Here is a 54,456-nt window from a genome sequence, read left to right on the forward strand (position 1 = left end):
CCTTGTTGTTGTTCGGTGACGCGGTGTTGTAGACGACGTACGGATTGCTGGACGCGGTCAGCCCGAGGTTCAGGCCCGGGTCTTTCTTCGCGATCAGGGCCGGCAGCTGCGACGGTGGTGGGGCGATGTCGAACTCGAGGTCCGCGGACGGGGTCCCGGTCTGCAGCTGCTGCTGGATCGAGTCCTGGGCGACCGTCTCGTTGACCAGGATCTTGTCGACGTACGCCTTACGAACCGGGTCGGACGCCGGGTCCCAGGCTGGGTTGCGCGAGTACGAGATCGACTTGGTCGGCACCCAGCTGTCGACCTTGTACGGGCCGTCGGACGGGTAATGGTTCCCGAGCTCGGTGCTGATCGGCAGGTAGTTGAGCGATTCCACGGGCGCCGGCGAGAACGCCGTCAGTGTCAGCATGCCGACGAAGTACGTCGCCGGGTGGACGAGATGGAACTCGACCGTGCTCGCGTCCTTGGCGACCACGCCCGGCAGCGGCGTCTTGTCGATGTACTCCTTGAGGCCCGCGATGGTCTTCGGAGCCTTGGAGAACCCGTCGAGGAACGACTGGTACCCGACCAGCAGGCTGGCGTAGTCCGGAATACCGCCGAAGGGCTGGATCGGGTTCGCGGTCCGCTTCACGCCGCGCACCATGTCCTCCGCGGTCACCGCCCGGGCAGGGCTGGTGTTCCACTTGGCGCCGGGCCGGATCTTGATCGTGTACGTCTTGCCGTCGGCGCTGATCCCGCCGTTCGAGGTGGTCGGGATCTCAGTGGCGAGGTCGGCCACCGGCGTCGTGTTGTCCTTGCCCGGATCGGCCGGGTAGGTGAACAGTTGGCGGCTCCACATCCGCAGGTTCATGTACCCGACCGAGTAATAGCTGATGTTCGGGTCCATATAGTCGACGTCACCCGAGCCGAGCAAGTTCAGGGTGCCACCGGTGACCGGAGTACCGGCTGTGCTGGTGCCGGATCCGGACGGTGTGGTGCCACCACCGCTACAGGCGGCGAGCGCAATGCTCGCCGCGGCGGCAAGAGATAATGCCGCCAGCCGTCTTCTGGCCATTGGTCCTCCTCCGGGACTCGATAGCGCTGAAGTTAGGACTTCCGGGCGCAGCCGGAACCAGCGAGCACGCAACCGTCAAGAGGATGTCAACCACGCCAGGCGAGAACATGACGGATTCATGACAGCCGTAACCCCGCCGGGGCCCTCCGCATGAGCGACACTGTTCCCGTGGCACACAGCCTGTTGCTGGTCGACGACGAGCCGCGGATCCGGCGGGTGCTGCGGCTTGCCCTGGAGGACGAGGGCTATCAGGTCACCGAGGCGGCCAACGGGTACGACGCGTTGGCGGCACTGCGCCGGGAGACTCCGGACGTGGTGCTGCTGGACCTGATGCTGCCGGATCGGGACGGGTTCGCCGTCTGCCGGGAGATCCGGCGCGCGAGCGACGTACCGGTGATCATGGTGACGGCGCGGACGGACAGTCACGACGTGGTCGCCGGGCTGGAGGCCGGCGCGGACGACTACGTGACGAAACCGCTTGTTGCCAAGGAGTTGTCGGCCCGGATCCGGGCGCTGCTGCGGCGGGTCGAGCCGGCCAACGCGCGGCAGGCGAACCTGCTCGAGATCGGTGACCTGCGGATCGACGTACCAGGGGCCGAGGTGACGCGGGACGGCGAACCGTTGTCGCTGACGCGGACCGAGTTCAAGCTGCTGGCCGAGCTGGCTGGTGCCGAGGGCAAGGTGCTGAGCCGGGAGCAGTTGCTGTCGAAGGTCTGGGGGTACGGGTACTTCGGGGACAGCCGGATCGTCGACGTGCACGTCCGGCGGCTCCGGCTGAAGATCGAACGCGACCCGGCCAGCCCGAAGCATCTCGTGACTGCCCGCGGTCTGGGCTACCGACTGGTGAGCTGACCTTGCTGGGCCGGTTCAGCCTGCGGAGCCGCGTGATGCTGGCGTACGGCCTGCTCGCGCTCGGCCTCTCGACGGTGCTGGCGATCGTGACCTGGAAAGTGGTCTCGACCTACCTCACCGACCAGCGCGAGTCGTCGGCGGTGACAGTGACGGCGGACAACGCCGCGGCGCTGCGGTACGGGTTGTTCGGTGCGCCGGTGCCGTGCAGCCCGGGGCACGAACGGGCCGAGTGCAGCGGCCCGACGCTGCAGCCCGGGGTGTCGGTGATCGACGTCATGAACGGCTTGCCGTCGACAGACGCGGCGGCGTCGATGGTGTACATCGAGGACCATTGGTACGCCTTGACCGGCAAACCGTCCGACCTGCCGTCGGACCTGATCCAGACCGCGCTCGCCGGCACCGTCGTACAGCGGCGGATCGAGGTGGGCGGGCGGCCGGTGCTCGCGGTCGGGGTGCCGATGGGGCGCCAGGGTGAGGCGTTCTTCGAGTGGCACCCGCTGACGAGCCTGGACAACACCCTGCGCACGCTGAAGATCACGCTGGTCGCGGCGGCGATCGCGACCGCGTTGATCGGGCTCGCGGTCGGGCGGCTGGCGAGCACCGTGGCGTTGCGGCCGTTGGCCGAGCTGACCCAGGCCGCGGACTCGGTCGCCCGCGGGAAGCTGGACGCGCGGCTGCAGGCGGAGAGTGACAAGGACCTCGGCGGCCTGGCACGGTTGTTCAACCAGACCGCGGCGGACATGGAGCGGCGGGTGGCGGCGGACGCACGGTTCGCCGGCGACGTGAGCCACGAGCTGCGGACGCCGTTGATGACGATGCTGAACTCGATGCAGCTGATCCAGAACCACCGCGCCGAACTCCCCGAGGCGGTGCGGGAGCCGGTCGAACTGCTCGGTGACGACCTGGACCGGTTCCGCCGGCTGGTGATCGACCTGCTGGAGATCTCCCGCGACGACGGTGGCGACCGGGGGAGCCGGGAGATCGTCCGGATCGCCGACCTGGTGCGGGCCGCGGCGGACGCGACCGCCGGACGCGACGTGACCACGGTCGAGCCGGACGCCGAAGGGCTGACGCTGCAGGCCGACAAGCGCCGGCTCGAGCGGGTGATCGCCAACCTGGTCGAGAACGCCGAGGACCATGCCGGTGGTTGCAAGGGCGTCGGTGTCCGGGCCGGTGGCCTGGGGGTCGTGATCACGGTCGACGACGCGGGGCCGGGCGTCCCGGTCGAGGACCGGGCGAGCATCTTCGAACGCTTCGGCCGCGGCGGGACCTCCGGTCGGGGCCGCGGCGTCGGCCTCGGCCTGGCGATCGTCGCCCGGCACGTGCAGTGGCATCACGGCAGCATCCAGGTGACCGACCGTCCGGGCGGCGGCGCACGCTTCGTCGTCGAGCTGCCCGCGAAAATCAGCTGACGGCTGTTGGCCCGCCCGGTTACCTTGGACGTATGGCTACTTGCCTCTGTGTCTAGCTGGCGCACCCGCTTCTACAGGTGAGGTGTGTCGACTAGCTATCACGGAGAGTAACCATCATGATCACCGTTCGCGGTGTAGAACTTCGCGTCGGCGCGCAGCTGCTGCTGACCGACATCTCGTTCACCGTCGGCGTCGGGGACCGCGTCGGACTCGTCGGCCGCAACGGCGCCGGCAAGACCACGCTGCTGAAGACCCTGGCCGGCGAAGAGCGTCCGGCGGCGGGGGACATCGCCGTCACCGGGTCGATCGGCTACCTGCCGCAGGACCCCCGCGCGGCCGATCCCGCGCTCACCGTCACCGACCGGATCCTGTCGGCGCGGCACCTCGACACCGCCGTACGCCGGTTGCGCGAGACCGAGGCGGCGATGAGCACCGCCACCGGCGAGGCGCAGGAGAAGGCGATGGCGGCGTACGCGCGGGCCGAAGCGGAATTCCAGGCCGGCGGTGGTTACGCGGCCGAGGCGGAAGCGGCGCGGCTCGCAGCCGGTGTCGGCCTGCCCAACCGTGCCCTGATGCAGCCGATCGGTCAGCTGTCCGGCGGTCAGCGTCGCCGCGTCGAGCTGGCCCGGATCCTGTTCGCGCAGCACGAGACGCTGCTGCTCGACGAGCCGACCAACCACCTGGACGCCGATTCGGTGCTCTGGCTGCGGCAGTTCCTGCAGTCGTACGCCGGTGGCCTGATCGTGATCAGCCACGACCGCGAGTTGCTCAAGGCAACGGTCAATCGGGTGTTCCACCTGGATCCGCAGCGGCGTACGGTCGACCTGCACAACACCGGCTGGACGAAGTACCTCGAGCAGCTCGACCTGGACGAGCGGCGGCGGCAGCGCGAGCGCGCGGTCGCCGAGCGCAAGGCCTCGGTCCTGCACACGCAGGCGGCGAAGATGCAGGCGAGCGCGGGGACGGCGGTCGCGGCCAAGAACATGGCCCGGCGGGCGGACAAGCTGCTCGCCGGCCTCGAACCGGTCCGCCGGGCCAACCGGGTCGCCAAGATCCGGCTCCCGGCCCCCGCTCCGTCCGGCCGGACCCCGCTGTCCGCGGTCGGCCTGAAGAAAGCGTACGGCGGTCTGCAGGTACTGAACGGTGTCGACCTGGCCGTCGACCGGGGCAGCCGAGTCGTCATCCTCGGGCTGAACGGCGCGGGCAAGACCACGCTGCTCCGGCTGCTCGCGGGCCGCGAACAGCCTGACGAGGGTCACGTCGTACCCGGTCACGGTCTGCGGCTCGGGTATTTCGCCCAGGAGCACGACACGCTGGACCTGGCCGGGACCGTGCGGCAGAACCTGGCGGCGGTCGCGCCCGGCCTGACCGACGGCGAGGTCCGGAACGTGCTCGGCTCGTTCCTGTTCAGCGGTGACGACGTGGACAAGCCGGCCGGCGTCCTGTCCGGTGGCGAGAAGACCCGGCTGGCGCTCGCGGGTCTGGTGCACTCCAGCGCGAACGTGCTGCTGCTGGACGAGCCGACCAACAACCTCGACCTGGCCTCGCGGGACGAGGTCCTGGGCGCGGTCGGCAGCTACCCGGGCGCGATCGTGATGGTCACCCACGACGAGGGGGCCATCGAGGCGCTCCGCCCGGACCGGGTGCTGATCCTCCCCGACGGCACCGAGGACCTCTGGTCGGACGACTACCTGGACCTGGTGTCCCTCGCGTGAGTCAACCCATGGGTTGAGACCCGGTTCCACCCGGGTCTCACCTCGGGGCTGACGTTCCGGACGGCCGATCCGAGGAGTGTTGTCACCAACAACAACTCCTCCGAAAGGACCCCGAAATGTCGACCGTGATCGGAATCCTGCTGGGCCTGCTGGTGCTGTTCCGGGTCGTCGGCCGCCAGGTGACCGGCTCGCTCGTCACCCGGCGGTCGCTGTTCCTGATGCCCGGGATCCTGCTGTGCTACGGGCTGCTGACGATCTGGTCCGCGATCCACACCGCGACCACCGGTCAGCTCGCCTTCCTCGCTCTCGACTGCGTCCTGCTGATCGGCTTCGGGATCGCCCGGGGCGCGAGCATCCGCCTGACCCAGACCGACGAGGGCCTGTTCCAGAAGGGCACCGCCGCGACCCTGGTGCTCTGGCTGGTGACCATCGCGCTGCGCGTCGGTACGTCGTTCGCGGCGGCCGCGCTGTGGCCGCACAACACCTTCAGCCAGGCCACGCTGGTGCTGACCGTCGGCGTCACGATCGCCGCTCAGAACGCGATGATCTACCGCCGCTCGCAGGCGCTGAACATCCCGTTCGCCGTCGAGCGGGCATGATGACTTCATGAGGTGGACGCTGGGAGACCAGTTCCGGGACGAGCCCGTGGCTGGTCTCCTGCTGCGTGCGGTCCCGAGTGTGCTGACGATCATCTCGGTCGCGCTCGCCGCCCGGAACCACGACCAGCACCGGTTCCCGTACGCCGTGATCCTCGTCCTCGGCCTGATCGTTGTGGTCAGCAACATCTCGACCCTCTGGCTCCGGTACGGCGAGCCGCTCGGGCGCGCCGGCTACGGCCTACTGGTGTTCGTGATCTCCGGTTCGCTGCTCTGGTACGCGCTGCCGGAGAGCGTGATGATCGTGGCCCCGTTCTGGGCCACCCGGTCCGCGGTCAGGTACTACAAACCCGACCGGCTCGCCTGGGCGATCGTCGGAGTTGGCATCCTTGGAGCGAGCCTGCCGCTGTACGCCACGAGCCGGTCGTGGACCGCCGCGTTCGGGTCGGTGTTCGGAGTGATCGCACTGACGTTCGCGTCGATCAACCGGCGGACCCGCGAGCAGCAGTTGGAGGACCTCGAGGTGTCGCTGGCGCGCAAGCAGGCCGCGATCGAGGAGCACGAGCGGGCCGCGGCCCTGGCCGAGCGGGCCCGCATCGCGCGCGACGTGCACGACGTACTCGCGCACTCCCTGGCCGGGCTTTCGCTGAGTCTGCAGGGGGCGCGGTTGATGCTGGTGCGGGACGGGGCGTCGCCCGAGGCGATCGAGCAGGTGACGCGGGCGCAGGGGCTGGCCGCCAACGGGTTGGCCGAGGCGCGGCGGGCGGTGGCGGCGTTGCGGGACGACGCGGTTCCCGACGTACGGGCGCTGGCGGATCTTGTGGCGGCGTACCGGCTGGAGACCCAGGCGGCGGGGGAGTTCGTGGTCGAGGGGGACGAGCGGGAGTTGTCGGGTGATGTGATGGGCACGCTGTACCGGACCCTGCAGGAGGCGCTGGCGAACACCCGGAAGCACGCGCCGGGCGCGGCGGTGCGAGTGGAGCTGGCGTACGGCGATCCGCTGCGGCTGACCGTGGAGGATCAGCAGGGGAAGCGGCCGGAACGGGCGGCGCCGGGTGGCTACGGTCTGCTCGGGATGCGGGAACGGGCCGACCTGGCCGGTGGATCATTGGAAGCCGGCCCGACGTCGACGGGCTGGCGGGTCGAGCTGAAGGTGCCGGCATGAGTGTGCGAGTGGTGGTCGCGGACGATCAGACCGTGGTGCGGGACGGGCTGGTGACGCTGCTCAAGTTGCTGCCCGGGATCGACGTGGTCGCGGCGGCGTCGGACGGGCGGGAAGCCGTTCAGCTGGTGGCCGAGCACGATCCCGACGTACTGCTGGTGGATCTGCGGATGCCGACGATGGACGGAGTGGAGGCGACGGGCCTGGTACGGACCGAGCATCCGCGGACGGAGGTCGTCGTACTCACGACGTACAGCGACGACGACTCGGTGTTGTCCGCGCTGCGAGCCGGGGCGCGCGGGTTCCTCACCAAGGACGCCGACGCCGAGTCGATCGGCCGCGCGCTCGAGGCGGCCGCCGCGGGTCAGTCGATCCTCGACGCCGACGTCCAACGCCGCCTGATCGAAGGCACCACCTCCACCTCACGGCCGGTCGACGCCTCCGACTCGGGTCTCACTCCGCGCGAACTGGAAGTACTCCGCCTGATCGCCGAGGGCCTGTCCAACACCGAGATCGCCCGCCAACTGGTCGTCAGCGAAGCCACCGTCAAGACCCACATCAACCACCTCTTCGCCAAAGCCAACCTCCGCGACCGAGCCCAAGCCGTCGCCTACGCCTACCGCCTCGGCCTCGCCTGACCTTCCTGCGCCTGGCCTTCCTGCACCTGATCGTTTTGCGACTGGGTTGCATGTGGGGAGGGGTGGGCGTTTACTGGCGGGTTGTGAGGCGGATGGGGATTACCGGGCGGGAGTGGGGCTCGGTGGGGGCGATGGCTGGGTTTGTGCTGTTGCTGCATCTGGTGGGGTGGGGAGTGCTGGCGCTGGTGGTGGCGCCGCGGCATTACCTGTTGGGGTCGGCCGGGGTGTTCGGGGTCGGGCTGGGCGTCACGGCGTACACGCTGGGGATGCGGCACGCGTTCGACGCTGACCACATCGCGGCGATCGACAACACCACGCGGAAGCTGATGGCCGACGGGCGGCGGCCGTTGTCGGTGGGGTTCTGGTTCTCGCTCGGGCACTCGACCGTGGTGTTCGTGCTGTGCTTCCTGCTCGGGCTCGGCGTCCGTACGCTGGCCGGCCAGGTCGCCGACGACTCGTCCCGCCTGCAACACATCACCGGCCTCGTCGGTACGGCGGTCTCCGGCGTCTTCCTGTACCTGATCGCGGCCCTCAACCTGGTGGTCCTGGTCGCGGTGCTCAAGGTCTTCCGCCGGATGCGCACCGGCGAGTACGACGAGGCGTCGCTCGAGCACCACCTCGATCAGCGTGGCTTCCTGAACCGCATCCTGGCCGGCGTCACGAAGGCGGTCAGCCGCCCGTGGCAGATGTACCCGATCGGCATCCTCTTCGGCCTCGGTTTCGACACCGCGACCGAGGTCAGCCTGCTCGTCCTGGCCGGTGGCGCCGCCGCGTTCAGCCTGCCCTGGTACGCCGTTCTGACGCTGCCGATCCTGTTCGCGGCCGGGATGAGTCTGCTCGACACGATCGACGGCTGCCTGATGAACTTCGCCTACGGCTGGGCGTTCGCGAAACCGGTCCGCAAGGTCTACTACAACATCACCATCACCGGCCTGTCGGTCGCCGTGGCGCTGGTGATCGGCAGCATCGAACTGATCTCGATCCTCACCGACAGGCTGCACATCGAGCACGGTCCGCTGGCCGCGATCGCCGCCGTCGACCTGAACTACGTCGGCTACGCGATCGTCGGGCTGTTCGTCGTCACCTGGCTGGTCGCGCAGGCGATCTGGAAGTACGGCCGGATCGAAGAGAAGTGGACCGTGAACCACCCCGTGCACTGAAGGTCACGGTTGCCCGGCGCGGTGTGATGGCTTACCGTGAACATATGAAGAGTTCTGCAGATGTGCAGCACGACTCCTGCAACGTCCGTCTGGTCGACCCGGAGCGGGTGGCGAGCGTCCATGCCAGGATGCCCGGCGAGGACGACATCGTCGACACCGCCGACGTGTTCAGCCTGCTCGGCGATCCGCGGCGGCTGAAGCTGCTGGTCGCCCTGCTCGACGGGGAGCTGTGCGTCTGCGATCTGGCCGCGATCACGGGGCTGAGCGAGTCCGCCACGTCGCATGCGCTGCGGCTGCTGCGGGCGCACCGCGTGGTCGGCGTACGGCGGGATGGGCGGAACGCGTTCTACCGGCTGGACGACGCGCACGTGCGGATGCTGCTGGATCTCGCGGTCGCGCACACCGAGCACACCGACGCGATCCACCCGGAGAGGGCCGACTCGTGAGCGCGGGACATGGGCACGGCCACGGGGTCTCCGCGGCCGCGGACAAGAAGCTGTTGAGCGGTGCGCTCGCTCTGATCGTCGGCTTCATGGCCGCCGAGGTCGTGGTGGGTCTCGCGGCCGGATCGCTGGCCCTGGTCACGGACGCCGCGCACATGCTGACCGACGCGATCGCCATCGGGCTGGCGTTGCTGGCGATCCGGCTCGCGGCGAAACCACCGGCCGGCGGGTTCACCTACGGCTTCAAGCGGGTCGAGATCCTCTCCGCGCAGGCCAACGGCATCACGCTGCTCCTGCTTGCGGTGTACTTCGTCTACGAGGCCGTCAGCCGGATGATCCACCCGCCGGAGGTGAAGGGTGGGCTCGTCCTGGTCACCGGCCTGGTCGGCATCGTGGTGAACCTGCTCGCCACCTGGCTGATCAGCAAGGCGAACCGTTCCAGCCTGAACGTCGAGGGCGCGTTCCAGCACATCCTGAACGACCTGTTCGCGTTCATCGCGACCGCGATCGCCGGTCTCGTCGTCCTGCTCACCGGCTTCGCCCGCGCCGACGCGATCGCCGCGCTGGTGGTCGCCGCGCTGATGCTCAAGGCCGGGATCTCACTCGTCCGCGACTCCGGCCGGATCTTCCTCGAGGCCGCCCCGAGCGCGATCGACCCGCAGGCGCTCGGCGCCGAGCTGTGCGCGATCGACGGGGTGGTCGAGGTGCACGACCTGCACGTCTGGGAGATCACCTCCGGCGAGCCGGCGGCCTCCGCGCACATCCTGGTTGCCCAGGGCCTCGACTGTCATCAGATCCGGGTCCGGATCGAGCAGTTGCTTGCCGACCGCCACCACCTGACGCATTCCACGCTCCAGGTCGACCACGCGACCGGCGACGAGCCGTCGGCCCACTGCAGCGACTCGCACGGGACGGTCCACCGGTCGGTCACAACCGCTGGGCAAGCACCTGACCCGGCCAGTCCGGCTCATTGACCCGCGGTACGGCGAACGCGACGTCCCGCGTGAACCCCTGCCGCTCGTAGTACCGGACGAGCGCACCGTCGCCGCCCGCGAAACAGTCGACGCGGAGCAGGTGTACGCCGTCCGCGCGGGCCAGCTCGCGGGCGTGGTCGAGCAGTACGCCGCCGATGTTCTGCCCGGCCGAGGCGCGGTCCGTGACGAGCAACCGGACGTACAGCTCGGGCTCGGTTGCCGGCGGCACGTACTCCATCGCGGCCCCGACCGCGAGCGCGCCGACGACGTGATCATTCGTTTGAGCGACCCACAATCCGCCGTCGTCGGCGAACCCGGTGATCTGCTGGACCCGCCGCGGGCTCGTCGAATGGGGCGCCGTACCCCATTGCTCCGTCCGGCCGCGGGCAACCAGCCATTTCGTTGCCCCGTCGAGAAGGGCCAGCACCGCCGGTACGTCGTCCCGCCCGGCCCGGCGGATCATCATCTGCACGATCCCAGAATAAATTGACCGAAGATGTCGAAAGGCCGTCGGCAGCCTCTACCTAGGCGTGTAGAGAGGAGCTCACGATGAGCAAGAAGACCGGAAAGCTGGACCAGACGTTCACCGCGCCGCTGCTGAAGAGCGACGCCAAGGGCGGCTGGACCTACCTGCAGATGCCGGGTTCGGCGGAGTACTTCGGGACGCGCGGGCTGGTGAAGGTCCGCGGCACGATGGACGGGCACCCGTTCGAGAGCTCGTTCATGGCGCTCGGTGACGGCACCCACAAACTGCCCGTGAAGGGCGAGCTGCGCGGCCTGCTCGGCAAACAGCCGGGGGAGGACGTCACCGTGCATCTGGAGGAACGTCTCGGCTGACAGTGACTTCCATTTGATCTGAGATCACCGTCACAGTCGGTCATGTTCTGAGTAAGGACTCTGTGAAGAATCGATCCTGACGGGCTGCCGGGGTGGGGATCCTCGCGGGCCGGACCGTACCTTCGATTCTTGGGTGGTCCGTCGAAGTCAGGAGTGAACGAAGTGCTACGGGGCTCACGGGGCGTGCCGTCGGCATGCCCACCACCAGCGGATCCGGTCGCACTGTGATCACGCTGAACAAGATTCTCGGTGTCGCCGGGCTGGTGCTCCTGTTCGGTGGGGCGCTGCTCGGTTTCCGGTCGGTCTCGGCGAGCGGGACGGACTGCGGGTCGGCGTTCCAGCCGGCCGGCGGCATCACGCCGATGTCCTGCGACAACGCGCTGAACGGCGCCAGCACCCTGGTCACGGTCGTGATCAGTGCCGGCGTCCTGTGCCTGATCGCGGCCGTCGCGGTCAAGGTGGTCCGCGACCGCAGCACCGCGAAGGTCGCCGCCTGACCCGGGACGCCTGAATCCGGGTGCACTGACTTCGGTGGGCTGAATTCCTTTGCGGAGCCTGACCCGGTGCGACAAGGTGCCGGAGTGACGATCGAACCGTTTCGGCTGGACGTGCCCGACAGCGAGCTGGACGACCTGCGCCGGCGCTTGGAGCTAGTGCGCTGGCCTGACGAGATGCCGGGCGCCGGGTGGTCCCGCGGCGTACCGCTGGGCTATCTCCAGGAGCTGGTCGAGTACTGGCGGGACTCCTACGACTGGCGCGCCGCCGAGGCGCGGTTGAACGAGTGGCCGCAGTACACGACCACGATCGACGGTGCGCGGATCCATTTCGCGCACATCCCGTCGCCGGACCCAGAGGCGATCCCTCTTGTCCTCACCCATGGCTGGCCGGGCTCGATCGTCGAGTTCACCGAGGTCGCCGGGATGCTCAGCGACTTCCACCTCGTCCTCCCGACGATTCCCGGCTTCACGCTGTCCGGCCCGACCCCCGAACCCGGCTGGGAGTTCAAGCGGGTGGCGCGCGCGTGGACCGAGCTGACCACCCGGCTCGGCTACCAGCGGTACGGCGTACAGGGCGGCGACTGGGGTGCGGCGATCTCCCGGGAGGTCGGGCGGATCGATCCCGGGCGCGTGATCGGCGTACACCTCAACCTGATCCCGGGTGCGGGCGCGAGCTCCGAGCCGACGCCGGAGGAACTCGCGCCGCTCGACCTGGCCGAGCGGGAGCGGACCTGGGCGTCGTGGCGCCGGCAGCAGGAGTTCGCGACCGAGCAGCAGGGGTACGCCGATCTGCAGTCGACGCGCCCGCAGACTCTCGCCTACGCGCTGACCGACTCGCCGGTCGGGCAGCTGGCGTGGATCGCGGAGAAGTTCGCGACCTGGACCGATCCGGCGCGCCCGGTCGATCGCGACGCACTGCTCACCAACGTCATGCTCTACTGGCTCACCCGGACCGCGGGATCGGCCGGCGCGATCTACTACGAACGCGCGCACGCGCCGTACTGGGGGCAACCGGCCGAACCGTCGCGGACGCCGACCGCGCTGCTCGACCTGGCGCACGAGAACTTCATCCCGCTGCGGCACAAGGTTGCCGACAGCGACAACATCGTCCGCTGGACCAGCCATCCCCACGGCGGCCACTTCGCCGCGCTCGAACAGCCTGAGGCCTTGGCCGCGGACATCCGGGCGTTCTTCAGGGCTTGAGTACGACCTTCCCCGTGGTCCGGCGGGCGAGGAGGTCCTCGTGTGAGCGGCGTGCCTGCTCGAGCGGGTACTCCGCGCCGACCAGTGGGTGGAGTTTGCCGGCGGCCGTCAGAGCGAGGAGTTCGGTGAGCGGTTCGACGTACCCGCCTGGGAGTTCCATCGCCGGGACCAGCCAGAAGCCGGCGACCGAAAGGTTGCGCTGGGCAAGCGCGCTCGGGTCGACCGCGGGCCGGCCCTCACGACCGGCGTTGCCGTAGTTGACCAGGCGGCCGAAGCCGGCGAGACAGTCGAGCCCGGCCAGCATCGTCGGGCCGCCGGTCGAGTCCAGTACGACGTCCACCCCGCCCGCGGCCACTGCCCGGATCCGGTCCGCGTAGCCGTTCGGATTGTTGTCCACGGCAACGTCGGCGCCGAGCTGCAGCGCCAGCTCGCGCTTGGCGGGCGTGGAGGCGGTCGCGATCACCTGACCGGCGCCGAAGTGCTTGGCGAGCTGGACCGCCAGCGAGCCGACGCCGCCGGCGGCCGCGTTCACCAGTACGGACTCTCCGGCCCCGAGGCGCGCGCTGTTCCGCAGTACGTGCCAGGCCGTCAGTCCTTGGATCAGCACCGCGAGTGCCTGCCCGTCGCTCACCCCGTCCGGTACGTCGACCACGCGGTGCGCGGGCGCAAGCGCGAACTCGGCGTACCCACCTCCGGTCTCGAAGATGGGGGAGAGGATCCGGCGGCCGGTGTCCGTGCGACCGACGATCTCGACGCCGGGGACGAACGGCAGCGTCACGCCGCCGCGGTAGGAGCCGTCGGTGCGATGGGTGTCGGCGAAGTTCACCCCGGCCGCGCTCACCGCGACGAGCAGCTGGCCGGGGCCGGCGACCGGCGGGTCGAGTTCGGTCGGGACGAGGACTTCGGGGCCACCGAACTCGGTGACCTGGATGGCGCGCATCTCGGTGTCGGTCCTCCTCGTCGGGCGAACTATCGTTGCCCCATGAGTTTTACCGGGTTTCCGGCTGCGGCGCTGGACTTCTACGACGATCTCGAAATGGACAACACCAAGAGCTTCTGGACCGCGCACAAGCAGGTCTACGAGGAGTCGGTGCGGGCGCCCATGGCGGAGCTGCTGACGGAGCTCGAGGAGGAGTTCGGTCCCGCGAAGCTCTTCCGCCCGTACCGTGATGTCCGGTTCGCGAAGGACAAGACGCCGTACAAGACCCACCAGGGTGCGTACATCGCGGTCGCGCCGGCGACCGGTTGGTACGTGCAAGTATCCGCGCCCGGTGTCCGGGTCGGGGCCGGCTTCTACGAGGCGAGCTCCGAGCGCCTCGGCCGGGTCCGTGCGGCGATCGACGAGGACCGACGCGGCCGGCAGCTGGAGAAGATCCTGGCCACCCTCGGCAAGGCCGGCTGGGAGATCGGCGGCGAGAAGCTCAAGACCAGCCCACGCGGGTACGACGCGGACCACCCGCGCATCGATCTGCTCCGCCACAAGTCCCTGAGCGTCGGCAAGAGCTACGGCTTCGAGCCCGTCATCCACACCGCCGACCTGGTCACCCAGATCCGCACCGACTGGCGAGCCACCAAACCCCTCATCACCTGGCTCACCGACAACAGCTGACCAGCTCGGGTCAGGCCTCGAAGTCCTTGCGGATGTTGGTGAGGATGTCGCGGGTCTTGTTCGGGGGTGGGGCCGCGACGCAGAGGGCTTCCATGGTGGCTGTGTACTGGTCGAGGTCCTCGAGCTTGTCGAGGTAGAGCGCGCTGCTCAGGTGCTCGATGTAGACCATGTCCGGCAGGTCCTGCTCCGGGAACCGCAGGATGCTGTAGGCGCCACCGGTGGCCGCGTGGCCGCCGACGTGGAACGGCATCACCTGGAGCGTGACGTTCGGCAGCTGTGACGCATCGATCAGGTAGTCCAGCTGCTCGATCATCGTCTTCACGCCACCGATCGGGCGCCGCAGCACCGCCTCGTCGACGACGGCCCAGATGCGCACCGGGTCCGGACGGGTCAGCACAACCTGCCGGTTGGTGCGCAGCGCGACGCGGCGCTCGACCTCCTCGGCCGCGATCATCCCGCGGCCCAGCTGGATCACCGCGCGGATGTAGTCCGAGGTCTGCAGCAGCCCGGGGACGAACTGCAGCTCGTAGACACGGATCAGCTGCGCGGCGGCCTCGAGGTCCAGATAAGAATGGAACCAGCTCGGCAGCACGTCGCCGTAGCGGTGCCACCAGCCCGGGTTGTTCGCCTCGCGGGTGAGCGCGAGCAGGCGCTCCCGCTCTTCCGCGTCGTCGACGCCGTACAGCGTGAGCAGGTCGCGGACGTCGCGTTCCTTGAGGCCGACCCGGCCCAGCTCCATCCGGCTGACCTTGGACTCCGACGACCGGATCTCCCACCCCGCGTCGGATCGGCTGATCCCTGCTGCCACCCGCATCCGGCGAAGGTGCCCGCCGAGGATGATGCGCAGCGCGGTCGGTCCGCTTTGCGCGCCCGACTCGGTCACACCCACCTCCCAGCGGCCCCAGCAATGTTCATCAGCGGCAATTTCAACCGCAAGTGCACATCATCGCACGGCAGGGAGCTGAACTGCCGAAGTTCTTACAAAGGAGCGTCGATTCCGTACCAGCGATCACGGAGCGTAAGAGTAGCCGATGCCGTGTCAGGCTGCTTTGTCAGTACAAAGTAGCCGGTCAACATGCCGTCGAACACCGTTCGTCCAGGTTCGGACACCCCCGATCCAGGCTCAAACGGCGCCGAAGTGGTCTCGAATTGGAAAACGTGCGGATGCACGTGCATCGGGCGCTTGCATTCGCCGCGTGCCGACGCCATGATTGATTCATGCACAGAAGGTGAGCTGGATCTCGCGAAAAGTGACATCGCGTGAACCGGCAGGCCGGTCCTACAGACCGCCGGCGGCCCCCCGTCGGCATGACTGGTTGGGGAACCCGAGTCGATGAACGACAACGACAGTGGAGTTGTGGAGCAGGCCGCCACGATGTCCGGCGGCCGCGCTCCCGAGGAGCTGACGGAGCGGGAGATCCAGGATCTGGTCGCGCGTTGCCCCGAGCAACAGCGCTGGGCCTTCGAGGGCTGGTTGCGCGGTGTCCGTCATCTCGACGGCGACCCGATCGTGAGTCTGGCCCCATGACCACCGACAAAGCAGTAGGAGGACGGAAGATGGTGCGGATCTGGCTGGGTGACCACCTGATCGCCGAGTACGTCGCCGAGCCGGACCGCGCGTCGCGGTACCAGCGGGTGATGACCCCGAAGTTCACCGGATTGCGAATCACCGTTGACAATGCGGCCACCGGGAAGGCGTCCGAGCTGCCGAGCGAACAGCTCTGGCCACTCACCGTCCAGTAGCCCTGTCAGCATCTCCTGACCTGCCCCTCAGGCACGCCGGGACCGACTCTCGCCGGAGAGTTGGTCCCGGCGTTTCCATGTCTCCGCCCGGCCGCCGCTGACCTTCCGGCCGGCGTCCCGGCGTACCCGCCGTCAGGCCCGTCCCAGGGCATACAGAAGGGCCCCTTCGTCACTCGCCTGGCGAAGGGGCCCTTGCTCTGTGTTGCGTCTCTATTACTCAGTACTGCTCTTGTACCGCGGTTGTGGTGCTCAGGCGAGGTAGTCGAACTCGCCGTCGTGAACGCCGCCGAGGAACGCCTCGATCTCGGCCTTCGTGAACACCAGGGCCGGGCCGTCGGTGAAGCGCGAGTTGCGCACCGCCACACCACCGTCCGACAGCTTCGCGACCTCGACACAGTTTCCGTTGGGGCCGCTTCGCTGGCTCTTCTTCCAGATCAGCGCACTGTTCGAGTCGCCGGGCATGCCGTTGTAGATCGCAGTCATCAGCTGCACCTTCCATACGTCCTTGGCATATGCACGTGCATTTGGCCTTGCATTTGCATCGTACACGGTTTGGGGGCGCGTGTCCGCACCCTTACTTCCTGTGATGGTGTCGCGCACGAACCACCGCTCAAACGGCCGCTTGACGGGCGCGTCCGGTCGCGAGCGGTGACGGTTTGGACCGATCTTCCGAACTCATGCATGAGATCCGGACTCGTGGGTACGACTTCTCTTGGAGGCATGACCGTGGTTCAGCTAAGTGCCACGCCGTGACAACAGTCGCGAGGTCATACCAATGGTTACGAGCACGATGGAACGGGCTTCGGCCCACAGCGGCGCCCCGACAGACCGGGCCGCCCGCGAAGCAGCCACCCGGGAGCTGATGGAACGCCGGGCTGCCAGCACCGCCGAAGGCGAGCGGCAGGAACTTCTAGAGCAGGTCGTCGAACTCAACCTGGAGATGGCCCAGGGCATCGCGCGCCGCTTCCGCGGACGTGGAGCCGAGGCCGATGATCTGGAACAGGTCGCGTACCTGGGGCTGGTGAAGGCAGCCCACCACTACAAACTGGAGGCGGAGACCCCGTTCATCGGGTTCGCCATTCCGACCATCCGGGGCGAGGTCAAGCGGTACTTCCGGGACTGCGCCTGGACGGTCCGGATCCCGCGCCGGCTACAGGAGATGCAAGGCACGATCGCGAGCAAGCTGCCGGTGCTGGAGCAGGAGCTGAACCGCGAGCCGACGCCGGCCGAACTGGCCGCGCACCTCGAGGTCGAGGTGACCGAGATCGAGCAGGCGCTGGCAGCCAAGGGCTGTTTCAACGTGCTGTCGCTGGACCGCCCGGCCGAGGCGGATGCCGAGCTCACCCTGGCGGATGTCGTTGCCGATGACGACGACGCCACGATCGACCAGCTGGAGACCGTCGAGATGCTGGAACCGGTCCTCGCCGGTCTCGGTGCACGCGATCGCCGGATCCTGCAGCTGCGTTTCGTCGAGGGCTGGACCCAGTCGGAGATCGGCAAGGACATCGGCGTCAGCCAGATGCAGGTCTCCCGGGTCCTTCGCCGGATCCTCGACGACCTGCGGGAGAAACTGACTCCGATGCAGGCGGCCGCCTAGGCCGTACGCCGGGTAGGGGGCCAACCGAGAGGTGAGAACACAAACAAGACACACACGCAAAAAGAAGCACACCCCGACCGGCCCCCGCCGCGGCCTCGCCCCTCCGCGGGGCGCCCCCCCCCCGGGCGTACCACCGCTTCGACTCGAACCCCGCTTCGACTCCATTACTGCCGGCACGGACTCCGCGACTCGCTGACCGGTGAATCTCACTCAGGGTGCTGGTGTCCATGCACAATGGGGAAGAAGAGGGGATGAGTCGTTGCTTGTGGCGCTGCGGATGTTCCGGACCGTGCCCGCGGACACGGTCGCGATCCTGCGCGCGTACCCACCGATGGTGGTGTGCTTCGCCGCGGCGCTGACCGGGACCGCGTTGGTCTTCGACGTCTTCTACCTCGTGGCCAGCCCCGGGCTGACACTGGCGCTTGTTTATACAGTGCCGGTGCTGGCGGGTCTGATCGCCGGACTGGTCGCGGCTGCCGACGATGTCGGGCTGCAGCGCGGCGTGCTGATCCGCACGGTCGGCCTGGCCATTGCTCTCGGCATCACCAACTCGATCGTGGTGGCGATGATCGCCGCGATGGTCCGCACCACCCCGTCGAACTGGTCGTCGGGTGGCCAGTCGGTGCTGTTCGCCGGGTGCACGGTGTTCGCGGTCGCCCTCGCGATCGTTGCGTGCAGCAAACTGATCGATGCGCTCGGCATCGAGATGCGCACCAAGCTGCCGCACCGTCGGCAGCACGCTCGCCCGCCGATCGCCGCTCCGGCGGTCGCCGCGCCGCGGCCGCGGGTCAGCAAGGAGTCGGCTGCCCGCGCGGCCGCCCCGCCGCCACCTCCTCCTCCGGTCGTCGTCCCGGACGACGAGGAGACCATCCCTGTCTTCGTCCCGCCGCCCCCGAAGGTGGTTGATCCCGACGAGGCGCGGCCGGTGACCGCGTCGGGCTCTGTCGGTTCTCATACGCCGCGCGGGCGCCGGACGAGTGCCCGCCGTACCAACAAGCCTGGACGTCGTCCCGGTACCTGACGATCCGGGTTCTTCGCCTCCGCGGGCGGCTGCGAGACTGAGCTGGACCACGGGAGGCGGATGTGTGGGATGTGGTGATTGCCGGGGCCGGACCAGCGGGGGCTGCGACGGCGCTGGGGGTGTTGGCGGCGGATCCGAGTCTTTCGGTTCTGCTGCTCGACCGGCACGAGTTCCCGCGGGACAAGGCCTGCGGTGACGGGATCGCGCCGCACGTGCTGGACCTGCTCGCCGGTGTCGGCGTAAGCGGAATCCTCGACGACTGGACCCCGGTACGCCGCTTCGTGCTCAACCGCGGTCAGGCCGGCGTCGACCGGGAGATGGCACGACCGACCTGGGTAGTGCCGCGCACCGTGTTCGACCAGCGACTCGTCGATGCCGCTCAGGCGGCCGGTGCGCAGTTCGTCCGTCGCCGCGTCCGCGGGATCGAGTTGCAGAGTGGCTCGGTCACGGTCGACGGTGACCTGCACGGCCGCTTCCTGGTCGGCGCGGACGGCGCCCACTCCGTCGTACGGCGGGAGCTCGGGATCAAACCCGGTCCGGTCGCGCTCGCGATCCGTGGGTACGCCCAGACCCCGGCGGCGCGCGCGGCGAGCCAGGTGATCGCGTACGGTCCCGGCCGGCAACCGTCGTACGCGTGGTCCTTCGACCGCGGCGACGGCTGGTCCAACGTCGGGTACGGCGAACTGCTGACGAGCACCCGGCCACGCCCGACTCGCGCCGACCTGCTCGCCAACCTCGAAGCGCTGCTCCCGGGCTCGACCGAAGGCGGCGAGTCCTGGTGGGGCCACCACCTCCCGCTCGCCGGCTGGGGCTGGCGCCCCGCGCGCGGCTCCGTGTTGCTCGCCGGTGACGCGGCCGGACTGATCAACCCGATGACCGGCGAGGGCATCTATTACGCGGTCGCCACGGGTCTGCTCGCGGGCCGGTCGATCGCGGACGCCCTCCGAGCAGGCAGCTCCGACGCGGGTACGCCGTACCGTCGCCGGACCTCGCGGCTGCTCGCCAGGCACCTGCGTCACACCGCGCTGGTCGCGCAGCTGAGTCGCTCCGACCGGATCCTCGACGCGGGGATCCGCGCGGCCGCCGCCGATCAACGCATCTTCGACGACCTCGTCGAGCTAGGCCTCGCCGACGGCGCCCTGACTCGCCGCCTGCTCCGCAAGCTCCTGCCCTGAGCTCTTGATCGCGCCCGAGCTCTTGATCGCGTAGGCAAGCGCATCCTCGACCCGCTCGAGCGGCCAGCTCAACGCGGCGGCGACCTCGTCCGCGGCGAGCTGCCGCTCGGCCTGCCAGACAACAGCGAGGACCGAAAGGCAGTCCTGGAAGCCGGCGCCACCTGACATGTCCTCGCTGAGTCGCAGGAAGAACTCCGCCATCTGGGTCAGCCGCTCGCCCGCCGGCGTGTCCCGACCGACCAGCTCGACGCCCTCGGCGGCGGTGTCGGCCCAGTTGTGGTTCGTCCGCGCGCTCACCTCCCACGCCTTCAGCCAGACGTCCTCGGCGATCACGTAATGCTGCAGGCGGCGCACCGGATCGGGCTCGCGGTACACCATCCCGACCCGTTCGAGATAGCCGATCGCCTTCGAGATCGACGCGGGGCTGACCCGGAGTTCCCGGACGAGGTCGGCCGCGGTGAGGGTCCGTGAGTCGGACGTATAGAGCAGTGCGAGTACGCGGGACGCCATCCTGGGGAGCCCACCGTCGACCATCATCGTCGCGAACCGCTCGACGTACTCCTGCCGTGGATCGGTCGTACGCCGGCCCGTCCGTGGCGAGACCGGTCTGCGGCGCCGGGCGCGGGAGGCGGTCGCGTAGTGGGCGTGGTCGGCCCGATAGCCGCCCGCGCCGCCGTTGCGGGCGATCTCCCGGCTGATCGTGGAGGTCGGGCGTTGCAGCTGCCGTGCGATCTCGGCGTACCCGAGTCCGTCGGCCAGGCCGGCCGCGATGTCGAGCCGGTCCTGGTGACTCAGTCTGCCTCCGGGCATCGGTCGCCTCCGCGCGTTTACAGTCATAGTCATTGCAACGAATTGCATTCTGTCGCAGTCTCATTGCACAGATTGTCATGTTTTACAGGGTTTCGCGATGCGTCAGCGCGACGGCGTGATTGCTGGTTGAGTGAACGCAACATAGCTTCGACGCATGGTTCTGACAGTGGACGGTCTGCGGATGCGGTACGGCGAGACCGAGGTCCTGCACGATGTCTCGTTCGCCGCGCGACCGGGTGAGGTGCTTGCGCTGCTCGGTCCGAACGGTGCCGGGAAGAGCACCACGATCGAGATCCTCGAAGGCTTCCGGTTGCGGTCGGCGGGCCGGGTGGAGGTGCTCGGGGTCGATCCGGCCGCGGGCGACGAGCGTTGGCGGTCCCGGATCGGGATCGTGCTGCAGTCCTGGCGCGACCACGGCAATTGGCGGGTGCGGGAACTCTTGCATCATCTCGGCAGCTACTACGCGCCGTACTCGACAACGGAGGCGCCGCGTCCCTGGCCGACCGGCGAGCTGCTCGAGGCCGTCGGTCTGACCGCGGCCGGCGGGCAGAAGGTGAAGACCCTCTCCGGTGGGCAGCGCCGCCGGCTCGACGTCGCGATCGGGATCGTTGGTCGCCCCGACGTTCTGTTCCTGGACGAGCCGACCGCCGGGTTCGACCCCGAGGCGCGGTCCGAGTTCCACGAGCTGGTCCGCCGGCTCGCGGCCGAGCACGGTACGACGATCCTGCTCACCACCCACGACCTGGACGAGGCGAGCAAACTCGCGCACCGCATCCTCGTCCTCACCGCGGGCCGGATCATCGCCGCGGGAACGACGGCCGAGCTCACCGCGCTGATCGCAGGCGAGGACGAGGTCCGCTGGTCCGTCGACGGTCAGCCGTACCGCAAGTCGACCACCGAGTCGACCACATTCGTCCGCGACCTCTTCGCGACGTACGGCGACGCGCTCGGCGATCTCGAGGTACGCCGAGCCTCGCTCGAAGACACCTATCTCAGCCTGGTCCGGGAGCAACGATGACGATCCGAGTGGGCTGGCAGCGTGGACTGATCGAACTGCGCCAGTCGTTCACCAACGGTCCTGAACTGTTCAGCCACTTCCTCTGGCCGGTGCTGATGCTGGTCGCACTGTTCTTCCTCCGGCACCACGACTTCGGCTCCACCGGTCTGCTCCTCGGTGCCCTCGCGCTGCCGAGCATCCTGGGGATGAACGCCGCGATAGGCATGGTCAGCATGAGCCAGCAACTCACCGCCGACCGCGAGGACGGCACGTTGCTGCGCGCCAAGGCCATCCCGAACGGCATGACCGGGTACGTCGTCGGCAAGGTCGTCTCGGTCGCCGGCGGGCTGCTCGTCGATCTCACGATCCTGCTGATCCCCGGCCTGTTCCTGGTCGACGGGATCGCGCTCGGCTCCGCGCACTGGTTCACCCTGATCTGGGTACTGGTGCTCGGACTGATCGCGACGCTGCCGATCGGCGCGATCCTCGGCTCGGTCTTCACTACGGCCCGCTCACAGGGCCTCATCCAGTTGCCGATGCTCGGCCTGATCGCGATCTCCGGCATCTTCTATCCGCTGACCGCCCTGCCCGGATGGGTCGCCTGGATCGGTCAGCTCACCCCGGTCTACTGGATGGGCCTCGGCATGCGGTCCGCGCTGCTGCCGCCCGAAGCGGTCGTCGTGGAGGTCGGCGAGTCCTGGCGGCATCTTGAGACGGCCGCGGTCCTCGGACTCTGGGCCGTTGCGGGACTGTTGCTCGCTCCCGTCGTACTGCGGCGGATGGCGCGTCGGGAGTCGGGGTCGAAGGTCGCCGAGCGTCGTGAGCGCGCGCTGCGCCGCGTCGCATGATGGAGACATGGCTGACCAGATGCAGGCGTGGGCAGTGGAGCGTCCAGGACCCATCGACAGCGGTCCACTCCGGCAGGTACGTCGTCCCGTTCCGGAACCCGCTCCGGGCGAGGTGCTCGTGCAGGTCGAGGCCTGCGGGATCTGCCGCACCGATCTGCACCTGGCCGAGGGTGACCTGCCACCGAAGCGACCCGGCGTCGTCCCCGGTCATCAAGCCGTCGGATCGGTGGTCGACCGCGGTCCGTCGGCCGACCGGTTCGCTGTCGGAGATCGTGTCGGCATCGCCTGGCTGCGGGGGACGTGTGGCGTGTGCGAGTTCTGCCGCAAAGGATCCGAGAACCTCTGCCCGCGGTCGACGTACACCGGCTGGGACGCCGACGGCGGCTTCGCGGAGTACGCCGTGGTGCCGCAGGACTACGCCTACGCGTTGCCGACGGACCGTGCCGCGGTGGAGTTCGCGCCGTTCCTGTGTGCCGGGATCATCGGCTACCGCTCGCTGCTCCGCGCGAACCTGCCACCGGGTGGTCGGCTCGGTATCTACGGGTTCGGTTCCAGTGCGCATCTCACCGCGCAGATCGCGATCGCCCAGGGCGCCGAGCTGTTCGTGATGACCCGCGGCGCGGGGAACCGGGAGTTGGCCGGCGAGTTGGGTGCCGCGTTCGTGGGGGAGACGGCCGATTCGCCGCCGGTGCCGCTGGACTCGGCGATCGTCTTCGCGCCGGCCGGTGACGTGGTCCCGTACGCGCTCGCATCCCTCAAGCCCGGTGGAACTGTGGCGGTCGCGGGAATCTACCTGTCCGACGTACCGGTGCTGAACTACGAGCGGCATCTGTTCCATGAGCGGGACCTGCGCAGCGTCACCTCCAACACCCGTCGCGACGGCGAGGAGCTCTTCCGCCTGGTCGCTCGGCTGCCGGTCGCCGCGCACACCACGGTGGTCCCGTTCGAGGCCGTCGACCGGGCGCTCGCCGACGTCGCGCACGGCCGCGCGAGCGGTTCACTGGTCGCCACGTTCGAGCACGTTCGATCCCTGGCAATAACTGAACCGGCCAGGCCCGGAGTGCGTTAGAACTGGGTGAAGATTCCACTGTCGGGCCGTGCGGAACTTCAGAGCGGCCTGCTAGCTGCGTTAGATTTGATCAAATCTTACCGAGCTACCAGGGAGTGTGACCGTGCGTATGCAGGATCGGGTCAGTCGACTACGGTCGGTCCTGGCTGACGTGCGTGCGACGGCGCGAGAGGACGGCCGGTGCTGAACAAGGTCCTCGGCGCCGTGGGCTTGGTCCTGCTGATCGTCGGGGTGGTGCTCGCCGTGCGCCCGGTGCACGCGGGTGGCGACTCCTGCGGCTCGGTCTTCCAGCCCGAGAAGGGCATCACGCCGATGCAGTGCGACGCCCGGCTGAGCAGCCGCGGCAACCTGGTCACCGGCTTCGGCGCGGGCGGTGTCGCGCTGATCGTCACCGCCGTCGCGATCGCCGCGATCCGCGACCGCCGTACCCACGTCGCCTCCTGACCCGCCGTAGGCTCGGACCGGCTTGACCTTGACACGGTGTCAAGCCGGAAGGTGGCTGCATGTTCACCATCGGAGACTTCGCCGCGTTCGGTCAGGTGTCGGCGCGGATGCTGCGGCACTACGACGCGCTCGGGCTGCTCCGGCCGGCCGTCGTCGACGAGCTGACCGGGTACAGGTTCTACTCGGCCGACCAGTTCAGCCGCCTGAACCGCATCGTCGCGCTCAAGGACCTCGGCTTCAGCCTGCAACAGGTCGGTGAGATCGTCGACGCCAAGCTGTCCGCGGAGGAACTGCGCGGCATGCTGCGGCTCCGGCAGGCCCAGCTCGAGGACGACCTGGCCCGTAGTACGGCCCGGCTGACGAGCGTCGAGGCGAGGCTCCGGCTCATCGAGAGGGAAGGTCACATGCCCACCGACGACGTCGTCCTGAAAAACATCGCCGCCACAAGAGTCGCGGAGCTGTCCGCGATCTCGCCGAGTTACGACGGCGAGGACATCGGTCCCGTACTGCAGCCCTTGTTCGGTCAACTCTTCGAGCGCCTCGGCGCCGCCGGGGTCACCCCCAGCGGCTCACCGGTTGCGTACTACGAGGACGCCGCGAACGACACGATCCGCGTCCACGCCGCCGTACCCGTCGATGCCGGGGAGGCGACCGATCTGGAGTTCCTGGAACTTCCCGCGCTCACCCAGGCCGCGACCATCGTGCACAAGGGCGACATGATGGAAGCCGACCGCAGTATGCAGACGCTGGCCCGCTGGATCGAGGACAACGGCTATCGCAGCCAGGGCTACGCGCGGGAGGTGACACTCCAGTTCGACATGGACAACCCGGCGAACTGGGTGCACGAGTTCCAGATCCCGGTCAGTAAGCGGAACTGACCGTCGCGAACGAGTGCGGCGGCAAAGTCACCCGGAAACCGCGGGGCTCCGGTTCCACTCCGAGGGGGACCGGAGCCACCGCGGCCGGATCGGCGACCGTGTTGAACGCCTGCGGTTTCGATGCCGTCAGCAACCGTCCGGCCGGGTCCCGGACCTCGCCGCCGCGCAGGTCCAGGACGACGTCCAGCGCCGCCACCGGATCGAGGTTGCTGACCGACACCAGCACCCGACCGTCCTTCACCGACGCGGACGCCGACACCAGCTCCGTCGGCTTCCCGTCCAGCTCGTACGGCGCCGGTCCCTCGACCACGTGCGTCGGTACGGCGACCGCGTCGTGATGCCCCTTGTTCATCTCGAACACGTGGTACGTCGGGGTTTTCACCAGCCCGCCGTCATCGTCGGTGAGCAGCATCGCCTGCAGGACGTTCACCGTCTGCGCGATGTTCGCCATCACCAGCCGGTCCGCGTGCCGGTGGAAGATGTCGAAGTGCAGGCTAGCGACCAGCGCGTCCCGCATCGCGTTCTGCTGGAACAGGAACCCCGGATTCGTCCCCGGCTCGACGTCCCACCAGGTGCCCCACTCGTCCAGCACCAGACCGATCTTCCGGTCCGGGTCGTAGGCGTCCATCAGCGACGAGTGCGCGCGGATCACCCGGTCGACGCCCTGCGCCTTGCCGATCGTCCGGTAGTAGGACTCGAGATCGAACTCGGTCGCGCTGCCCTTGGTCTCCCACGTCCCGGCGACCGTGTAGTAGTGGAACGAGATCGCCTGGAAGATGTTCTTCGGACCGCGTTCGCAGCCCAGGCAGCTGACCGCCTTCAGCAGCGCCTCGGTCCAGTTGAGGTCGTCGTCGGCCGCGCCGGCAGCGATCCGGTACAACTTGTTGTCGCCGTGATCCCGCAGGTACGTCGCGTACTGCCGCGCCTGGTCGGCGTACGCGTCGGCGCGCATGTTCCCGCCGCAGCCCCAGGTCTCGTTGCCGATGCCCCAGAACGGGACCCGCCACGGCTCGTCGCGCCCGTTCGCCTTCCGCTGCCGCACCATCGGGCTGTCGCCGTCGCGGGTCAGGTACTCGACCCATTCGCTCATCTCGCGGACGGTCCCGCTGCCGACGTTCCCGTTCACGTACGGCTCGGCGCCGAGCAGCTCGCACAGAGCCATGAACTCGTGGGTGCCGAAGTGGTTGTTCTCCTCGACATTGCCCCAGTGCGTGTTCACCATCGACGGCCGGTCCGCCTTCGGCCCGATGCCGTCCTTCCAGTGGTACTCGTCCGCGAAGCATCCACCCGGCCAGCGCAGGTTCGGGATGTCGAGCGCCCGCAGCGCCTCGACCACGTCGCGCCGGATCCCGCCCTCGTTCGGGACGGGGGAGTCCTCACCGACGTAGAAGCCGCCGTAGATGCACCGCCCGAGATGCTCGGCGAAGTGCCCGTACAGGTGCCGGCTGATCGTCGGACCGGGTACGTCGAGGTCGATCACGACCCGGGATGTCGTCGGTTCAGGCATGGGGCCCTCCTGTGTCCTTACAGTGGTCGGCATGAAGAAAACCTCGAGCGTGGTGACGATGGCCGACGTCGCCCGGTTCGCCGGGGTATCGACGATGACCGTGTCGAACGTGATCAACGGCCGCCCGCGGGTCGGTCCCGACACGCGTGAGCGCGTGCTCGCGGCGATCGCGGAGCTCGGCTACCAGGTCAATCTGGCCGCCCGTCACCTGCGCGCAGGCCGGACGGGCGTGGTCGGCCTCGCCGTACCGGAGCTGGAGCGGCCGTACTTCGCCCAGCTCGCCGGGCGGCTCGCCGATCGGTTCGAGGCGCACGACCTGCGGATCGTGATGGAGCGCACCGGCGCCAGCCGCGAGGGCGAATTGGACGCCGTCGCATTCTCCCGCCTGCGGATGTACGACGGCCTGATCCTGAGCGTGGTCGACATCGACCCGGCCGAGCTCGGCCAGCTCCGCACCGACGCCCCGGTGGTGATGATCGGCGAGCGCGCGCTGCCGTCGCGCTTCGACCACGTGATGATGGACAACGTCGACGGCGCCCGGCAGGCGACCGCGCACCTGCTCGCCACCGGCGCCCGCCGGATCGCGATGATCGGCGGCGACCCGGTCGGCTCCGCGACTATGCCCGCGCTCCGCGCCGAGGGATATCTGCTGGCGCACCGCGAGGCCGGCGTACCGGTGGACCCGGACCTGAACATCCGCTGCCCATTCCGCCTGCAGGACGGGTACGACGCGATTCGGGCGCTGCGCGAGCGCGGGATCGGCTTCGACGCGGTCTTCGGACTCACCGACGTGGTGGCGATGGGTGCCCTGCGCGCACTGGCCGACGGCGGGCTGCGGGTGCCGGACGACATCCAGGTGGCCGGTTTCGACGACATCGACGAGGCGGCGTACCTGGTGCCGGCGCTGTCCACGGTCAATCCCGGGCACGACGCGATGGCCGACGCGATCACGTCGCTGCTGATCGCGCAGATCAACGGCAGCCCGCGCGAGGAGCCGCAGGAACTCGTCGTCCCGGCCCAGCTGGTCACCCGGGGTACGACGAAACCACTGGCGTGAGTCCATCAGCTGCCCCGGCATGGACACAGGTATATCGATAAAGCAGCGCACCGAGCAAGAGCTCGGCGGCCCGGATCACTCGCTCAGGAGCTTCGCGATCTCGGTCATCTGGTCGTCCCGCAGCGGGCCGTGGGCCATTGCGCCGGCGTTCTGCTCGGCCTGCGCCACGGTCCGGAACCCGGGGATCGGCACGGTCCGCGGGCTCCGCGCCCAGAGCCAGGCCAGCGCGCCCTGCGCGAGAGTGCGTCCGTCGCCCTCCAGGACGTCGCGGATCGCGGCTACCTTGTCCCACCACTCCGGTGCGGGGACGCCGCCCTCGGCGAAGTACCGCAGCCAGGACGGCGGGAGGGTGCGGATGTCGGCGCCCGTGGCCGGCCGGCTCGCGTCGCGGCGGCCGAGGATGCCCATCCCGAGTGGCGTCCGGTTGATGCTTGCCAGATCCTCCCGCTCGCAGAGCGCGAAGAAGTCCGGGGCGTCGTGCAGGACGCTCGCCTCGTGCTGGACCGCCGCGCAGTGCTCGCCCTGCGCGAAGAGTTCCGCGCTGTGCACGGTGTCGGTGCTCCACGCGTAGGCGCGGATCAGTCCTTCGCGGACCAGTTCCTCGCACGCCTCGCGCAGCGGCAGTGCGATCTCGTCGGTCGTGTCGAAGTGCAGTTGGTAGAGATCCAGATAATCGGTGCCGAGCCGGTCGAGTGACGCCCGTACCGCTTTGTGTACGTACTCCGGTGTCGTGTCCTGGTGGTGCATGATCCGCGTGGACTCGTCGCACGTGTTGCCCCACTTGGTGGCGATCACCACCTGGTCGCGGATCCCGCTGATCGCCTGGCCGAGTACGCGTTCGCTGTGCCCGGCGCCGTACACGTCCGCAGTGTCGAAGAACGTCACGCCGAGCTCCACCGCTCGGCGGATCGCCCGCACCGATTCCTCGTCGTCGACCACACCCCAACCGAGCGGTTCACCGGCGGGGTTGCTGAACGGTCCACCGATCGCCCAGCACCCGAATCCGACCGGGCTGACCTCGATCCCTGCACGACCTAACCTGCGCATATCCATGTCGTCGAGCCAATCAGCGGCTACGTCATCCGTCCAATGAATCTTTTGCGCACAGTTGATGCGCTGGACGTATATGACGAAAGTGGGGCCTTTACGTCGCATTCACTATTAGGTAACCTTCCTAACAATTCAGTTCTCCGCGCCCCCGGAGGTATCTCATGAAACTGCGCCTGCTCGCGCTGGTGCTCCCCGTCGGCCTGGTGGCCGCGCTCGGCGGTTCGGCCGCCGACGCCCGGACGAACGCCGACGCCCTGCTGTCGCAGGGCAAACCGGTCATTGCCTCGAGCATCGAGGGTGACTCGCTGGCGGCGGCCAAGGCGGTGGACGGCGACCCGTCGACCCGCTGGGCCAGCACCGAAGGAACCGATCCACAGTGGATCCGGGTCGATCTCGGTCAGGCGGCCACCGTCGGCCGGGTCAAGCTGACCTGGGAAGCCGCGTACGCGAAGGCATACCGGATCGAGGTCTCCGACGACGGAACCAACTTCAGCACCGTCAAGGACGTTGCGGACGGCAACGGTGCGACCGACGACCTGACCGGGCTGCAGGGCCACGGTCGGTACCTACGACTGGTCGGCACCCAGCGCGCGACATCGTACGGCTATTCGCTCTTCGAGATCGAGGTCTACGGAACGACCGACTCGACCGGTGACACCCAGGCCCCGACTGTCCCGACCGGTCTGAAGAGCACCGGCGCCACGGGTACCTCGGTCGCGCTCAGTTGGACCGCCTCGACGGACAACGTGGGCGTGAGCGGGTACGACGTACTGCGTGATGGGAAGGTAGTCGCTGATGCGGCGAGTACGTCGTACAACGACACCGGACTGACCGCGAACACCGCGTACCGCTACACCGTGCGCGCACGGGATCTGGCCGGCAACGTGTCGGGAGAGACCGCAGCGGTCACGGTCACGACCGGAACCGGCGGGGCTGGTGGGTTCGTGCTCGCGGCGGCCGGTGACATCGCGGACCGCTGCACCGCGTCCGACTCGAGCTGCGTGCATCCCAAGACCGCCAAGCTGGTCGAGGCGATGAACCCGGCCGCGGTGATCACGATGGGCGACAACCAGTACGACGACGCGCACTACTCGGACTTCCAGAGCTACTACGCGAAGACGTGGGGGAAGTTCAAGAGCATCACGCACCCGATCCCCGGCAACCACGAGACGTACGACAACACGCCGTACGAGGGGTACCACAAGTACTTCGGCTCGATCGCGACGCCGGCCGGGAAGAACTACTACAGCTGGGAGATGGGGAACTGGCACTTCATCGCGCTGGACTCCAATGACTTCGTGAAGGAGGACCTGCGCGAGCCGGCGCAGCTGACCTGGCTGAAGCAGGACCTCGCGAAGAACACCAAGGGCTGCATCGCGGCGTACTACCACCACCCGCGGTTCTCCTCAGGTGACCACGGTGACAACCCGGACGCCGATCCGCTGTGGCAGACGCTGGTGTCGGCCAAGACCGACCTGATCCTGAACGGTCACGACCACCACTACGAACGGTTCCTGCCGCAGAACGCCGACGGTCAGAAGGACCCGAACGGGCCGCTGCAGATCATCGGCGGGATGGGCGGCGCGCCGCTCTACCCGGTGCACGCCGGACATCCGGCGACGGCCAAGATCATCGAGGACTTCGGTGTCCTGAAGCTGTCGATGACCGACACGACGTTCGCCAGTCAGCTGATCGGTCTGGACGGCAAGGTCCTGGACAGCAGCCCGACGTACACCTGCCACTGATGTACCTCGCATCCGTCGGCCCGCTGCGGACCCCGCTGCGGCGGGTCCCGGGGAATGTGGTTGCCCTCGGCATCGTCAGTCTGGTGACCGACGTGTCGGCCGAGATGGTGACCGCGATCCTGCCGCTGTACCTGGTCTTCGGGCTCGGGCTGAACCCCCTGCAGTTCGGCCTTCTCGACGGCCTGTACGCCGGAGCGACGGCGGTACTGCGGCTCGTCGGCGGACACGTTGCCGACCGCTGGCGACGGCTGAAGACCGTCGCCGGCGTCGGCTACGCGCTCTCGGCGGTCTCGAAGCTCGGCTTCCTGGCCGCCGGGTCCGCGGTGCCGGCGATCGGCGCGGTCCTGGCTGTCGACCGGGCCGGCAAGGGGATCCGGACGGCGCCGCGGGACGCGCTGATCTCGTTGAGCAGCGCGCCGGAGACGATGGGGCGTTCGTTCGGCGTGCATCGGGCGCTCGACACGGTCGGCGCGTTCCTCGGGCCGCTGGTGGCGACGGCTGTGTTGTGGGCCAGCCTTGGTGACTACGACTCGGTCTTCGTCACCAGCTTCTGCCTTGCGGCTTGTGGGGTGATTCTGCTCGGGGCTTTCGTTCGCGACCAGGCTCCGGCGCCTCGGCCTGTGCCGGTTCGAGGTGGTCTGCCGGTGCTGGGGTTGCTGAAGGAGGCCAACTTTCGGCGGGCTTGTGTGTGGGCGGCTGCACTTGGGCTCTTCACGATCACGGACTCGTTCGTTTATCTCGCTGTGCAACGGCGTTGGGACATCGGGACCAATCTCTTTCCGTTGCTCCCGCTCGGTACCGCTGGGACCTTCCTGCTGCTCGCGATCCCGCTCGGGCGTCTCGGTGACCGGATCGGCCGGTGGAAGGTCTTTCTTGGTGGACATCTCGCTTTGATCCTTGCGTTGCTGCTTGTTTGCGGCCCGATCGGTGCGTGGTGGTTGGTCCTCGTTTTGCACGGGATGTTTTATGCGGCGACCGACGGTGTGCTTCCCGCTGCGGTCGGCCCGTTGCTGCCCGAACACCTGCGCGCGAGCGGTCTCGCCGTACTCCAGACCGGTCAAGCGCTCGCGCGGATGGCCGCGGCCGTCACCGTCGGACTGCTGTGGACGCTGTGGGATCTCCGTCCCGCGATCCTCGCGATCACGGTTGCGCTGCTCGCGGTCACCATCGCCGCTGCCGTCCTCAAGCCACTGGAGGTACGCCGATGACTCGCCGGCTCCTCGTTGTCGCGATCGGGCTTCTCGCTCTGGTCGGCGGCGCGATCACATACGTCGTCCAGGCGCGCGACGGCGGGGCGACCGAGAACGCCGTACCGGTCGTGTCTGGTCAGACGATGGCGCTCGATGGGAAGACGCTGTTCTTCCGCAACCTGGCGGCTGGTCCGGACGCGGGCAAACTGGCCGCCGTACCCGTTGGGAATCCGGGGGCTGCTCGACGGGTGGGGGATCTGCACTGTGATCGGTTCGCCGCGGCTGGTGGTACGGCGATCTGCCTGCGCTTGAAGCCAGGCTCGTTGCCACCGCTGACCGAGATGATCGTCCTGACCGGTTCGCTCCACGAGAAGCATCGCGAAACGTTGCCCGGGACACCGAGTCGGGCCCGGGTCTCTCCGGATGGGCGGATCGTGAATTGGACGCTGTTCGTCAGTGGCGACTCGTACGCCGCGACGGGGTTCTCCACGCGCACCGGGCTGTATCAGGTGGACACCGGCCGGATGGTGAAGACGGTCGAGGAGCTAGCGGTTTTCGTCGGCGGGAAGCGGTACTTCGCGTCGGACGTGAACTACTGGGGGATCACTTTCGGTGCTGATGGCAACCGGTTCTATGTGACCATGGCGAGCAAGGGGAAGACGTACCTGATCGAGGCTGACTTCCGCGCGTACCGCGGTACGGCGATCGCCGAGAACGTCGAGTGTCCGTCGCTGTCACCGGACGGGCGGCGGATCGCGTACAAGCAGAAGGTCTCCAACGGGACCTGGCGTCTGGCGGTCCTGGACCTCGCCTCCCGCCAGGTCGTGCATCCACCCGAGACCCGCTCGGTCGACGACCAACCGGTCTGGCAGGGGAACTCGACACTGCTCTATCCGATCGACAAGGACATCTGGTCGGTCGGCCTCACCACACCGCCCAAGCTGTTCATCGGTCAGGCGGCGAGTCCGTCGTTCAGCTAGCGATTGGTTGAAATCACTGCCATCGTTTGTCAGTGTTTGCTGGAAGCGTTGGCGACGTGACTTCGAGAACCCATCTGCTGCTGCCCGCAGCGTTCATTACGTCCCTCGGCAACAACAGCCAGCTCCTCGGCGCTGCCCTGCTGCTCGTCCGCGCGCAGGGGTCGATGCTGGATGTCGGGTGGCTCTTCATCGCCGTCGCCGTACCGCAGGCTGTGCTCTCGCCGTACTTCGGTCGACTCGCGGACCGCTTTGACCGGCGCCGGCTGTGGGTTGTCTGCGATCTGGTGAGCGCTACCGCCGCCCTCGCCCTGCCGGTCGGTCTCGCGTTCGGCGTCGCTCAGCAGCCGCTCGTCTACGCGACGAACTTCGCGCTGGCGGTCGTCGCGGCTCAGTTCACGCCTGCCAGTGCTGCCCTGATCCGTGAGCGCGTTCCTGCTGGGCGGCTTCGGCGTTTCAATGCTCACTACGAGATCGCGCTCCAGTCCGGCATGCTTCTCTCGGCGTCGGTCGGCGGGCTGGCTCTTCAGCACTTCGGTCCGCGGCCTCTGTTCACCTTCAATGCGCTGACGTTCTTGCTGTCCGCTGTGCTCGTTTACTCGGTCGGGACCGGGCGGCGGTCTGTCGAGCAGGTTGTTGATCAGCCGGCGGCGCCGCGGCGCGTGGGTGTTGTCCCGCTTGGTGCGCTCGTGGTGCTGTTCGGGCAGGGGCTCGTTGTCGTGACGGTGTTCAATGCTTTGCTGCCGGTGCTTCTGATCGGCGAGTGGCATCGCGGCGCGGCGGCACTTGGTGCGGTCGATGCGCTGGGCGGCGTGGGCTTCCTGGTGGCCGCGGCCACGTATCGGCGGTCGGCGGCGCGGCTCGGCGACCTGAAGCTGGCTGTCGGGGGGTTCTTGTTGTGCAGCGCATTGTTCGCGCTGCAGCCGCTCTTCGGCGTACCGGTGCTGATGTCTCTCGTTCTGGTTGGCGCGTTTCTCTTTGGGCAGGCTCGGATTGCAACCCGTTCGTTGTTGATGACATCGGTGACGGAGTCTCGCGTCGGGCATGCGTTCGGGATCGCGAACGGCTACGGCCTTGCCGCGACGGTGGTCGTCATGTTGCTCGCGTCGGTTGTGACCGGGCGCTCCGACACCCGCTACGGGTTCGCGGTCGTCGCGTTGATCAGCGTGGTGTCGGCAGGTCTCGTGGGGCTCTGGATCCGAGCGGTCGTGTCGGGCCCCAACCAGCAGGAAGCGCAGTCGGCTGAATCAACAGCACTTATATAAGTGCTGTTATGATTCTCGGATGGACGACCCCACCGCACAGAGTCAGTGGCGGCCGCTGCACGAGCTGCTGGGCCGGATGGACAACGAGATCGGCCGGATCTACACCGATCGGGAGATCAAGGGCCTGAAACCGAGCTACGTGCGCGAGCTGATCCAGCTGCACCTGAAGGGCCCGCTGACGATCACCGAACTGGCGGACACCGTCGGCCGGACGCACTCGGCGCTGAGCCAGAAGGTCTCCGCGATGCGTACCGCCGGCCTGGTCCGGACCGTGCCGGGTGCGGACGCGCGCAGCAAGAAGGTCACGCTCACCGCCAAGTCGAAGAAGCTCGTCGAACTGCTGACCGCCGAGTGGCGGGCGACCGAGGAGGCGATCGCCGAGCTGGAGGCCGAGCTGCCGTACCCGATGACCCAGGTGGTGCGCGACATCGAGGCAGCGTTGAGCCGGAAGAGCTTCCACGACCGCATCACCGAGAAGCTCCCGGATGTGGCGGAGTGAAACGCGCCCTCATCGACCTCGGACCGCTCCGCGTTCTGACGTATCGCCGGTTGTGGATCGGTCAGGTGTTGTCGGGGTTCGGCGGTCAGCTGACCTTCGTCGCGGTGATGTTCCAGGTCTGGGACCAGACGTCGAGCCCGGCCTGGACCGGGGCCGTCGGGCTGGCTCAGGCGTTGCCGCTGATCGTCCTCGGACTGTTCGCGGGCACGCTCGTCGACCGGCTCGAGCGGCGCCGGATCTACCTGGTCACCACGGTCGGACAGTGGCTCGTCGCGACGGTGATGGCGAGTCAATTGGTGTTCGGGCGGGTTCCCGTTGGGGTGCTGCTGGCGCTGATCGCAGTACAGGCCGCGTTCGGTGCGACGGCTGGGCCGGTGGCTCGGACCGTGCTGCCGCAGTTGTTGTCGCGCGACCAACTGGCCGCTGGGATCGCGTTGAATCGGATCGGATTCCAGGGCGCGATGCTGCTCGGGCCGGCGCTGGGTGGTCTGATCATCGGTGCCTGGGGAGTCGGGGTCTGCTACCTCATCGACGCGCTCAGTTTCCTTGCCGCGCTGTACGGCGTACTCGGGCTGCCACGGATGCGCATTGGGACGACTGCCAAGCCTGGGCTGCGTGGCGTGTGGGACGGGTTGACGTTCGTGGCGTCGACGCCAGTGATCCGAGGCGCGCTGATCACCGATCTGGCGGCGACCGTGCTGTCGATGCCGATCAGCCTGTTTCCGGTGATCAACGCTGAGCGGTTCGGCAACAATCCGCGGACGCTCGGGTTGTTCCTGACCGCGATCGCTGTGGGTGGCGTCGCTGCGTCGTTGTTCTCCGGCTCGTTCACTCGGCTGCCGCGGCACGGCGTGGTGATGCTCTGCGGCTCGGCTGGGTGGGGGATCGCGCTGGTGTTGTTCGCGTTCTCACCGGTGCCGTGGCTGGCGTTGGTCTGTCTCGCGTTCGCTGGTGCGGCCGACACGGTGGCTGTCGTCTCGCGGAGCACGATCATTCAGCTGCACACGCCGGCTGAGTTGCTCGGCCGCGTCAGTGCCGCCGAGCAGATCGTGGGGCAGGCGGGTCCCGACCTCGGCAATCTCCGTGGCGGTGTGGTCGCCCAACTGAGCTCGCCGGTCGCGTCGCTCGCCTCCGGTGCGTTGCTGTGCGTCGCGGCGGTGGCAGCGGTTGCTGTCAGCACGCCGGGACTGCGGCAGCCCGCCGTCACTCAGGACGCGTGAGACCGACCGTACGGAAGCCGGTGTTGCCCATCGAGGACTCGGGGGTGTTCGACGAGCGGGCCGCGTTGCGGTAGCGGTTGCAGTACGAGTCGTGGCACAGGTACGAGCCGCCGCGCATCACCCGGGCTGCGCCGAGCGACGGGCCGGTCGGGTTCTCGGCGGGGGAGAACTTGTAATACCGCGGGCCGAACCAGTCGTCGCACCACTCCCAGACGTTCCCGACCGTCTGCCACAGGCCGAACGCGTTCGGGCGGAAGGTGTGGACCGGGGCGGTGGTGAGGAAGCCGTCCTCCTCGGTGTTTGCCCGCGGGAACTCGCCCTGCCAGATGTTGCAGCGCCACTCGCCGTCGTCGCCGATCAGCTCGTCGCCCCACGGGTACCGCTTGCCTTTGAGGCCGCCGCGGGACGCATACTCCCACTCGGCCTCGGTCGGCAGTCGCCGGCCGGCCCATTTGGAGTAAGCCGTCGCGTCGTTCCAGCTCACGTGGACGACGGGATGCTCGGCGAGGCCGTCGAGATCGGATCGGGAACCACCCGGGTGCCGCCAGTCGGCGCCGCGGACGCCGGCCCACCACGGCGTACCGGAGGCTGGGCCCATCACCTCGTCGGGCTCGGCGGCGAGAGCGAGATGGAACACTGCGGAGTACCCGAAGATCTCGGCCTCGGTGCGGTAGCCGGTCGCGTCGGTGAAGCGCGCGAAGTCGGCGTTCGTCACGCTGGTCGCGTCGATGGAGAACGGCGCGAGCTCGACCTGGTGGACGGGTGTCTCGCCGTCGCCGGCGTTCTCGTCGCCGTTGGGGTTGCCCATCGCGAAGACGCCGCCACTGAGCTCGACCTGCTCGATCCGGTGCTCGCCGCGCTCGGCCGGGGCAGGCGGAGGGGCGGACGCCTCGCCACGGGACGGCGCGCAACAGGACGGATGGTCGTCGCTCATGCATGCAAGCTTAAAAGTCGACCGTCCAGGGTGCTTAGTCGAGGGTTGGCGGACCCTGCTCGATCCGGCGCAGGACCGGCTCCAGGCGGTAGAAATCGGTGCCGCCGAGCAACTGTCGCTCGTCCCACCAGGTGGCACCCGCCTCGGCGAGCGGCTCGATCAGCGCCCGCGCGCCGGCCGGATCTGCCGGGCTGATGCCGCCGACGATCACGTCGTACGGCGTGCTCTGGTCCGCGCGCTGCTGGTGGAGGAAGTCGACCAGCTCCCGCAGTTCCTCGACCGCGGGGGCCTGGCCGTGGTTGGCACTGGTGAACAGCGGTACGGCGCCGTCCCAGCGGGCGGCTCGGCGCATCGGGGCCTTGCGGGGCCAGTAGCCCGCGATCCAGACCGGCGGGCGGGGCTGCTGGACCGTTGCCGGCAGCAATTCCACGTCGGTGGCCTGGTAGTGCTTGCCGTCGTGGTTCACCCGGGCGCCGGACCAGTAGGCCGCCATGAGGTCGAGGCCCTCGTCCAGCTTCTCGGCTAGCACCTTCGGATCCGTCTCGTCGCCGAAGCTGCCGAACTCGTCGTCGATGGGTCCGCCGAGACCGGCGCCGAAGATCACCCGGCCGCCGCTCAGCGCGTCCAGGGTTGCGACCTGCCGGGCGAGCTGCTCTGGCCGGCGTCGCGCGACCGGGGTCACCAGCGGGCCTAGCTTGATTCGTGAGGTGGCCAGCGCGGCCGCTGTCATCAGCATCCACGGATCGCCGAACGCTTGCCCGCGGCGCCGTTCCTTGCTGTGCACCACGTGGTCCCAGACGAACAGCCCGTCCCAGCCGGCCTCTTCCGCGGCCATCGCCATCCGCGCGACCGTGTGGGCGTCGGCGAAGTCCCCGAAGTTCGGAATGTTGACACTGAAGCGCATAGTCACTTGCCCAACCGTAGTTCTACAAAGGGAATGGTGTCGCCTGGGAGCAGGTAGGTCTCCACCTCGACGAAGCCGTGCGACTTCGCGAAGCGCAGGCCGTCGGCGTTGCTGCTGAGGATGTGGGTCTCGATGGTGGTGGCCAGCTCGCGTGCACGGTGTAGGCAGTGCTGGTAGAGCGCATCACCGTAGCCGCGGCGCCGGTACTCGGGGAGTATGCGAGCGATGACCACCGCTGCCGTGGTGTCTTCGGATGGCGGTCGGACTGTCGAGCATCCGACCAGGGCGTCGCCGTCGTAGGCCACCTCGAGGACGTTGCGCGTCAGTCGCTCGCGGATGTCGTCGCGGGACAGCGGCGCCGTCGGGATGATCTCATTGTGCACGCGCTGCCAGTCCAGCAGCGTGACGTCGTCCGTGATCGGGACGATCCGAAGGCCACTCATGGCGTCAGCCAACAGCGCCGCAAGCGTCATGGTCAAACGGATTCCCTGCGCGGCGGTCCGGGGAGTAGTAGCGTCCGTGTCGTGCGGATTCTCTTCGTGGGCAACAGCTTCACTTCGCGGAACAACCTGCCGGGGCTGATCAAGGGCCTGGCAGGTGCGCGTGGGATCTCGATCGAGCACAAGCTGATCTCGGCGGGTGGGGCGTCGCTGCGGCAGCATCTCAACGCCGGCCAGGCGCTGGACGCGATCGCGAGCGGCGGCTTCGACACCGTCGTCCTGCAGGAGCAGAGCACGCTGCCGATCAAGAGCCCGGCCCGCTTCCGGGACAGCGCGCGTGACTTCAACGAGGCGATCACCGCGGCGGGCGCCCGTACGGCGCTCTACCTGACCTGGGCGCGACGCAACGCCCCGGAGACCCAGCAGGCACTCACCGACGCGTACGGCGCAGCCGCAGCGGAGCTCGGCGCGACGCTCATACCGGTCGGAATGGTCTGGGAACGCTTCCTGACCCAACACGACACGCCGCCCCTGCACGACGCGGACAACAGCCACCCGGCGCTCGCAGGCAGCTATCTAGCGGCGTGCGTCTTCCTCATCGCGCTGCTCAATGAGGATCCGGTCGGAATCGCCGTACCGGCGAAGGGCCTCGAGCAGGACACAGCAGCCCGCCTCCAGCAGGCAGCGTGGGACATCTGCTCAGACCTGACCGCAGCCGGGTAACCCTCCCCGGTCTGGAGGTTCAGACCGAGGCGCTCACATCCGGCGGATCAGAACCGCTGGGTGGATCGGAGTCAGGCGCAGGCGTGCGGTAGCGCCGACCATTCGGACTGGTCCAGGTGGTCCTTCCGTCCGCATCACAGCTGACGGCCCATCCGCCCTCGTGCTTGAGACGATGGTGATGTCGGCAGAGACAGTGCAGATTGTCAGTGCTGCTCCGCCCGCCAGCCGCGAAGGCAACACGATGGTCGATGTCCGCGAACTCAGCAGGCTGGTTGCACCCAGGGAACTGACACGTCCGATCGCGCAACCGAACGAATCGATCGGTCGCCGCATTCGGCGTGTACCTGTCCGGAGTCCCAGCCGGCGGCTCGTCACTGAGCCGAAGATCAAGCCGCGATCGACTCGGACTCCCGGAGTCGCCGAGGAGACTCCGAGCCAGGACCCGCGTGAGGTCCTTACGCAACGACTCCTGAGGGATCGGACCATGGTGCTCGGCCACTCCACCAGTGTCGCTCGCGCCGTTGATCAACGCCCGGATCTCAGCACCACTCGCATGGATCACAACCGCTGCCTCAGCACCCACAGACGCCTCAACGACGTCCTCCGCTACCGGAGCACCACCAACCTTGCTCCGAGGTAGTAGCCGGCTCAAAGCGATATCAGCCCGCAGCTGATCCATAGTGCGCGTATCACCCTTCCGGCGACACCGGTTCGCAGCACGCGTCAGGCTGTTCATCACCGCGGCCGCATCCAGCGCATCCTGCGTATGGATCAGCTCCGCAGTACCGTCACTGGTCGGGAAGATCCGCACCGACCGTTCGTCCATCGCCCGCGCATGAGCCTTGCTCCGCGCCGTCGACGACCGCCGCGCGGCCTCTCGCTGTGCCTCCTGCTTGATCCGCTGCAGCGGATTCTCCCCGGCCCACTCCAACACCGCAGCCTCGGCCGCCGCCATCTCCGCCGGGTCGTCGAGAACCGACAGTTCCCGCACGATCGTGAACGCCGCCCGCTCGGTCAGATCCCCTTCCTCCAACGCACGCAACGTCGCAGGAAAGTTGTGCACCAACTCGCACGAGGTATGAATCCGGGCGGTAGCGGCCCCTTTATGCATCTGCCAGGCCAGCGCAAGCTCATCAGCAGTCGACCGCAGATCCCCAGCCACCCACCGACGCTCACCAGGTTCCGCTTCCCGATCCCCAGGCTCAGGGTGCCGATGCCCGAGGTCGGCGGAAACACCACGCAGTGAGCCCTCATACCCCGCGACAGCAGACGCCTTCAGAGCGGCCAGCCGCGCCTCCATCCGGCCGATCATCTCCACCCGATCCAGCCACCCGGAGTCGTTCAGCTCAGACGTGTCCTGAAACGCAACTGCCTCGAACAACCCGACCCCACGATCAGGATCATCCGGTACGTCGCCACGCGCCAACAACCCGAACCGCGCCGCCACCCGCGCATCGTCCCGCAACCGATCCCGCACCGCCGAGAACTCAGCGCCACCAGGCACCACTGTCAGCGGCGCTCGCCCGGCCAACGGCCGCGAGGCCGCCGACTCAACCGGACACTCACTCATGCCATCGATCATACGTTCGAATAACCGCAAATCCAAATCTCACAGAGCATCGTGAAAAACCAGCCCCAGCGTGTGCCGTCGCCCCGACCGAACCACCGAAACCCCATGCCGCACAGGCGAAGCCGACCACCCCCGCGCCGACCGCACCGGCCGATCGCGAGTCGTGAAGACCAGCCCGTGCCCCTGCGGAATCAGCGTCGACGTCCCGCGAGACTGTGCCCGCGGCCGCTGCTCGACGAGCAGGAACTCCCCGCCCGTATGGTCGACGCCAGGCGAGTTGAGGTTGATCACGACCTGCAGCGGAAACACCTTGTCCCCATACAGATCCCGATGCAATGCGTTCCAGTCACCCTCGCCGTACCGCAGCAGGATCGGCGTCGGCCGCTTCTGCCCCGCCCGATGGCAAATCTCCAGCCACTCGTCCAGGGTCTCCGGCCACTCCGCAGATCGCCCAAGCTTGGCGTACCAATCCCGAGCGATCGGCAGCAGCCGCGGATACAGCAACTGCCGCAACCGAGACACCGCCTCAGGGAACGGCCGGTCAAAATACCGGTACTGCCCTTCCCCGAACCGATGCCGAGCCATGTCGATCGTCGCCCGGAACCGCTGTACGTCGTCGTACAGCCCAGCGATCCCCGCGGCCTCATCAGGCGTCAGCAACTCCGGCAGAAGGGCGCACCCGAGATCGTTCACCGACGCCGCAACACTGTCCCAATCGGCGTCGGCTACTCGTCGCTCGTACTTGTCCATACCTGTGGAACGGCCAGCACCACAGGTCTGTGAGGGCTACCCCGGGTAGTAGACCCCGCCCGCACCCCAAACGGACGGCAGCACCAGCAGGCTGCCGTAGTGATGCATGGCGATCCCAGCGAACGAAGACTGGCCGGCCTCCGCCGCGTACACCTTGTCCAGCTCCGCCTCCATGTACGTGCGCCCCTCCTCATAGAAGGTCACGGACTCAGGATCACCAGTACCGGACAGATCCTTGGACTCCACCCCGATCACCACCGACTGCGGTTTGCCATACGCGATCTCATGCGAGGCGCGCGAGATGATCCCGCTGGCGGTCTCGGTGTAGTCCATCAAAGCGACGTAATCCGTCAGATCCTGCACGTGATCGCTCAGCGGAGCAGTCTTCCCGCGCCACGTGATCGCCGTACAACAGTCCGAGCTGTCGAACCAGAACGGAATCGCCGGCCCAACCAGCAGCTGCTGACCGGACGCGTCCCGCAGCTGCATGAACGAGGCGAGCAGATCAAGCCACTGCGCCGGCAGCGTCGTCCCGGGCTCCTTCCACTGCGGCAGCAGGTACGGCTCGATGTCAACATTCACCCCGTCGAAGCGCGCATCCGCACCGACCGCAAGGTTGTAGTCCAGCACCTTCGTAAATTCCGCCACCGCCCGATCCCGGTACTGCGGCAACGCACCCAGGTACGGCGGAACGGTGCCACCCGCGATCACCGCCTGCACGTGATACCCACGTCCACGCGCCCACCGGACGAACGCCGCCACCTGACTCCGCGAGTCACGCAACATGTCCTGACCGCCGTACGCCGCGACGCCCACGTACAACGTCCGCAAGGGATCCGACCCGAAGGTCGACGTATCGTCCATCACCCGACCGAGCTTGTCGCGCGCAGCCTGGTCAAAGACCGCCGGATACGAGTTCTGCTCCCACAACCACATCGCGCGATCCTGGCTGTACAGCTGCTGCGCAGGCTTCACCGCCCCGCCCACCGACACGTACGTACTACCCGACACCCCGATCCGCCCAGCAACGTCGACGGCTCGTGCCTCCAGCCCGGCGAACCCCTGCGAGGCATCGAGCTGCACCCGATAGCGCCCACCCGGCCCAGGCACGTGTACGGCGCTCCGCCACGCCCCACCGTTGACGCGCACCTCGACCCGCCGCAGCGGACGGGCTGACCCACTGACCTGGACCACGGCCTCAAATGCCCCAGCGAGCGCCGCACCCATCGCCGGCGAGATGACCGCGACCACCGGTTTCGCCGCGCCCGGATTGTGCAACGTCACCGAGGTGAACGCCGACCACTGGTTGTACAGCGTCTGCAGATTCCTCCCGTAGGCAGCGAGCCCGACCGTCCCGTCCACGTCGCTGAGATCGACGGTCGCACTCCAAGTCCCGGTCGCGGCGTCCATCGTCACCGGCACGGTCCGCTCCGCGTCCACCACCAACTGGATGTCCGACATCTGGCTGTAGTGCCCACGGACCGTCAAAACCCGAGCGCTGTCGACGGGCGAGTCGATAGTCACCGTCGGCGCAGAGCTGTCGGCGACAGCCGGCGTCATCGGACCAACAGCGAGCAGCAGCGCGAGCGCGACAACGAGGCGCTTCACACCTGCTCCAGCACCGTGATCGGCGCCAGCATGGTCGCGTCGTCAAGCGGTGCCCGCCCACTCGACAGCATCTCCAGAAAGACCTTCAGCCCAGGTACGACGTAGTCCGCGCCGAGCTCCAGATCGCGACTCGCGAGCCCGGTCCGCCCGACGACCTCAGCGTGGAAGGGCACCCGCCCATCGTCCGTAGGCTTCACCAACTGCAGTGTGACCAGTACGCCGTTACTCCGGTACCGCACGACCACCGTCGACCCGACCCGCGAGACCTCAACCGGACCGGGTTCACCAGGCGCCAGCCGTTGCGCGAGGTCGGCCGCATGGATGCCGTAGAAGAAGATCCCGCTGTACTCACTGTCCGGATCCGCCGGCCCGGTCACGGTGACGGTCTGGATCTCGCCGACCTCCGCCGAAGCCAGCACGTCCGCATCCGCAACCCACCGCACCGCCGAGTACGACGTCACAGGGGTGCCGCTGCGCTGCGCCGCCTCGAGAATCGCGCGCGCATCCGCCGTACCGGCAGCCAGTGGCTTGTCGACCCACACCGGGATCCCGGCGTCGAGGAACGGTACGGCGTGCTCGCGGTGTTGGGCGCCGTCGCGGTTGGTGACGATCAGCGCATCGACGCTGCCGATCAGTTCCGCCGACGTCGGCGCGAGCTTGGTGATGCCACCGGCGGCGGCGAGTTTGCGGTTGCGTTCGTCGTCAGCGCCGACCAACGCGACAATGCGTGCGGTGTCGGCGATGGGGTCGACGTTCAGGTGGTCGATGATGTGGTCGGCGTGACTGTTCTCGGTGCCGACCAGGGCGACGCGCAGCGGCATGGGTCAGTCCTCTTCCAGTTCGACAGGACGCCCTTCCCGGGCGGATTCGTAGACGGCGAGCACGGTGGCCAGCGATCGGCGACCGGCTTCCAGCGATACGGCGGGTTCGCGGCCGTCCTGAACGGCGGCGATGAAATCCCGGTACTGCGCGAGGTGCGCGAGCTCGGTGGGGCCCCAGTCGGCCGGCCCGTCCAGCACCGGCGCCTCAGGTTGAGAGGCCTCGGCCGCCGCGAAGTACGCGAGCTGATCGTCGTCGAGGACGGCCGTCCCTTGATCACCGTGGATCGTCAGCCGCACCGGACGGCCCGGGTACGCCGCCGTGCTCGCGAGCATCAGCCCGATCGCCCCGCTCTCGAAGAGGATCGAGGCGCCGGCGAGGTCCTCGACCTCGATACCTTCGTGCGCGAGCCGGCCGGTCTGCGCACTGACCTGGACCGGGCGGCCGAGCATCCACACCAGCAGGTCGAGCGCGTGGATGCCCTGGTTCATGAGGGCGCCGCCGCCGTCGATCGCGAGCGTGCCGCGCCAGTCGTCGCCGTCGTAGTACGACTGCGGACGGAAGAACGCCGACTCGGCGATCCCCGAGGTGACGCGGCCGAGGGCGCCGGTGTCGATCGCGGTCCGGATCTGGGTGACCGGTGGCTGGAAGCGGCGCTGACTGATCACGGCGACGGTCCGGCCGGTCTCGCACTGCGCAGCGATCAGGCGGTCCGCGGCGGCGAGCGTGATGTCGACGGGCTTCTCGACGATCACGTGCTTCCCGGCGTGCAGGGCTTCGATCGCGTTGTCCGCGTGCAGCGCGCTCGGCAGACAGATCGCGACGGCGTCGATCTCCTCGGCGGCGTACGCCTCGGCCGCGCTGGCGTACGCGCGGCCGCCGTACTGCTCGACGATCTTGCCGGCCCGGTCCAGGCTCTGGTCCACGACGGCGACCAGCGTGGCGTCATTTCCGAGGGTGTCGATGAGGCGAGCGTGCACGGTGCCGATCGCGCCGGCACCGATCAGGGCGAAACGCATAGGACCTCTCTCAGGTTGTCGTCCAGGCGAGCGGTACGCCGCCGGTCTCGGCGGACTGCTGCGCGAGCAGCGCGAGCCGGGTGGCCAGCAGGCCGCGTTCGGTGGTGATGTCCGGTTCGTTGCCTGCAGCAAGCGCCTGCAGGGGCAGCTCGGCGGGCCGGAAGCCTTCCGGCAGCGGTACGTCATGCGGCGCTAGCTCGGTCGTGGTGAGTACGAGTCGTTGACGCGCCCAGAGCAGCTCGGCCGTTCCCTTGGTGCCGACGAGTTTCATCCGGTAGTCCCCGTGCACCGGCGACCCAGCGGGATTCATCCAGTCCACCGCGGCGGAGATGACGGTGCCGGCACCGGTCAGACTCGCGACGCCGTACGAGCTGTCGGCGATCGCGCCACTGACGGATCCGCTGGTCAGCCCGGTGAAGAGCAGCGCGGCATCGATGTCGTGGACGGCGAGATCGTTCAGCAGACCGCCGTACTGCGTCCGTTCGAAGAACCAGTCGGGTCGGGTCGGGCGGTTGAGCTTGTGGGGGCCGGACGACGTCACGCCGTGGATCGTGCCGAGCAGGCCCGAGCGCACGATCTCCAGCGCGGCGAGGGTGACGGGGTAGTACCGCTTCTCGAGCAGCAGCGTGACGTGCCGACCGGTACGTCGAGAGGCCTCCGCGATCGCGTCGAGGTCTTCGAGCGTCGTACACAGCGGCTTGTCGGCGATCACGTGGCAACCCGCCTCGAGGGCGTCCACGACGACCCGGCCGCGGTCGCCGTAGATCCCGGCCACCATCACCACATCGGGCGCGACCTCACGCAGCATCTCCTGGTGGTCGGTGAACACCTTCGCGTCGTACGGCGTCGCCCAGCGCTGCGCGGTCGCCCGGTCCGGGTCCGCCACCGCGACCAGCTGGTACTCCGCGACGTGGTCGACCTCGGCGGTCGCGTAGGCCACGTGCGGATGGGCGGCGCCGGCGATGGCGATGCGAGTCATGGGTTCGATTCCAGCATGCAACCGGTTGCACGTCAACGCTCTACGCGCGCCGGAGCGGTCGTCGCGCGGATCACCAGGTGGGTGGCGATCGTGACGCACTCGGCGTCCGGGTCGCTGGTCTCCAGGAGCTGGACGAGGAGCTTCGCGGCCGCCGTACCAGCGGTCGCGGCGCCGGCCGAGACGCTGGTCAAGGCCGGTGTGGTGAGCGCGGCGAGGGTGTCGTCGCAGCCGACCAGGCTGAAGTCCGATGGCACCGAGATCCCGCGCAGCTCGAGCCCGGCCAGCACGCCCTGCGATACCACGTCGTCGAACGCGATCGCCGCGGTCGCGCCGGACCGGACGACCGCCGACACCGAATCCCGCCCGGCGGCGTAACTCGGCCGGCCGACCTCGATGACGTCGACCGTCAGCCCGGCCGCCGAGGAGGTCTGCGTCAACACCTGCCGGCGCTGCTGGTCCGACCACGAATCGCGGGGCCCCGCGAGGTAGGCCAGTCGCTGGTGACCGAGCTTCTTCAGCAGCATCACGGCCTCCGTCATGCCGCCCGACGAGTCGATCAGCACCCGGGAGATGCCGTCCAGATCACGGTTCACGAGGACGACCGGACGCGTCCCGGCGAGCTCGCGGACGAATTCCTCGGACAGCCGCGGCGACGCCAGCACGAAGCCCTCGACCTGGGGCGCCAGCCGGGCGATCAGCTTGGCCTCGCGCTCCGCGGACTCGTCGGAGTCCCCGAGGAAGACGGCCAGGTCGGCGGTCTCCGCGGCCAGTTGCAGGCTCCGGACCAGTGGCGGGAAGAACGGGTTCGCGATGTCCGGGACGACGACCGCGATGTTCCCGAACCGTCCGGTCGACAGCGCGCGGGCGGCCTGGTTGCCGACGTACCCGAGCCGGGCCGCGACCTCGCGGACGTGGTCGACGGTCTCCGGGCTGAGCAGCTGCGGGCGGGTGAAGGCGCGCGACACCGTCGACCGGGAGACCTGGGCGGCGGCCGCGATGTCGCCGATGGTGACCCCCGGCGGCCGGCTCGTACGTGACGACATGCGACCACGATACGGCCTGCGTGCAACCGGTTGCAGTCCTCGGACCGTCCACGCTCTGAGATTTAGAAAAGTAAGTCGATCTAATTAGTACCTTTTGACCACGGACCGTCACCCCCGAGAGAAGGACGAGATGACCGAACCCAGCTGGTCGTTCGAGACCAGGCAGATCCACGCCGGCCAGACCTCCGACCTGACCACCAAGGCCAGGGCGCTGCCGATCTACCAGACCACGTCGTACACCTTCGACAGCACCGACCACGCCGCGAGCCTGTTCGGCCTGCAGGAGTTCGGCAACATCTACACCCGGATCCAGAACCCGACCCAGGACGCCGTCGAGCAACGGATTGCGAGCCTGGAGGGCGGGACCGCGGCGCTGCTGCTCGCCTCCGGCCAGTCCGCCGAGACGCTCGCTCTGCTGAACCTGGCCGAGGCCGGCGACCACATCGTCAGCAGCCCGAGCCTGTACGGCGGAACGTACAACCTGTTCCACTACACGTTCCCGAAGCTCGGTATCGAGGTCTCGTTCGTCGAGGACCCGAACGACGTGCAGTCCTGGCAGGCCGCCGTCCGGCCGAACACCAAGGCGTTCTTCGCCGAGACGATCGCGAACCCGAAGAGCGAGATCCTCGACATCGCGGCCGTCGCGGAGGTCGCGCACGCCGCCGGGGTCCCGCTGGTCGTCGACAACACCGTCGCCACGCCGTACCTGATCCGGCCGATCGAGCACGGCGCGGACGTGGTGGTGCACTCGGCGACGAAGTACCTCGGCGGCCACGGTACGGCGATCGCGGGCGTGATCGTGGACTCGGGCAGGTTCGACTACGCGGCCGACCCGGAGCGCTTCCCGGGCTTCAACAACCCGGACCCGAGCTACCACGGGCTCACCTACGCGCGGGATCTCGGCGTCGGCTCGGACCTGGGCAATCTGGCGTACATCCTGAAGGCCCGGGTGCAGTGGCTGCGGGACCTCGGTCCGGCGGCGTCGCCGTTCAACGCGTTCCTGATCGCGCAGGGCCTGGAGACGCTGTCGCTGCGGATCGAGCGGCACGTCGACAACGCGCAGAAGGTCGCGCGGTGGCTGGAGCAGCGTGACGGGGTGGACTCCGTCGCGTACGCGAGCCTGCCGTCGTCGCCGTGGCACGATCTCGCGCAGAAGTACGCGCCGCGCGGTGCGGGTGCGGTGGTCGCGTTCGAGATCAAGGGTGGCGTCGACGCGGGCAAGCGGTTCGTGGACGCGCTCCGGCTGCACAGTCACGTCGCGAACATCGGCGACGTACGGTCGCTGGTCATTCACCCGGCCTCGACGACGCACAGTCAGCTGTCGGCGGAGGATCAGCTCGCGTCCGGCGTGACGCCCGGGCTCGTCCGGCTGGCGGTCGGCATCGAGCACATCGACGACATCCTGGCCGATCTCGAGGTCGGGTTCGCGGCAGCCAAGGCCTGAGGCGTGAAACAGTTCGCCGCGGTCGGGGACCTGCCGCTGGAAAGCGGTACGTGGCTCCCCGGCGTCCGGATCGCCTACGAGACCTGGGGCCGGCTGAACGCTGCCCGGGACAACGCCGTCCTGATCTGCCACGCGCTCACCGGTGATGCGCACGTGGTGGGTCCGGCCGGTCCCGGGCAGCCGACACCGGGGTGGTGGGACGGGCTGACCGGATACCTCGACCCGGCGGACTGGTACGTCGTCGCCGCGAACGTGCTCGGTGGCTGTCAGGGGACCACCGGGCCGGCCACGAAGGCTTCGGACGGTCGAGCCTGGGGGAGTCGCTTCCCCGCGCTCACCGTCCGGGACCAGGTGGCCGCCGAGGGTGCGCTGACCGATGCCTTGGGGATCGACCGGTGGGCAGCGGTGATCGGCGGATCGATGGGCGGGATGCGCGCCCTGGAATGGCCGCTGATGTACCCGGACCGCGTCAGTACGGCGATTGTGCTCGCCTCCACCGGCGCCGCCTCGGCCGAGCAGATCGCCTGGTGCGCACCGCAGCTCGCGGCGATCACCTCCGACCCCGACTGGCAGGGCGGCGACTACTACGGCACCGGCCGCACACCCACCGCGGGCCTCGGCATCGCCCGCCGGATCGCGCACATCACCTACCGCTCGGAGTACGAACTGGCCGCCCGCTTCGGCCGCGATCCCCAGCTCGGCGAGGACCCCGCGTCCGGCGGCCGGTACGCGGTCGAGTCCTATCTGGACCACCACGCCGCCAAACTCACCCGCCGCTTCGACCCCGGCTCGTACGTCGTCCTCACCCGAGCCATGAACTCCCACGACATCACCCGCGACCGCGGCGATCTGGCGACCACGCTCGGCCGGCTGAAGTCGCGCCTGGTCGTGGCCGCCGTCGACTCGGACCGCCTCTACCCACCCGCCCAGTCCGAAGCTCTGGCCTTCGCCGCTGGCATCCCGCTGCACACCATCACATCGCCGTACGGCCACGACGGCTTCCTGATCGAACTCGACCAGGTCGGAGCATTGATCACTTCAGTACTTCGAAGCGGAAGTTCAACGCTTCGGCGGTGAGGACCTTCAGCCTCGTCGGCTCCACCCCGGGACTGTCGTAGAAGCGGATGCCTTCGCCCAGCAGCACCGGAGCGATGTGCAGGACGATCTCGTCGACCAGTCCCGCATCCAATGACAACCGCGGTACGGCGCCGCCGGTGACCACGAGGTTCTTGCCGCCGGCGTCCGCCAGCCCGTCGGCCACCACGTCGCGGATGTCGCCGGAGACGTACTTGAACTCGGGGATCGGGTTGGTCGCCGGGTCCTTGTGCGTGTAGATCAGGATCGGTCCGGTCCAGGCGCCGCCGTACGGGCGGTTCTCGCCGACCTGCTCGACGCGTTTGCCGCCGCACAGGAAAGCGCCGGTGGTGGCGATCACCTCCGCGCCGAGTCCGGACGGGCCGCCGTCCGCGAGGAACATCCAGTCGACGGCGTCGTCGCGGTCCGCGATGAAGCCGTCGAGGGACATCGTCATGTGCCAGATCACCTTGCCGGTCATGTGTCCACCGTGCCCGGCACGGATCCATGCGTCCAATGCCAATCCGGCCGCGAACACATCGATAGCATCGATACATGCTCGATCTCGTCCGGCTGCGAGTGCTGGCCGCGGTCGCCGCGCACGGTTCGGTCACCGCGGCGGCCGCAGCGCTGCACTACACCCAGCCCACCGTCAGCCATCACCTCGCTCGCCTGGAGGCCGCGACCGGCGCGAAGCTGCTGCAGAAGGCCGGCCGCGGCATCCGCCTCACCCCTGAAGGAGAGGTACTGGCTCGCCGCGCCGCCGAGATCATCGGCCGCGTCGACGCGGCCGATGCCGAGCTTGCTGCGCTGGTCGGCCTGCGATCCGGCCGGGTCCGGGTCGGCGCCTTCAGCTCGGCTCTCAGCGTGCTCGTCCCACCCGCCGCCGCCGAACTCCGCCGCGCGCACCCGAACCTCGAGCTCGAGCTCACCGACGTCCACCCCCGGATCGCCACCCAGCAGCTCCGCGCCGGCGACCTCGACCTCGCGATCGTGTTCCGGTACGACGACGCGCAGCCCGACGACGGTCTGCGCTACACCCACCTTCGCGACGACCCGGTGCACCTGCTCAGCCGCCGTACCGGGGAGACGCTCACCGACCACCGGGACTCGGACTGGATCGCGGGCTGCGTGAACTGCCGGCGTGAGCTGCTAGACCACTGCGCGGACGCCGGATTCACCCCGCGGATCGCGTTCACCAGCGACGACATCATCGTCAAACAGGCCTTCGTCGCGGCCGGTCTCGGCGTCACGACCATGCCCGCGCTGGCGCTCCGGTCGCATCTCGCCGAAGGGGTCCGGACCAGTGTGGTGCCGATCGTCCGCCGGATCCACCTCGCGACGTACGGCGAACCTCCCGATCCACCGGCCACGGCCGCCTTCATTGCAGCCCTGAAACGAGTAACACTGGGGTAGCGGGGCCACTGCGACTCCGGTTGGAGGTCCCTGCGATGGGGCACTGGGTGACCATGGTGGACGTCGAACTGCGGTATGTGCGGATCTGGCGCGCTGCCGTCGGCCTGCTGGTCGCGATCGGGGTGATCACCTCCTTGGTGTTCGTGTCACCGGCGACGAATCTGGCGGCCTTCCTGGTCGCCGGACTGACGGTCGGGGCCGTCTGCCTGAGTGTCGGGCTCGGGCGTGACCTGCCGTCCGGGGATCTGGTCTATCTGATCCCGCGCTGGGCCGTGCTCGGCGGACTGGGGGTGCTCGCGATCTGCGGGTACGCCGCCGCGGTCGGCGCGCGCACGGTGGCCTTGGTGTTCCTCGTGCTCGGTGTCTCCCCGCCCGTCATCGGCTGGCTGCGTTCCGGGCGCGCCGGCCGGCCCCCGCGGCGGCCGCCCCGCCGGCGCCGGCCCATCAAGTTGCCCAAGGCATCGAATCGGCAGCTGGCCAAAGTCCGGTCCGACTGCCGTCCCGTGGCGGACTGGCCGATGCCGAAGTACCTGGCTGCCGTGGTGCGGAACGTCAGTGAGTTGAGCGACGCCGAGCTCTGCCTGGCGTGGCGCCGCAGTTTCACCCAGCTCCAACGGGCCTTGGCGCCCGACCGGCGGCAGGCCATGGTCGACGTACGGCGTGCCTACCTGGACGAACTGGAGCGCCGGCATCCCGACTCGTTCGTGACCTGGCTCGCCTCCAACCCGCGGGCCGCCGGGGACCCGGCGCGCTTCTTCACTCACCGCGCCGACCACTGAGGTCGCGGAGTTCGGCCCCGATCAGCTCCACCGCGTGCCGCCCTGCCGACAGGACGCCGGGGAAGTTCAGGAACGCGTGCATGGTGTCGGCGTACTCGACCAATCGTGTCGGTACGCCGTCCTGCGCGAGGCGATCCGCATAGGTCAGGGCATCGTCGCGCAACGAGTCCCGGCCGGCCGCGAGTACGAGAGTCGGCGGCAGACCGGCAAGCGTGCTCGCGCGCAGCGGTACGGCGGTGGGCGGCGCATCGTCCGTCGGGAAGTACCACTCGTGCCAGTCCTCGTCCGGATGCAGATCCAGCGTCGGATAGCAGAGGATCTGCCGGTCCGGGAGCGGAGTGCCGTCGTCACGCGCGAGCAGACAGGCGCCCGCGGCCAGCGCGGCACCGGCGCTCTGCCCGCCCACCACGATCCGTCCGTCACCGTTCAGCTCGTGAACGTGCTCACGGATCCACGCGAGCGTGTCGCGGACGTCGTGAAGCCCCGCGGGAAAGGGGTCCTCGGGCGCCAGCCGGTAGTTCAGCGACACCACCGTGACGTCGGCGGCGACGGCGATCCCGGAGGTCGCGTACTCGATGTCACGCAGGTGCCCGCCGACGAAGCCACCACCGTGCAGCCAGAGCACGATCGGCCGGGGTTCCTTCGACATCCGGTAAGTGCGTGCTTCCAATGACCGACCCGGCAGGTCGACGGTGAAGTCCTCGACGGTCGCTCGCCGATCACACGCACTCGCCAGCTCCGGATCGGGCAGATCCTCGCGGTCCAGCAGGAGCGCCTGATAGGCGTCCAGCGTCGGGTCCACCGGCTGGTTGGCGAGGTGCTTCAGCAGCGCGTCGGTTTCCGGCCCGTACGTCGGGCTGTCGATGAGCTCGGCCCTCACGCGGAGACCGGCTGCAGATGACGGGCGGCGTGCGCGAACAGGAACCCGTCCGGCGTCGTCGACACGTACTCGGCCAAGGCCCCGATCCCGCCGTCGAACCCGGCCCCCGTCGACGGGTCCGTCCACGTCTGGTCGTCGTACTGCTCGAGCTCGGCCACCAGCGCGGCGCCGACGCTGCGGAACCGGTGCAGCAGCAGCTCGGACGGGATGAGCCGTCCGGCGTCGACGCCCCCGCGGTTGAGCGCACGACCGATCTCGGCCGTCTCCCACCGCGGATCGAGGCTCCAGTGCAGGCGGCCCGCCTTGGCGTCCCGCAGTACGGCGAGGGTGATCTCGTCCCACATCAGGACGTGCGCGACGAGGTCGTGCAGCGAGTCGCAGAAGTCGCCGAGCGGTCCGGCGCTGACGTCGTACGGCGCTCGCAGCTCGTCCTCACGCTGTCCTTCGACCCGGCTCAGCAACAGCTGCTGGTCCGTCCGGATCATCTCGGCGGCCTGCGCCGGTGTGGTTGTCGGTGTTCGCATGCCGACAATCAATCAGCCCCGCACGCTCGGCCCGGGCGGATTGCGCGAAGTCCTCAATCCACCGCGGCTACTCCAGCCCGAGCTCGGTGAGAACCTCGAGTGCCGGGCGATGCGGGGGAGCCGCCGCGACCAGGCCGCGGATGCACCCGGTCATCACCATCCGGAAGTACGCGTCCGAGCTGATCGGCGGAAGTGCCTGGTGGGCGGCGCTCAAGAGTTCGTCAGTGGCGAGCAGTGCGTAGACCTTCTCGAGTTCGCGACGGTGCGGACCTTCGAAGTACGGGCGATGCCGTTCCTCGGCGGCCGACAGGTTGATCGCCAGCGACGCGACCGTGCCGGACATCAGGACCGCGCTCGCCGGGCTGTACCCGCGCCGGCCGAGCGCCTCGATCGCCTCCCGCTGCAGCCGGACGCCCGACTCGCCCCGCGGGAACAGCCCCTGCATGTACGCCGCCAGTCCCGGGTGACCGACGACGAACGTGTGGATCTGCCCGGCGAACGACAACAGGTGCGCCTCGACGTCGTGGTCCGGGTCGTCGACGACGTGCAGCTCCCGCAGGACCGCCTCACCGACCAGCGCCTCGAGTCCGAGTTTGCCGTCGACGTGCCGGTACAGCGCGGTCGGTGAGACGCCGAGCGCGGTCGCGACGCCGTTCACCGTCAGGTTCGGCAGGCCGAGCCGCAGACCCTCCCGCTCGATGTCCGCGACGGTGATCTGTGCCTGGCGGCCGCCGGTCTTCCGGCGGGGCGGATGCGCTGTCACAAGTCTCCTCTGGCGGGGCTGACCCCAAAGTTATGCTACTAACTTAGATCGACACCGTCACTGACGGTGAATGTTCTGTCCCTTAACTCCTCAGAGATCCAGGAGATCATGGTGAGCGCACCTCGCCCCACCCGGCGCAACATTTTGAAGGCCGCCGGCGGGCTGACCGTTGCGGCCGGCCTCGGCGCCGGCACCATTCTGGCCACCTCGGTCGCCGCATCCGCGGCGGACGACGGATTCGGCCTGCACATCAAAGACCGGAACGAAGACGATCCGCGGATGAAGTACTTCCGCTTCGAGACCGGCGAGATCGGCTGGGCCCCGGCCGTCAACGTGCTGGTACCCAGTGACTACGCCACCAGCGGCCGCACCTATCCGGTGCTGTACCTGCTGCACGGCGGCAACCAGGACTTCATCGAGTTCGACCGGCTCGGTATCCGGGAGTGGACCGCCGGCAAGCCGATCATCGTGGTGATGCCGGACGGCGGCAAGGCCGGCTGGTACTCCAACCCGGTCAGCAGCAACAGCGGCCCGCGGAACTGGGAGAACTTCCACCTGAACCAGCTCGTGCCGTGGGTGGACGCCAACTTCCGCACGCACGCCGAGGCCGCCGGCCGCGCCGTCTCGGGCTTCTCGATGGGCGGCTTCGGCGCGCTCAAGTACACCGCGAAGTACTTCGGGCACTTCGCCTCCGTCAGCTCGCACTCGGGCCCGGCCAGCGTCCGTCGCGACGCGGGCCTGGTCGTGCACTGGGCGAACGTGTCCTCGGCGGCCGTCGACCTGGCCGGCGGCACCATCTACGGCGCGCCGGCGTGGGACGAGAAGCGCGTCACCGCCGACAACCCGATGGAGAACCTCGAGCGCTACCGCGGCAAGCGCATCTTCCTGGTCGCCGGGACCAGCCCGAGCCCCGACCCGTTCGACTACGCCAACGAGACCCAGGTCCTGGCCGGCCACCGCGAGTTCAAGGCCGCTCTGGACAAGGCCAACATCGCCTACACCGCCCACGAGGACCCGGGCGGCCACATGGTCCGCCCGAACCGCATGATCGAGGACCTCGACGGCATCATCGCCCACCTCAAGAAGGCCTGACCCAACCTTGGGGAGGATCGTGTACCCACATCGGGCACAGGATCCTCCCCGAGCCGGCATCAGGTACGGCGTCGGCGTCGGCGTACCTGATCCACGACGATGAGGGCCGCACCGATCGCGCCAGGTATGAAGAACGCCGCGAGCGCCGACGCCGCGGGCTTCAGGAACACATCGGCCGTGTGCCGCCGACCGACGAAGTACGTCGCTTCGCCCGTGCACGCCACCTCGACGGTCTGCGCCGGCACCTTGTCGACCGAGTGCGCGACCACGTAGTACAGGTCCCCGGCGTCGTCCCACTGCTCGTGGCGGGCCGGCGGTTTCAGGTCGATCGCGGTGCCCCGCGCGTCGTGCGCCGTACAGCTCTGGGCGGCGTTCTTGGTGGTGGAGAAGATCGTCAGTCCGACACCGTCGATCGCGATCGGCCGGCCGTCGATGCGGGTGGGGGAGC

The 54,456-nt window shown here is 68.6% G+C and carries 59 protein-coding genes (2 of these 59 cut by a window edge); 36 read left to right on the forward strand and 23 right to left on the reverse strand.

The window, feature by feature from the left end; all coding sequences use genetic code 11:
• A protein-coding gene (locus tag ACWGID_RS06810; protein ID WP_452195174.1) for an ABC transporter substrate-binding protein crosses the window boundary here: on the reverse strand, positions 1–1,057 show its 5' portion. The gene continues 740 nt to the left of window position 1, outside the view; only the first 1,057 of its 1,797 coding nucleotides appear in the window; the start codon lies at positions 1,055–1,057; its stop codon lies off the left edge, out of view.
• Positions 1,058–1,225: 168 nt separating this feature from the next.
• On the opposite strand from ACWGID_RS06810, the gene ACWGID_RS06815 reads away from it, so the two are divergent.
• The 9 genes from ACWGID_RS06815 to ACWGID_RS06855 all read left to right on the forward strand — a co-directional run bounded on the left by ACWGID_RS06815 (position 1,226) and on the right by ACWGID_RS06855 (position 10,009).
• Positions 1,226–1,909: a response regulator gene (locus tag ACWGID_RS06815; RefSeq protein ID WP_452195176.1), complete on the forward strand. Its 684-nt coding sequence runs from the start codon at positions 1,226–1,228 to the stop codon at positions 1,907–1,909.
• A gap of 2 nt (positions 1,910–1,911) precedes the next feature.
• Positions 1,912–3,321: an ATP-binding protein gene (locus ACWGID_RS06820; protein WP_452195178.1), complete on the forward strand. Its 1,410-nt coding sequence runs from the start codon at positions 1,912–1,914 to the stop codon at positions 3,319–3,321.
• Positions 3,322–3,437: 116 nt separating this feature from the next.
• Positions 3,438–5,036, forward strand: coding sequence for an ABC-F family ATP-binding cassette domain-containing protein (locus ACWGID_RS06825; protein ID WP_452195179.1), 1,599 nt, complete (start codon positions 3,438–3,440; stop codon positions 5,034–5,036).
• Positions 5,037–5,152: 116 nt separating this feature from the next.
• Positions 5,153–5,635 carry a hypothetical protein gene (locus ACWGID_RS06830; protein WP_452195180.1) on the forward strand — a complete coding sequence of 161 codons (483 nt, stop codon included), beginning with the start codon at positions 5,153–5,155 and terminating at the stop codon, positions 5,633–5,635.
• A gap of 7 nt (positions 5,636–5,642) precedes the next feature.
• Positions 5,643–6,797, forward strand: coding sequence for a sensor histidine kinase (locus ACWGID_RS06835; protein ID WP_452195182.1), 1,155 nt, complete (start codon positions 5,643–5,645; stop codon positions 6,795–6,797).
• Positions 6,794–7,432 carry a response regulator gene (locus ACWGID_RS06840; RefSeq protein WP_452195184.1) on the forward strand — a complete coding sequence of 213 codons (639 nt, stop codon included), beginning with the start codon at positions 6,794–6,796 and terminating at the stop codon, positions 7,430–7,432. The genes ACWGID_RS06835 and ACWGID_RS06840 overlap by 4 nt, the downstream gene beginning before the upstream one ends.
• A 131-nt stretch (positions 7,433–7,563) precedes the next feature.
• Positions 7,564–8,592, forward strand: a complete 1,029-nt coding sequence (locus tag ACWGID_RS06845; RefSeq protein WP_452195185.1) for a HoxN/HupN/NixA family nickel/cobalt transporter — start codon at positions 7,564–7,566, stop codon at positions 8,590–8,592.
• A 44-nt stretch (positions 8,593–8,636) separates the two neighbouring features.
• Complete coding sequence (locus ACWGID_RS06850) at positions 8,637–9,038, forward strand: ArsR/SmtB family transcription factor (protein WP_452195187.1); 402 nt, start codon at positions 8,637–8,639, stop codon at positions 9,036–9,038.
• On the forward strand, positions 9,035–10,009 hold the full coding sequence (locus ACWGID_RS06855) for a cation diffusion facilitator family transporter (protein WP_452195189.1): 975 nt from the start codon (positions 9,035–9,037) through the stop codon (positions 10,007–10,009). The genes ACWGID_RS06850 and ACWGID_RS06855 overlap by 4 nt, the downstream gene beginning before the upstream one ends.
• On the opposite strand, the gene ACWGID_RS06860 is transcribed toward ACWGID_RS06855, so the two are convergent.
• Positions 9,963–10,475 carry an N-acetyltransferase family protein gene (locus tag ACWGID_RS06860; RefSeq protein ID WP_452195606.1) on the reverse strand — a complete coding sequence of 171 codons (513 nt, stop codon included), beginning with the start codon at positions 10,473–10,475 and terminating at the stop codon, positions 9,963–9,965. The two genes, ACWGID_RS06855 and ACWGID_RS06860, sit on opposite strands and share 47 nt — an antisense overlap.
• 83 nt (positions 10,476–10,558) lie before the next feature.
• Here ACWGID_RS06860 and ACWGID_RS06865 point away from each other — a divergent pair, with 83 nt between their 5' ends.
• The 3 genes from ACWGID_RS06865 (at position 10,559) to ACWGID_RS06875 (ending at position 12,546) form a co-directional block, all read left to right on the forward strand.
• Complete coding sequence (locus ACWGID_RS06865; RefSeq protein ID WP_452195191.1) at positions 10,559–10,846, forward strand: DUF1905 domain-containing protein; 288 nt, start codon at positions 10,559–10,561, stop codon at positions 10,844–10,846.
• A gap of 224 nt (positions 10,847–11,070) precedes the next feature.
• Entirely contained in the window at positions 11,071–11,343 is a 273-nt protein-coding gene (locus tag ACWGID_RS06870) for a hypothetical protein (protein WP_452195192.1), read from the forward strand.
• A gap of 84 nt (positions 11,344–11,427) precedes the next feature.
• Entirely contained in the window at positions 11,428–12,546 is a 1,119-nt protein-coding gene (locus ACWGID_RS06875) for an epoxide hydrolase family protein (RefSeq protein ID WP_452195194.1), read from the forward strand.
• Here ACWGID_RS06875 and ACWGID_RS06880 read toward each other — a convergent pair.
• The gene (locus tag ACWGID_RS06880; RefSeq protein ID WP_452195196.1) at positions 12,536–13,486 is read right to left on the reverse strand and encodes a quinone oxidoreductase family protein; all 951 of its coding nucleotides are present in this window, start codon (positions 13,484–13,486) and stop codon (positions 12,536–12,538) included. The genes ACWGID_RS06875 and ACWGID_RS06880 overlap by 11 nt on opposite strands.
• Before the next feature lie 42 nt (positions 13,487–13,528).
• Between ACWGID_RS06880 and ACWGID_RS06885 the strand changes: the two genes are divergently transcribed.
• Positions 13,529–14,155: a DUF2461 domain-containing protein gene (locus ACWGID_RS06885; RefSeq protein WP_452195198.1), complete on the forward strand. Its 627-nt coding sequence runs from the start codon at positions 13,529–13,531 to the stop codon at positions 14,153–14,155.
• Between the two features lie 10 nt (positions 14,156–14,165).
• Here ACWGID_RS06885 and ACWGID_RS06890 read toward each other — a convergent pair whose 3' ends face one another.
• Entirely contained in the window at positions 14,166–15,038 is an 873-nt protein-coding gene (locus ACWGID_RS06890; protein ID WP_452195200.1) for a helix-turn-helix domain-containing protein, read from the reverse strand.
• A 450-nt stretch (positions 15,039–15,488) separates the two neighbouring features.
• Between ACWGID_RS06890 and ACWGID_RS06895 the strand changes: the two genes are divergently transcribed.
• Positions 15,489–15,683, forward strand: coding sequence for a hypothetical protein (locus tag ACWGID_RS06895; protein WP_452195201.1), 195 nt, complete (start codon positions 15,489–15,491; stop codon positions 15,681–15,683).
• Complete coding sequence (locus ACWGID_RS06900; protein ID WP_452195203.1) at positions 15,680–15,898, forward strand: hypothetical protein; 219 nt, start codon at positions 15,680–15,682, stop codon at positions 15,896–15,898. The genes ACWGID_RS06895 and ACWGID_RS06900 overlap by 4 nt, the downstream gene beginning before the upstream one ends.
• A gap of 249 nt (positions 15,899–16,147) precedes the next feature.
• On the opposite strand, the gene ACWGID_RS06905 is transcribed toward ACWGID_RS06900, so the two are convergent.
• Entirely contained in the window at positions 16,148–16,381 is a 234-nt protein-coding gene (locus tag ACWGID_RS06905; protein ID WP_452195205.1) for a DUF397 domain-containing protein, read from the reverse strand.
• Between the two features lie 307 nt (positions 16,382–16,688).
• On the opposite strand from ACWGID_RS06905, the gene ACWGID_RS06910 reads away from it, so the two are divergent.
• From ACWGID_RS06910 to ACWGID_RS06920, 3 genes are all read left to right on the forward strand, one after another.
• A complete protein-coding gene (locus tag ACWGID_RS06910) occupies positions 16,689–17,495 on the forward strand; it encodes a SigB/SigF/SigG family RNA polymerase sigma factor (RefSeq protein WP_452195207.1) in 807 nt (268 codons plus the stop codon).
• A gap of 265 nt (positions 17,496–17,760) precedes the next feature.
• Positions 17,761–18,516 carry a hypothetical protein gene (locus ACWGID_RS06915; RefSeq protein ID WP_452195608.1) on the forward strand — a complete coding sequence of 252 codons (756 nt, stop codon included), beginning with the start codon at positions 17,761–17,763 and terminating at the stop codon, positions 18,514–18,516.
• A gap of 71 nt (positions 18,517–18,587) precedes the next feature.
• Positions 18,588–19,691 carry an NAD(P)/FAD-dependent oxidoreductase gene (locus tag ACWGID_RS06920; protein WP_452195209.1) on the forward strand — a complete coding sequence of 368 codons (1,104 nt, stop codon included), beginning with the start codon at positions 18,588–18,590 and terminating at the stop codon, positions 19,689–19,691.
• Here the strand turns inward: ACWGID_RS06920 and ACWGID_RS06925 are convergent.
• Positions 19,635–20,501, reverse strand: coding sequence for a helix-turn-helix domain-containing protein (locus ACWGID_RS06925; RefSeq protein ID WP_452195210.1), 867 nt, complete (start codon positions 20,499–20,501; stop codon positions 19,635–19,637). The two genes, ACWGID_RS06920 and ACWGID_RS06925, sit on opposite strands and share 57 nt — an antisense overlap.
• A 154-nt stretch (positions 20,502–20,655) precedes the next feature.
• On the opposite strand from ACWGID_RS06925, the gene ACWGID_RS06930 reads away from it, so the two are divergent.
• The 5 genes from ACWGID_RS06930 to ACWGID_RS06950 all read left to right on the forward strand — a co-directional run bounded on the left by ACWGID_RS06930 (position 20,656) and on the right by ACWGID_RS06950 (position 24,737).
• On the forward strand, positions 20,656–21,519 hold the full coding sequence (locus tag ACWGID_RS06930; protein ID WP_452195212.1) for an ABC transporter ATP-binding protein: 864 nt from the start codon (positions 20,656–20,658) through the stop codon (positions 21,517–21,519).
• Positions 21,516–22,346 (forward strand): ABC transporter permease, encoded by an 831-nt coding sequence (locus ACWGID_RS06935; protein ID WP_452195214.1) that lies wholly within the window; start codon positions 21,516–21,518, stop codon positions 22,344–22,346. The genes ACWGID_RS06930 and ACWGID_RS06935 overlap by 4 nt, the downstream gene beginning before the upstream one ends.
• A gap of 7 nt (positions 22,347–22,353) precedes the next feature.
• On the forward strand, positions 22,354–23,415 hold the full coding sequence (locus tag ACWGID_RS06940) for a zinc-dependent alcohol dehydrogenase family protein (RefSeq protein ID WP_452195216.1): 1,062 nt from the start codon (positions 22,354–22,356) through the stop codon (positions 23,413–23,415).
• Between the two features lie 180 nt (positions 23,416–23,595).
• A complete protein-coding gene (locus tag ACWGID_RS06945) occupies positions 23,596–23,859 on the forward strand; it encodes a hypothetical protein (RefSeq protein WP_452195218.1) in 264 nt (87 codons plus the stop codon).
• A gap of 59 nt (positions 23,860–23,918) precedes the next feature.
• Positions 23,919–24,737 (forward strand): MerR family transcriptional regulator, encoded by an 819-nt coding sequence (locus tag ACWGID_RS06950; RefSeq protein WP_452195220.1) that lies wholly within the window; start codon positions 23,919–23,921, stop codon positions 24,735–24,737.
• Here ACWGID_RS06950 and ACWGID_RS06955 read toward each other — a convergent pair.
• On the reverse strand, positions 24,721–26,244 hold the full coding sequence (locus tag ACWGID_RS06955; protein ID WP_452195221.1) for an alpha-N-arabinofuranosidase: 1,524 nt from the start codon (positions 26,242–26,244) through the stop codon (positions 24,721–24,723). The two genes, ACWGID_RS06950 and ACWGID_RS06955, sit on opposite strands and share 17 nt — an antisense overlap.
• 31 nt (positions 26,245–26,275) lie before the next feature.
• On the opposite strand from ACWGID_RS06955, the gene ACWGID_RS06960 reads away from it, so the two are divergent.
• On the forward strand, positions 26,276–27,301 hold the full coding sequence (locus tag ACWGID_RS06960) for a LacI family DNA-binding transcriptional regulator (protein WP_452195223.1): 1,026 nt from the start codon (positions 26,276–26,278) through the stop codon (positions 27,299–27,301).
• 75 nt (positions 27,302–27,376) lie between these two features.
• On the opposite strand, the gene ACWGID_RS06965 is transcribed toward ACWGID_RS06960, so the two are convergent.
• Positions 27,377–28,354: an aldo/keto reductase gene (locus ACWGID_RS06965; RefSeq protein ID WP_452195225.1), complete on the reverse strand. Its 978-nt coding sequence runs from the start codon at positions 28,352–28,354 to the stop codon at positions 27,377–27,379.
• Between the two features lie 158 nt (positions 28,355–28,512).
• On the opposite strand from ACWGID_RS06965, the gene ACWGID_RS06970 reads away from it, so the two are divergent.
• Genes ACWGID_RS06970 through ACWGID_RS06995 form a run of 6 tightly spaced genes read left to right on the forward strand, consistent with a single transcriptional unit; the run spans position 28,513 to position 35,247 of the window.
• Positions 28,513–30,096 carry a discoidin domain-containing protein gene (locus ACWGID_RS06970; RefSeq protein ID WP_452195227.1) on the forward strand — a complete coding sequence of 528 codons (1,584 nt, stop codon included), beginning with the start codon at positions 28,513–28,515 and terminating at the stop codon, positions 30,094–30,096.
• Complete coding sequence (locus ACWGID_RS06975) at positions 30,096–31,304, forward strand: MFS transporter (RefSeq protein ID WP_452195229.1); 1,209 nt, start codon at positions 30,096–30,098, stop codon at positions 31,302–31,304. Before ACWGID_RS06970 ends, ACWGID_RS06975 begins: the two co-directional genes overlap by 1 nt.
• Positions 31,301–32,266: a hypothetical protein gene (locus ACWGID_RS06980; protein ID WP_452195231.1), complete on the forward strand. Its 966-nt coding sequence runs from the start codon at positions 31,301–31,303 to the stop codon at positions 32,264–32,266. The genes ACWGID_RS06975 and ACWGID_RS06980 overlap by 4 nt, the downstream gene beginning before the upstream one ends.
• A gap of 56 nt (positions 32,267–32,322) precedes the next feature.
• Complete coding sequence (locus tag ACWGID_RS06985) at positions 32,323–33,528, forward strand: MFS transporter (protein ID WP_452195233.1); 1,206 nt, start codon at positions 32,323–32,325, stop codon at positions 33,526–33,528.
• 19 nt (positions 33,529–33,547) lie between these two features.
• Complete coding sequence (locus ACWGID_RS06990) at positions 33,548–34,027, forward strand: MarR family winged helix-turn-helix transcriptional regulator (protein WP_452195235.1); 480 nt, start codon at positions 33,548–33,550, stop codon at positions 34,025–34,027.
• Positions 34,024–35,247: an MFS transporter gene (locus ACWGID_RS06995; protein WP_452195237.1), complete on the forward strand. Its 1,224-nt coding sequence runs from the start codon at positions 34,024–34,026 to the stop codon at positions 35,245–35,247. Before ACWGID_RS06990 ends, ACWGID_RS06995 begins: the two co-directional genes overlap by 4 nt.
• Here the strand turns inward: ACWGID_RS06995 and ACWGID_RS07000 are convergent.
• From ACWGID_RS07000 to ACWGID_RS07010, 3 genes are read right to left on the reverse strand one after another with little or no spacing between them, the layout of a single operon-like run.
• A complete protein-coding gene (locus ACWGID_RS07000; RefSeq protein WP_452195239.1) occupies positions 35,231–36,181 on the reverse strand; it encodes a formylglycine-generating enzyme family protein in 951 nt (316 codons plus the stop codon). The genes ACWGID_RS06995 and ACWGID_RS07000 overlap by 17 nt on opposite strands.
• A gap of 34 nt (positions 36,182–36,215) precedes the next feature.
• On the reverse strand, positions 36,216–37,085 hold the full coding sequence (locus ACWGID_RS07005; protein WP_452195610.1) for an LLM class flavin-dependent oxidoreductase: 870 nt from the start codon (positions 37,083–37,085) through the stop codon (positions 36,216–36,218).
• A 2-nt stretch (positions 37,086–37,087) separates the two neighbouring features.
• Entirely contained in the window at positions 37,088–37,528 is a 441-nt protein-coding gene (locus tag ACWGID_RS07010; RefSeq protein ID WP_452195241.1) for an N-acetyltransferase family protein, read from the reverse strand.
• 81 nt (positions 37,529–37,609) lie between these two features.
• On the opposite strand from ACWGID_RS07010, the gene ACWGID_RS07015 reads away from it, so the two are divergent.
• Positions 37,610–38,248, forward strand: a complete 639-nt coding sequence (locus tag ACWGID_RS07015; RefSeq protein WP_452195243.1) for a hypothetical protein — start codon at positions 37,610–37,612, stop codon at positions 38,246–38,248.
• A gap of 19 nt (positions 38,249–38,267) precedes the next feature.
• Here ACWGID_RS07015 and ACWGID_RS07020 read toward each other — a convergent pair whose 3' ends face one another.
• Genes ACWGID_RS07020 through ACWGID_RS07050 form a run of 7 tightly spaced genes read right to left on the reverse strand, consistent with a single transcriptional unit; the run spans position 38,268 to position 46,036 of the window.
• Entirely contained in the window at positions 38,268–39,818 is a 1,551-nt protein-coding gene (locus ACWGID_RS07020; RefSeq protein WP_452195245.1) for a DUF222 domain-containing protein, read from the reverse strand.
• Positions 39,819–39,857: 39 nt separating this feature from the next.
• Positions 39,858–40,568, reverse strand: coding sequence for a 2OG-Fe(II) oxygenase (locus ACWGID_RS07025; RefSeq protein ID WP_452195246.1), 711 nt, complete (start codon positions 40,566–40,568; stop codon positions 39,858–39,860).
• Positions 40,569–40,604: 36 nt separating this feature from the next.
• Complete coding sequence (locus ACWGID_RS07030) at positions 40,605–42,176, reverse strand: hypothetical protein (RefSeq protein ID WP_452195248.1); 1,572 nt, start codon at positions 42,174–42,176, stop codon at positions 40,605–40,607.
• A complete protein-coding gene (locus ACWGID_RS07035; RefSeq protein WP_452195249.1) occupies positions 42,173–42,997 on the reverse strand; it encodes a Gfo/Idh/MocA family protein in 825 nt (274 codons plus the stop codon). The genes ACWGID_RS07030 and ACWGID_RS07035 overlap by 4 nt, the downstream gene beginning before the upstream one ends.
• A 3-nt stretch (positions 42,998–43,000) precedes the next feature.
• Entirely contained in the window at positions 43,001–44,014 is a 1,014-nt protein-coding gene (locus ACWGID_RS07040) for a Gfo/Idh/MocA family protein (protein ID WP_452195251.1), read from the reverse strand.
• 10 nt (positions 44,015–44,024) lie between these two features.
• Positions 44,025–44,993 carry a Gfo/Idh/MocA family protein gene (locus ACWGID_RS07045; protein ID WP_452195253.1) on the reverse strand — a complete coding sequence of 323 codons (969 nt, stop codon included), beginning with the start codon at positions 44,991–44,993 and terminating at the stop codon, positions 44,025–44,027.
• Between the two features lie 32 nt (positions 44,994–45,025).
• Positions 45,026–46,036 (reverse strand): LacI family DNA-binding transcriptional regulator, encoded by a 1,011-nt coding sequence (locus tag ACWGID_RS07050; protein WP_452195255.1) that lies wholly within the window; start codon positions 46,034–46,036, stop codon positions 45,026–45,028.
• A 130-nt stretch (positions 46,037–46,166) separates the two neighbouring features.
• Between ACWGID_RS07050 and ACWGID_RS07055 the strand changes: the two genes are divergently transcribed.
• On the forward strand, positions 46,167–47,480 hold the full coding sequence (locus ACWGID_RS07055) for a bifunctional o-acetylhomoserine/o-acetylserine sulfhydrylase (protein ID WP_452195257.1): 1,314 nt from the start codon (positions 46,167–46,169) through the stop codon (positions 47,478–47,480).
• 3 nt (positions 47,481–47,483) lie between these two features.
• On the forward strand, positions 47,484–48,557 hold the full coding sequence (gene metX / locus ACWGID_RS07060) for a homoserine O-acetyltransferase MetX (RefSeq protein WP_452195259.1): 1,074 nt from the start codon (positions 47,484–47,486) through the stop codon (positions 48,555–48,557).
• On the opposite strand, the gene ACWGID_RS07065 is transcribed toward metX, so the two are convergent.
• Positions 48,514–49,035: a dihydrofolate reductase family protein gene (locus ACWGID_RS07065; protein ID WP_452195261.1), complete on the reverse strand. Its 522-nt coding sequence runs from the start codon at positions 49,033–49,035 to the stop codon at positions 48,514–48,516. The genes metX and ACWGID_RS07065 overlap by 44 nt on opposite strands.
• A 74-nt stretch (positions 49,036–49,109) precedes the next feature.
• On the opposite strand from ACWGID_RS07065, the gene ACWGID_RS07070 reads away from it, so the two are divergent.
• Entirely contained in the window at positions 49,110–49,970 is an 861-nt protein-coding gene (locus ACWGID_RS07070; RefSeq protein ID WP_452195263.1) for a LysR family transcriptional regulator, read from the forward strand.
• Positions 49,971–50,005: 35 nt separating this feature from the next.
• Complete coding sequence (locus ACWGID_RS07075; protein ID WP_452195265.1) at positions 50,006–50,749, forward strand: hypothetical protein; 744 nt, start codon at positions 50,006–50,008, stop codon at positions 50,747–50,749.
• Here the strand turns inward: ACWGID_RS07075 and ACWGID_RS07080 are convergent.
• The 3 genes from ACWGID_RS07080 to ACWGID_RS07090 all read right to left on the reverse strand — a co-directional run bounded on the left by ACWGID_RS07080 (position 50,727) and on the right by ACWGID_RS07090 (position 52,916).
• The gene (locus ACWGID_RS07080) at positions 50,727–51,629 is read right to left on the reverse strand and encodes an alpha/beta hydrolase (RefSeq protein WP_452195267.1); all 903 of its coding nucleotides are present in this window, start codon (positions 51,627–51,629) and stop codon (positions 50,727–50,729) included. The genes ACWGID_RS07075 and ACWGID_RS07080 overlap by 23 nt on opposite strands.
• Positions 51,626–52,153 (reverse strand): maleylpyruvate isomerase N-terminal domain-containing protein, encoded by a 528-nt coding sequence (locus tag ACWGID_RS07085; RefSeq protein WP_452195269.1) that lies wholly within the window; start codon positions 52,151–52,153, stop codon positions 51,626–51,628. Before ACWGID_RS07085 ends, ACWGID_RS07080 begins: the two co-directional genes overlap by 4 nt.
• Before the next feature lie 67 nt (positions 52,154–52,220).
• A complete protein-coding gene (locus tag ACWGID_RS07090) occupies positions 52,221–52,916 on the reverse strand; it encodes a TetR/AcrR family transcriptional regulator (protein ID WP_452195271.1) in 696 nt (231 codons plus the stop codon).
• A gap of 108 nt (positions 52,917–53,024) precedes the next feature.
• On the opposite strand from ACWGID_RS07090, the gene ACWGID_RS07095 reads away from it, so the two are divergent.
• Positions 53,025–54,008, forward strand: coding sequence for an alpha/beta hydrolase (locus tag ACWGID_RS07095; RefSeq protein WP_452195273.1), 984 nt, complete (start codon positions 53,025–53,027; stop codon positions 54,006–54,008).
• Between the two features lie 59 nt (positions 54,009–54,067).
• On the opposite strand, the gene ACWGID_RS07100 is transcribed toward ACWGID_RS07095, so the two are convergent.
• Positions 54,068–54,456, reverse strand: partial view of a hypothetical protein gene (locus ACWGID_RS07100; protein ID WP_452195274.1) — the 3' portion only. It continues 106 nt past the right edge of the window; only the last 389 of its 495 coding nucleotides appear in the window; the start codon falls outside the window, past its right edge — the gene reads right to left on this strand; its stop codon occupies positions 54,068–54,070.

The sequence above is a fragment of the Kribbella sp. NPDC054772 genome (assembly GCF_053611945.1).

Bases quoted from the DNA above. Each gene is read 5' to 3' on its own strand.
- ACWGID_RS06825 (WP_452195179.1), top strand. From the start codon at position 3,438: ATGATCACCGTTCGCGGTGTAGAACTTCGCGTCGGCGCGCAGCTGCTG.
- ACWGID_RS06830 (WP_452195180.1), top strand. From the start codon at position 5,153: ATGTCGACCGTGATCGGAATCCTGCTGGGCCTGCTGGTGCTGTTCCGG.
- ACWGID_RS06835 (WP_452195182.1), top strand. From the start codon at position 5,643: ATGAGGTGGACGCTGGGAGACCAGTTCCGGGACGAGCCCGTGGCTGGT.
- ACWGID_RS06840 (WP_452195184.1), top strand. From the start codon at position 6,794: ATGAGTGTGCGAGTGGTGGTCGCGGACGATCAGACCGTGGTGCGGGAC.
- ACWGID_RS06845 (WP_452195185.1), top strand. From the start codon at position 7,564: ATGGCTGGGTTTGTGCTGTTGCTGCATCTGGTGGGGTGGGGAGTGCTG.
- ACWGID_RS06850 (WP_452195187.1), top strand. From the start codon at position 8,637: ATGAAGAGTTCTGCAGATGTGCAGCACGACTCCTGCAACGTCCGTCTG.
- ACWGID_RS06860 (WP_452195606.1), bottom strand. From the start codon at position 10,475: ATGATGATCCGCCGGGCCGGGCGGGACGACGTACCGGCGGTGCTGGCC.
- ACWGID_RS06865 (WP_452195191.1), top strand. From the start codon at position 10,559: ATGAGCAAGAAGACCGGAAAGCTGGACCAGACGTTCACCGCGCCGCTG.
- ACWGID_RS06880 (WP_452195196.1), bottom strand. From the start codon at position 13,486: ATGCGCGCCATCCAGGTCACCGAGTTCGGTGGCCCCGAAGTCCTCGTC.
- ACWGID_RS06885 (WP_452195198.1), top strand. From the start codon at position 13,529: ATGAGTTTTACCGGGTTTCCGGCTGCGGCGCTGGACTTCTACGACGAT.
- ACWGID_RS06895 (WP_452195201.1), top strand. From the start codon at position 15,489: ATGAACGACAACGACAGTGGAGTTGTGGAGCAGGCCGCCACGATGTCC.
- ACWGID_RS06900 (WP_452195203.1), top strand. From the start codon at position 15,680: ATGACCACCGACAAAGCAGTAGGAGGACGGAAGATGGTGCGGATCTGG.
- ACWGID_RS06905 (WP_452195205.1), bottom strand. From the start codon at position 16,381: ATGACTGCGATCTACAACGGCATGCCCGGCGACTCGAACAGTGCGCTG.
- ACWGID_RS06910 (WP_452195207.1), top strand. From the start codon at position 16,689: ATGGAACGGGCTTCGGCCCACAGCGGCGCCCCGACAGACCGGGCCGCC.
- ACWGID_RS06925 (WP_452195210.1), bottom strand. From the start codon at position 20,501: ATGCCCGGAGGCAGACTGAGTCACCAGGACCGGCTCGACATCGCGGCC.
- ACWGID_RS06930 (WP_452195212.1), top strand. From the start codon at position 20,656: ATGGTTCTGACAGTGGACGGTCTGCGGATGCGGTACGGCGAGACCGAG.
- ACWGID_RS06935 (WP_452195214.1), top strand. From the start codon at position 21,516: ATGACGATCCGAGTGGGCTGGCAGCGTGGACTGATCGAACTGCGCCAG.
- ACWGID_RS06940 (WP_452195216.1), top strand. From the start codon at position 22,354: ATGGCTGACCAGATGCAGGCGTGGGCAGTGGAGCGTCCAGGACCCATC.
- ACWGID_RS06950 (WP_452195220.1), top strand. From the start codon at position 23,919: ATGTTCACCATCGGAGACTTCGCCGCGTTCGGTCAGGTGTCGGCGCGG.
- ACWGID_RS06955 (WP_452195221.1), bottom strand. From the start codon at position 26,244: ATGCCTGAACCGACGACATCCCGGGTCGTGATCGACCTCGACGTACCC.
- ACWGID_RS06960 (WP_452195223.1), top strand. From the start codon at position 26,276: ATGAAGAAAACCTCGAGCGTGGTGACGATGGCCGACGTCGCCCGGTTC.
- ACWGID_RS06965 (WP_452195225.1), bottom strand. From the start codon at position 28,354: ATGGATATGCGCAGGTTAGGTCGTGCAGGGATCGAGGTCAGCCCGGTC.
- ACWGID_RS06970 (WP_452195227.1), top strand. From the start codon at position 28,513: ATGAAACTGCGCCTGCTCGCGCTGGTGCTCCCCGTCGGCCTGGTGGCC.
- ACWGID_RS06975 (WP_452195229.1), top strand. From the start codon at position 30,096: ATGTACCTCGCATCCGTCGGCCCGCTGCGGACCCCGCTGCGGCGGGTC.
- ACWGID_RS06980 (WP_452195231.1), top strand. From the start codon at position 31,301: ATGACTCGCCGGCTCCTCGTTGTCGCGATCGGGCTTCTCGCTCTGGTC.
- ACWGID_RS06990 (WP_452195235.1), top strand. From the start codon at position 33,548: ATGGACGACCCCACCGCACAGAGTCAGTGGCGGCCGCTGCACGAGCTG.
- ACWGID_RS07000 (WP_452195239.1), bottom strand. From the start codon at position 36,181: ATGAGCGACGACCATCCGTCCTGTTGCGCGCCGTCCCGTGGCGAGGCG.
- ACWGID_RS07005 (WP_452195610.1), bottom strand. From the start codon at position 37,085: ATGCGCTTCAGTGTCAACATTCCGAACTTCGGGGACTTCGCCGACGCC.
- ACWGID_RS07010 (WP_452195241.1), bottom strand. From the start codon at position 37,528: ATGAGTGGCCTTCGGATCGTCCCGATCACGGACGACGTCACGCTGCTG.
- ACWGID_RS07020 (WP_452195245.1), bottom strand. From the start codon at position 39,818: ATGAGTGAGTGTCCGGTTGAGTCGGCGGCCTCGCGGCCGTTGGCCGGG.
- ACWGID_RS07025 (WP_452195246.1), bottom strand. From the start codon at position 40,568: ATGGACAAGTACGAGCGACGAGTAGCCGACGCCGATTGGGACAGTGTT.
- ACWGID_RS07035 (WP_452195249.1), bottom strand. From the start codon at position 42,997: ATGCCGCTGCGCGTCGCCCTGGTCGGCACCGAGAACAGTCACGCCGAC.
- ACWGID_RS07040 (WP_452195251.1), bottom strand. From the start codon at position 44,014: ATGCGTTTCGCCCTGATCGGTGCCGGCGCGATCGGCACCGTGCACGCT.
- ACWGID_RS07045 (WP_452195253.1), bottom strand. From the start codon at position 44,993: ATGACTCGCATCGCCATCGCCGGCGCCGCCCATCCGCACGTGGCCTAC.
- ACWGID_RS07050 (WP_452195255.1), bottom strand. From the start codon at position 46,036: ATGTCGTCACGTACGAGCCGGCCGCCGGGGGTCACCATCGGCGACATC.
- ACWGID_RS07055 (WP_452195257.1), top strand. From the start codon at position 46,167: ATGACCGAACCCAGCTGGTCGTTCGAGACCAGGCAGATCCACGCCGGC.
- ACWGID_RS07065 (WP_452195261.1), bottom strand. From the start codon at position 49,035: ATGACCGGCAAGGTGATCTGGCACATGACGATGTCCCTCGACGGCTTC.
- ACWGID_RS07070 (WP_452195263.1), top strand. From the start codon at position 49,110: ATGCTCGATCTCGTCCGGCTGCGAGTGCTGGCCGCGGTCGCCGCGCAC.
- ACWGID_RS07075 (WP_452195265.1), top strand. From the start codon at position 50,006: ATGGGGCACTGGGTGACCATGGTGGACGTCGAACTGCGGTATGTGCGG.
- ACWGID_RS07085 (WP_452195269.1), bottom strand. From the start codon at position 52,153: ATGCGAACACCGACAACCACACCGGCGCAGGCCGCCGAGATGATCCGG.
- ACWGID_RS07095 (WP_452195273.1), top strand. From the start codon at position 53,025: ATGGTGAGCGCACCTCGCCCCACCCGGCGCAACATTTTGAAGGCCGCC.